Origin of the sequence: Stenotrophomonas sp. NLF4-10, assembly GCF_022359915.1 — a bacterium.
GTDB lineage: Bacteria > Pseudomonadota > Gammaproteobacteria > Xanthomonadales > Xanthomonadaceae > Stenotrophomonas > Stenotrophomonas daejeonensis.
This window is the reverse complement of the sequence record NZ_JAKSEE010000003.1, coordinates 113,205-170,875: the sequence shown is the minus strand read 5'-3', so window position 1 is coordinate 170,875 and position 57,671 is coordinate 113,205. Positions and strand designations below refer to the sequence as shown.

The 57,671-nt window shown below is 70.0% G+C and carries 43 protein-coding genes (2 of these 43 cut by a window edge); 31 read left to right on the top strand and 12 right to left on the bottom strand.

Annotated elements, in window-relative coordinates:
- The 3 genes in view from MIC98_RS00890 to MIC98_RS00880 are tightly spaced (at most 10 nt apart) and all read left to right on the top strand, a layout consistent with a single transcriptional unit that may run on beyond the window.
- Positions 1-3,968 carry the 3' portion of an SdrD B-like domain-containing protein gene (locus MIC98_RS00890; RefSeq protein ID WP_239734965.1) on the top strand. 4,219 nt of this gene lie to the left of the window's left edge, so the window shows 3,968 of its 8,187 coding nt (coding positions 4,220-8,187); its start codon lies off the left edge, out of view; its stop codon occupies positions 3,966-3,968.
- Positions 3,965-7,348 (top strand): Ig-like domain-containing protein, encoded by a 3,384-nt coding sequence (locus MIC98_RS00885; RefSeq protein ID WP_239734964.1) that lies wholly within the window; start codon positions 3,965-3,967, stop codon positions 7,346-7,348. Before MIC98_RS00890 ends, MIC98_RS00885 begins: the two co-directional genes overlap by 4 nt.
- 10 nt (positions 7,349-7,358) lie before the next feature.
- Complete coding sequence (locus MIC98_RS00880) at positions 7,359-8,369, top strand: OmpA family protein (protein ID WP_239734963.1); 1,011 nt, start codon at positions 7,359-7,361, stop codon at positions 8,367-8,369.
- Positions 8,370-8,411: 42 nt separating this feature from the next.
- On the opposite strand, the gene MIC98_RS00875 is transcribed toward MIC98_RS00880, so the two are convergent.
- Both MIC98_RS00875 and MIC98_RS00870 read right to left on the bottom strand, forming a co-directional pair.
- Positions 8,412-10,361 (bottom strand): GGDEF domain-containing protein, encoded by a 1,950-nt coding sequence (locus MIC98_RS00875; RefSeq protein WP_239734962.1) that lies wholly within the window; start codon positions 10,359-10,361, stop codon positions 8,412-8,414.
- Between the two features lie 79 nt (positions 10,362-10,440).
- Positions 10,441-11,769: a hypothetical protein gene (locus MIC98_RS00870; protein WP_239734961.1), complete on the bottom strand. Its 1,329-nt coding sequence runs from the start codon at positions 11,767-11,769 to the stop codon at positions 10,441-10,443.
- A 242-nt stretch (positions 11,770-12,011) separates the two neighbouring features.
- Between MIC98_RS00870 and MIC98_RS00865 the strand changes: the two genes are divergently transcribed.
- The 20 genes from MIC98_RS00865 to uvrD all read left to right on the top strand — a co-directional run bounded on the left by MIC98_RS00865 (position 12,012) and on the right by uvrD (position 36,120).
- Positions 12,012-13,286, top strand: a complete 1,275-nt coding sequence (locus MIC98_RS00865; protein ID WP_239734960.1) for an ATP-binding protein — start codon at positions 12,012-12,014, stop codon at positions 13,284-13,286.
- A gap of 50 nt (positions 13,287-13,336) precedes the next feature.
- Positions 13,337-16,777, top strand: coding sequence for a PAS domain-containing hybrid sensor histidine kinase/response regulator (locus MIC98_RS00860; protein WP_239734959.1), 3,441 nt, complete (start codon positions 13,337-13,339; stop codon positions 16,775-16,777).
- Positions 16,778-16,926: 149 nt separating this feature from the next.
- A complete protein-coding gene (gene rsmG / locus MIC98_RS00855) occupies positions 16,927-17,571 on the top strand; it encodes a 16S rRNA (guanine(527)-N(7))-methyltransferase RsmG (protein ID WP_239734958.1) in 645 nt (214 codons plus the stop codon).
- Positions 17,572-17,803: 232 nt separating this feature from the next.
- A complete protein-coding gene (locus MIC98_RS00850; protein WP_239734957.1) occupies positions 17,804-18,601 on the top strand; it encodes a ParA family protein in 798 nt (265 codons plus the stop codon).
- Positions 18,601-19,518: a ParB/RepB/Spo0J family partition protein gene (locus MIC98_RS00845; protein ID WP_239734956.1), complete on the top strand. Its 918-nt coding sequence runs from the start codon at positions 18,601-18,603 to the stop codon at positions 19,516-19,518. Before MIC98_RS00850 ends, MIC98_RS00845 begins: the two co-directional genes overlap by 1 nt.
- A 34-nt stretch (positions 19,519-19,552) precedes the next feature.
- Positions 19,553-19,855, top strand: coding sequence for a helix-hairpin-helix domain-containing protein (locus tag MIC98_RS00840; protein WP_057640044.1), 303 nt, complete (start codon positions 19,553-19,555; stop codon positions 19,853-19,855).
- Positions 19,856-20,093: 238 nt separating this feature from the next.
- Positions 20,094-21,059 (top strand): SDR family NAD(P)-dependent oxidoreductase, encoded by a 966-nt coding sequence (locus MIC98_RS00835; RefSeq protein WP_239734955.1) that lies wholly within the window; start codon positions 20,094-20,096, stop codon positions 21,057-21,059.
- A 69-nt stretch (positions 21,060-21,128) separates the two neighbouring features.
- Entirely contained in the window at positions 21,129-21,851 is a 723-nt protein-coding gene (locus tag MIC98_RS00830; protein WP_239734954.1) for a glycosyltransferase family 2 protein, read from the top strand.
- A complete protein-coding gene (locus tag MIC98_RS00825) occupies positions 21,848-22,189 on the top strand; it encodes a lipid-A-disaccharide synthase N-terminal domain-containing protein (protein ID WP_211258157.1) in 342 nt (113 codons plus the stop codon). The genes MIC98_RS00830 and MIC98_RS00825 overlap by 4 nt, the downstream gene beginning before the upstream one ends.
- A gap of 94 nt (positions 22,190-22,283) precedes the next feature.
- The gene (locus MIC98_RS00820; protein WP_239734953.1) at positions 22,284-24,065 is read left to right on the top strand and encodes a DUF885 family protein; all 1,782 of its coding nucleotides are present in this window, start codon (positions 22,284-22,286) and stop codon (positions 24,063-24,065) included.
- A 289-nt stretch (positions 24,066-24,354) separates the two neighbouring features.
- Entirely contained in the window at positions 24,355-24,726 is a 372-nt protein-coding gene (locus MIC98_RS00815; protein WP_239734952.1) for a DUF2946 family protein, read from the top strand.
- A gap of 54 nt (positions 24,727-24,780) precedes the next feature.
- Positions 24,781-26,052 carry a TolC family protein gene (locus MIC98_RS00810; protein WP_239734951.1) on the top strand — a complete coding sequence of 424 codons (1,272 nt, stop codon included), beginning with the start codon at positions 24,781-24,783 and terminating at the stop codon, positions 26,050-26,052.
- The gene (locus tag MIC98_RS00805) at positions 26,049-27,050 is read left to right on the top strand and encodes an efflux RND transporter periplasmic adaptor subunit (protein WP_239734950.1); all 1,002 of its coding nucleotides are present in this window, start codon (positions 26,049-26,051) and stop codon (positions 27,048-27,050) included. The genes MIC98_RS00810 and MIC98_RS00805 overlap by 4 nt, the downstream gene beginning before the upstream one ends.
- Complete coding sequence (locus MIC98_RS00800; RefSeq protein WP_239734949.1) at positions 27,040-30,246, top strand: CusA/CzcA family heavy metal efflux RND transporter; 3,207 nt, start codon at positions 27,040-27,042, stop codon at positions 30,244-30,246. The genes MIC98_RS00805 and MIC98_RS00800 overlap by 11 nt, the downstream gene beginning before the upstream one ends.
- A gap of 16 nt (positions 30,247-30,262) precedes the next feature.
- Complete coding sequence (locus MIC98_RS00795; RefSeq protein WP_239734948.1) at positions 30,263-30,907, top strand: cation transporter; 645 nt, start codon at positions 30,263-30,265, stop codon at positions 30,905-30,907.
- A gap of 55 nt (positions 30,908-30,962) precedes the next feature.
- Positions 30,963-31,643, top strand: coding sequence for a hypothetical protein (locus tag MIC98_RS00790; RefSeq protein WP_239734947.1), 681 nt, complete (start codon positions 30,963-30,965; stop codon positions 31,641-31,643).
- Positions 31,644-31,876: 233 nt separating this feature from the next.
- The gene (gene rpmB / locus MIC98_RS00785; protein WP_054668347.1) at positions 31,877-32,113 is read left to right on the top strand and encodes a 50S ribosomal protein L28; all 237 of its coding nucleotides are present in this window, start codon (positions 31,877-31,879) and stop codon (positions 32,111-32,113) included.
- 13 nt (positions 32,114-32,126) lie between these two features.
- On the top strand, positions 32,127-32,291 hold the full coding sequence (gene rpmG, locus MIC98_RS00780) for a 50S ribosomal protein L33 (protein ID WP_057640054.1): 165 nt from the start codon (positions 32,127-32,129) through the stop codon (positions 32,289-32,291).
- Positions 32,292-32,441: 150 nt separating this feature from the next.
- Positions 32,442-33,830 (top strand): FAD/NAD(P)-binding protein, encoded by a 1,389-nt coding sequence (locus MIC98_RS00775; protein WP_239734946.1) that lies wholly within the window; start codon positions 32,442-32,444, stop codon positions 33,828-33,830.
- Between the two features lie 100 nt (positions 33,831-33,930).
- Positions 33,931-36,120 carry a DNA helicase II gene (gene uvrD / locus MIC98_RS00770; protein ID WP_239734945.1) on the top strand — a complete coding sequence of 730 codons (2,190 nt, stop codon included), beginning with the start codon at positions 33,931-33,933 and terminating at the stop codon, positions 36,118-36,120.
- On the opposite strand, the gene MIC98_RS00765 is transcribed toward uvrD, so the two are convergent.
- Positions 36,096-36,950 carry a helix-turn-helix domain-containing protein gene (locus MIC98_RS00765; RefSeq protein ID WP_239734944.1) on the bottom strand — a complete coding sequence of 285 codons (855 nt, stop codon included), beginning with the start codon at positions 36,948-36,950 and terminating at the stop codon, positions 36,096-36,098. The genes uvrD and MIC98_RS00765 overlap by 25 nt on opposite strands.
- A gap of 124 nt (positions 36,951-37,074) precedes the next feature.
- Positions 37,075-39,231: a winged helix-turn-helix domain-containing protein gene (locus MIC98_RS00760; RefSeq protein ID WP_239734943.1), complete on the bottom strand. Its 2,157-nt coding sequence runs from the start codon at positions 39,229-39,231 to the stop codon at positions 37,075-37,077.
- Positions 39,232-39,597: 366 nt separating this feature from the next.
- Between MIC98_RS00760 and MIC98_RS00755 the strand changes: the two genes are divergently transcribed.
- The gene (locus tag MIC98_RS00755; protein ID WP_239734942.1) at positions 39,598-42,498 is read left to right on the top strand and encodes a TonB-dependent receptor; all 2,901 of its coding nucleotides are present in this window, start codon (positions 39,598-39,600) and stop codon (positions 42,496-42,498) included.
- 81 nt (positions 42,499-42,579) lie between these two features.
- Positions 42,580-42,711: a hypothetical protein gene (locus MIC98_RS16990; protein ID WP_275584455.1), complete on the top strand. Its 132-nt coding sequence runs from the start codon at positions 42,580-42,582 to the stop codon at positions 42,709-42,711.
- Between the two features lie 63 nt (positions 42,712-42,774).
- Here the strand turns inward: MIC98_RS16990 and MIC98_RS00750 are convergent, their stop codons facing one another.
- Positions 42,775-43,656: a DUF2785 domain-containing protein gene (locus tag MIC98_RS00750; RefSeq protein ID WP_239734941.1), complete on the bottom strand. Its 882-nt coding sequence runs from the start codon at positions 43,654-43,656 to the stop codon at positions 42,775-42,777.
- A 187-nt stretch (positions 43,657-43,843) separates the two neighbouring features.
- Here MIC98_RS00750 and MIC98_RS00745 point away from each other — a divergent pair, with 187 nt between their 5' ends.
- Positions 43,844-44,293 carry a universal stress protein gene (locus MIC98_RS00745; RefSeq protein WP_057640062.1) on the top strand — a complete coding sequence of 150 codons (450 nt, stop codon included), beginning with the start codon at positions 43,844-43,846 and terminating at the stop codon, positions 44,291-44,293.
- Positions 44,294-44,377: 84 nt separating this feature from the next.
- On the opposite strand, the gene MIC98_RS00740 is transcribed toward MIC98_RS00745, so the two are convergent.
- Positions 44,378-44,617 carry a hypothetical protein gene (locus MIC98_RS00740; RefSeq protein WP_057640063.1) on the bottom strand — a complete coding sequence of 80 codons (240 nt, stop codon included), beginning with the start codon at positions 44,615-44,617 and terminating at the stop codon, positions 44,378-44,380.
- Positions 44,618-44,713: 96 nt separating this feature from the next.
- A complete protein-coding gene (locus MIC98_RS00735; RefSeq protein ID WP_239734940.1) occupies positions 44,714-45,001 on the bottom strand; it encodes a DUF2782 domain-containing protein in 288 nt (95 codons plus the stop codon).
- A gap of 92 nt (positions 45,002-45,093) precedes the next feature.
- Here MIC98_RS00735 and polA point away from each other — a divergent pair, with 92 nt between their 5' ends.
- Positions 45,094-47,880, top strand: coding sequence for a DNA polymerase I (gene polA, locus MIC98_RS00730; protein WP_239734939.1), 2,787 nt, complete (start codon positions 45,094-45,096; stop codon positions 47,878-47,880).
- A 683-nt stretch (positions 47,881-48,563) separates the two neighbouring features.
- On the opposite strand, the gene hemF is transcribed toward polA, so the two are convergent.
- The 4 genes from hemF to MIC98_RS00710 form a co-directional block, all read right to left on the bottom strand.
- Positions 48,564-49,484 (bottom strand): oxygen-dependent coproporphyrinogen oxidase, encoded by a 921-nt coding sequence (gene hemF, locus MIC98_RS00725; protein WP_057640066.1) that lies wholly within the window; start codon positions 49,482-49,484, stop codon positions 48,564-48,566.
- Between the two features lie 22 nt (positions 49,485-49,506).
- Complete coding sequence (locus tag MIC98_RS00720) at positions 49,507-50,070, bottom strand: hypothetical protein (RefSeq protein WP_239734938.1); 564 nt, start codon at positions 50,068-50,070, stop codon at positions 49,507-49,509.
- A gap of 117 nt (positions 50,071-50,187) precedes the next feature.
- Positions 50,188-50,586, bottom strand: a complete 399-nt coding sequence (locus tag MIC98_RS00715) for an NUDIX domain-containing protein (protein ID WP_239734937.1) — start codon at positions 50,584-50,586, stop codon at positions 50,188-50,190.
- Positions 50,587-50,717: 131 nt separating this feature from the next.
- A complete protein-coding gene (locus MIC98_RS00710; RefSeq protein ID WP_239734936.1) occupies positions 50,718-53,081 on the bottom strand; it encodes a S9 family peptidase in 2,364 nt (787 codons plus the stop codon).
- A gap of 172 nt (positions 53,082-53,253) precedes the next feature.
- On the opposite strand from MIC98_RS00710, the gene MIC98_RS00705 reads away from it, so the two are divergent.
- Entirely contained in the window at positions 53,254-54,657 is a 1,404-nt protein-coding gene (locus tag MIC98_RS00705) for an AMP-binding protein (protein WP_345772140.1), read from the top strand.
- 636 nt (positions 54,658-55,293) lie between these two features.
- On the opposite strand, the gene MIC98_RS00700 is transcribed toward MIC98_RS00705, so the two are convergent.
- The gene (locus MIC98_RS00700; RefSeq protein ID WP_345772139.1) at positions 55,294-56,304 is read right to left on the bottom strand and encodes a pteridine-dependent deoxygenase; all 1,011 of its coding nucleotides are present in this window, start codon (positions 56,302-56,304) and stop codon (positions 55,294-55,296) included.
- Between the two features lie 199 nt (positions 56,305-56,503).
- Here MIC98_RS00700 and MIC98_RS00695 point away from each other — a divergent pair, with 199 nt between their 5' ends.
- The 3 genes in view from MIC98_RS00695 to MIC98_RS00685 are tightly spaced (at most 50 nt apart) and all read left to right on the top strand, a layout consistent with a single transcriptional unit that may run on beyond the window.
- Positions 56,504-56,773 carry a phosphopantetheine-binding protein gene (locus MIC98_RS00695; RefSeq protein WP_239734934.1) on the top strand — a complete coding sequence of 90 codons (270 nt, stop codon included), beginning with the start codon at positions 56,504-56,506 and terminating at the stop codon, positions 56,771-56,773.
- 5 nt (positions 56,774-56,778) lie between these two features.
- Positions 56,779-57,489: a ketosynthase gene (locus MIC98_RS00690; RefSeq protein WP_239734933.1), complete on the top strand. Its 711-nt coding sequence runs from the start codon at positions 56,779-56,781 to the stop codon at positions 57,487-57,489.
- Between the two features lie 50 nt (positions 57,490-57,539).
- On the top strand, positions 57,540-57,671 hold the 5' portion of the coding sequence (locus MIC98_RS00685; RefSeq protein WP_057640073.1) for a dehydratase. 162 nt of this gene lie beyond the right edge of the window; only the first 132 of its 294 coding nucleotides appear in the window; its start codon is at positions 57,540-57,542; its stop codon lies off the right edge, out of view.

Below are 57,671 nucleotides of genomic sequence, written 5' to 3'. Positions count from 1 at the left end.
TGTCAGGTGGCTACAACAACGGCATGCCGCAGCCGAACAGCGCGCGTACCGTGCGCAACGGCACCAGCACCGGCGTGACCGACAAGGGCAGCGCCAGCATCGCGGCCGGCGGCGGCGTCATCAGTGGCATCGTGCTCGGCAGCGGCGGTGCGGGCGTGCAGTTCGACTTCCCGGAAGTCACACTGTACACGCTGTCCGGCCATGTGTTCCTGGACAAGAACGTCAACGACGTGCGCGATCCGGCCACGGACGATCCCATCCCCGGCGCCACCCTGGAACTGCTGGAACTGGTCGGCGGCAACTACGTGCCCGTCAGCGGCCCGACCGGGACCGCGCAGACCGACGCTAGCGGCTTCTACAAGTTCGTGGGCCTGGACCCGGCCAAGACCTACGCCGTGCGCGAAGTGCTGCCAGCCGGCTACCTGAACCGTCCCAGCGCGGTGAAGCCTGGCACCTGCGGTGGCGGTGGCTGTGTCGCCGGTACCGCACAGACCGGCGTGTCCGGCGATGCGGCGACCACCGACCGCATCAGCGGCATCCGCCTGACCGGCAACGGCGAGAACTACGACTTCGGCGAGCAGGAAGGCGCCGAGATCCATGGCCGTGTGTTCATGGACTACGACAACGACGGCGTGCAGAACGGCAGCGACGCCGGCATCGGCGGCCAGACCATCGAACTGCGCGACGCCGGCGGTACGGTGGTCGCCACCACGACCACGGCCAACGACGGCACGTTCTCGTTCACCCAGCTGCTGCCGGGCAACTACACCCTGCACCAGCCGAACCAGCCGGCGGGCACCGCCAACGGCATCACCACCGCAGGAGCCATCGGCGGTATCGCCACGGGCACCGCCACCGGCGTGAACACCACCCCGTCGCAGATCAGCGGCATCACCCTGGCCCCGGGCCAGAAGTCGCTGGAGAACCTGTTCGCCGAGATCCCGACCCGCAGCACCATCGCCGGCCGGGTGTGGATGGACAACAACGACAACGGCGTGATCAACCCCGGCGAGCAGGGCATTGCCGGCGTCACGGTCGAGCTGACCGGCACCGATGTCAACGGCAACCCGATCACCCGTGCCACCACCACTGGCAGCGACGGCAGCTACCTGTTCGCCGACCTGCCGGCGGGCACCTACGCCGTCACCGAGCCGAACCAGCCGCCGATGACGCTCAACGGCCAGACGGTGCCAGGCACCATCGGCGGCGTGCCGATGGCGGGCGCCACCGCGACCAACAAGGCCACCACGCCGTCGGCGATCGGCAACATCGTGCTTGGCGAGAACCAGCACTCGGTGCAGAACAACTTCGGCGAGATCCCGATGAGCGGATCCATCGCCGGCCGGGTGTGGCTGGATCGCAACAACGATGGCGTCATCACCGTTGGTGAGGAAGGCATTGCGGGCGTGACCGTGCGCCTGACCGGCACCGACGCCATGGGCAATCCGGTGGTGGCCGAGGTGCGGACCGACGAGAACGGCTATTACCTGTTCGACGAGCTGGCACCGGGCACCTATACCGTGACCGAACCGGAACAGCCGGCGGGCACGTTCAATGGCAAGACCCGTGCCGGCAGCCATGGCGGCGACGCCACCGACGTGACGACCACGCCGTCGGCGATCAGCAACATCGTGCTGGGCGCCAACGAACATTCGGTGGCCAACAACTTCGGCGAGATCCCGCCGGCATCCATCTCGGGCCAGGTGTGGTACGACGACAACGACAACGGTCGCATCGATTCCGGCGAAACCGGCATTCCCGGCCAGGAAATCGTGCTGGAGGGCGTCGACGACCTGGGTAATCCCGTCCGCACGACGGTCGTCACCGACGGCGACGGGCGCTACAACTTCCCGAACCTGCGCCCGGGCCGCTACAAGGTGACCCAGCCCAACCAGCCGCCGCAGACGGAAAGCGGCCAGACGGTTCCGGGTACCACCGGTGGCGACGGCACGCCGAAGACCGATCCGGTTTCGGTCATCAGCTGGCTGACGCTGGAGCCGGGCGTGAACTCGCAGTCCAACAACTTCGGCGAGATCAGCACCAACGTGCCCGACCTGCGGGTCAGCAAGTCGGTGGATCCGGCGACCCTGGTCACCGGCAGCGCCGCGACCTACCGCGTCGTGGTGCGCAATACCGGCCAGGCCGCGACCAGCGGCGAGTACGAGGTCATCGACCGCCTGCCGCAGGGCGTGACCCTGGCGGACGTGCCGGCCGGCGACGGTTGGACCTGCACCGGCGCGGCTGGTGATACCCGCTTCACCTGCCGCAGCGCCACCGTGCTGGCGGCCGGGCAGACGGCGGCCGCCGCCATCACCGCGGTGGTACGCGTGGGCGCCGATGCCTCGGCCGGTACCGTCAACAACGCCGTGCTGGTCTCCGGCGGCGGCGAGCCCGAATCGCGCCGTCCGACGCCGGAAGAAAAGCAGGCGCTGGAAGGCGGCGACGTCGGCATCCTGCCGGTGTGCGAGGCCGACGTGGTGCACAACGCCTGCCGCCTGCCGAGCGAACTGGTGAAGGCATGGCCGGACGTGGTGGTCAGCAAGGCCGCCGACACCGCCGTGTTCACTGTCGGCCAGGGCGCCAGCTACGCGATCCGCGTGCGCAACATCGGCGAACGCGCCACCGACGCCGAGTACGTGGTGAGCGAGCACCTGCCGGCCGGCATCGTGCTGTCGGGCCTGCCTGCCGGCGACGGCTGGACCTGCACCGGTACCGCGGGCGAACGCCGCTTCCAGTGCGCCAGCTCCCGCGAACTGGCTGCCGGTGCGACCCACCCGGGTTCGATCAAGGTGCCGGTGGACGTGCTGCCCGAAGCCGTGCAGCAGGGCACCGTGAACAACGCGGTGGTCGTGTCCGGCGGCGGCGAGGATCCGGAGCGCAAGCCCACCGACGAGCAGTGGAAGCAGTTCGAGGAAACCCCGGGCCAGCTGGAGCTGTGTGATCCGCAGATCAGCCAGAACCTGTGCCGCGTGCCGAACGAGGTGCAGGAAGCGCCGGAAGACACGCTGCTGGTGATCAGCAAGCGCGGCGACCGCGCCATGGCCGAAGTCGGCGACACCGTGCAGTACACCATCGAGGTGCGCCATGTGTCCGGCAGCGCCGCGCGCACGGTGAACATCGTCGACGTGCTGCCGCGCGGCTTCACCTACCTGGACGGCAGCGCCCGCGTCGATGGCCGCGGGCTGGCCGAACCGCTGGGCCGGCCGGGTCCGCGCCTGGGCTTCGACCTCGGCCCGATCGCCGCCGGCGGCCAGCTGGTGCTGACCTACCGCGTGCGCATCGGCGTCGGCGCGCTGCAGGGCGACGGCATCAACCGCGCGCAGGCGCACGGTTGTTCGATCGCCGGCGGCTGCATCGATCCGGTCGGCCTTAACCCGCTGCCGGGCTCGACCCCGTCCAACCACGCCGAGTACCGCGTGCGCGTCACCGGCGGCGTGTTCACCGACGAGGCCTGCGTGCTGGGCAAGGTGTTCGTGGACTGCAACAACAACCACGTGCAGGACCAGGAAGAACTGGGCATCCCCGGGGTGCGCCTGTACTTCTCCGACGGCACCTGGCTGGTCTCCGACTCGGAGGGCAAGTACAGCTACTGCGGCCTGCCGCCGAACAGCCACACGCTGAAGGTCGATGCATCCACCCTGCCGGTCGGCTCGCGCCTGACCACCAGCAGCAACCGCAACCTGGGCGACGCCGACAGCCTGTTCCTGGACCTGAAGAACGGCGAGCTGCACCGCGCCGACTTCGTCGAGGGCAGCTGCGCCAACCCGGTGCTGGAGCAGGTCAAGGCCCGCCGTACCCAGGGCGAAGTGCGTGCGCCGGAGAGCGAACCCGGCCAGTCGCAGCTGCGTTTCGAAAGCAAGCCCGTCCGTGCGCCGCAGCAGGCCACGGACTCGGCCAACCAGAGACCGATCGTGGAACCCAGACCCAATCCGCCCTCGGCATCGGCCGCGCAGGAGGTGCAGCCATGAACCGCCGCTACTCCCTGCGTACGCCGCCGCGCCTGAGCCTGCTGGCCTGCGCGCTGGCGACCGCCGCCCTGCCGGCGATGGCCCAGAGCGTGGGCACCGGCACCCGCTTCACCCCGGTGCTGGGCGACGCCAGCACCCTGTACCCGCGTTCGCCGGCGAGCGCCGACGCCGCGCCGGAAGTGGTGGCGGCGCGACCGGGCCAGGTCGACTACGCGCTCAACCGCGGCGTGGACCTGGTGCGTGTCGAGGTCGACCGCGACGGCGTGCCGGCCGACGGCCAGACGCCGGTGCACGTGCGCGTGCAACTGCTCGACGCGCAGGGCAAGCCGCTGTCCGGCAGGTCCTATGCCACCATCGAGAACAGCGGCGGGCGCATCCGCCTGCCCGGCTCGCGCACCGACGAGTTCGGCCCTGGTGCCAGCGACGCCGACAAGGTCACACCCGGCGTGCAGCTGGTGGTGGAGGACGGCGTGGCCGAATTCGACCTGCTGGCGCCGCACGAGCCGCAGGACGTGGTGCTGCGCATCACCGCCGGCGGCCAGACCGCCGAAGGCGTGATCGGCTTCCTGCCGGAAATGCGCGAGCTGCTGGCCACCGGCCTGATCGAAGGCGTGGTCAACTTCCGCAACAAGTCCAACGCCGGGCTGATCTCGCCGGTGCAGCACCACGATGCGTTCGACCGCGACATCCGCCGCTGGGAGAAGCAGTTCAACAACGGCAAGGCCAATGCCGCCGCGCGCACCGCGTTCTTCGTCAAGGGCCGGATCAAGGGCGAGTACCTGCTCACCGCGGCCTACGACTCGGACAAGGACGTGCGCGGCCGCCTGCTGCGCGATATCCAGCCGGAGGAGTTCTATCCGGTGTACGGCGATTCGTCGCTGCGCGGCTTCGATGCGCGCTCGGCCGAGCGCCTGTACGTGCGCATCGACAACAAGCGCAGCTACCTGCTGTACGGCGATTTCCAGACCGGCGACACGCTGGCCACGGCCACCGGCATCGGTGGCAGCGGGCCGATCCCGCAGCGCAGCCTGAGCACCTACAACCGCACCGCCACCGGCCTGGGCTGGCATTTCGAGAGCGAGCGCGCACGCGGCAACGTCTTCGCCATCGAGGACTCGCTGCGCCAGGTCATCGAGGAGTTCCGCAGCCAGGGCAGCGGCCCGTATGCGCTGCGCAACAACGCGGTGCTGGAAGGCAGCGAGCGGGTGGAAGTGATCGTGCGCGACCGCAACCAGCCCACCCGCATCGTCTCGGTGCGTCCGCTGGCGCGGCTGGTGGACTACAGCTTCGAGCCGTTCTCCGGGCGCATCCTGCTCAACCAGTTCATGCCGTCCTTCGACAGCGACCTCAACCCGGTGTCGCTGCGCATCACCTACGAGCTGGACCAGCAGACCGAGAAGTTCTGGGTGTTCGGCGCCGACGGCCAGTTCAAGCTGACCGAGCGGCTGGAAGTGGGCGCCTCGGCGGTGGAAGACCGCAATCCCTATGCCGAGTTCCGCATGGGCAGCGTCAACGCCGGCTACCGCTTCGGCCAGAACACGATGCTGGTCGCCGAGTTCGCGCGTACCCGCAGCGAGGTCAACACCAGTTCGCTCAACCAGATCACCTCGCAGGGCCTGAAGGACGTGGTCGGCGAGGTCGAGGGCGACGCCTGGCGCGTGGAGTTCGCCCACGACGGCGACAAGTTCGATGCGCGCCTGTTCGCCGCGCGCACCGATCCGGCGTTCAACAACCCGGCCTCGCCGCTGTACGGCGGCCGCGGCGAGTACAACGCACGGCTGAGCTACGCGGTGGGCCCGCGCCTGGAGCTGTACGTCGAAGGCCTGCGCAGCGAGGACCGCAATCCCGACGGCGGCAAGCGCGAGGCCGGCGGCGCCGGCGTGCGCGTGGGCGCCACCGAGCGCCTGACCCTGGACTTCGGCCTGCGCAGCATCCGCGAGACCATCGGCGTGACCTCGCCGTGGTCGATGGGCTCGCCGTTCGGCCAGACCGGCGGCCTCACCGGCGGCTTCGCCACCGGCATGGGCGGCGGCGCGCTGGGCTACGGCCAGCAGGCGCTGGACCCGGCCACCGGCTTGATGGTCATCAACGGCTCGTCCTCGGGCAGCGTCATCACCAGCGACCTGCCGGTGGGCACCGAGCTGGAATCGGACAGTGCCCGCATCGGCCTGGGCTACCGCTTCAGCGACAAGTTCAGCGGCGGCGCCGAAGTCGAGCAGAGCGTCAGCGGCGAAGATCGCCACCGCATCGCCGCCGGCGTGGACTACCAGGCCTTCGAGCGCAGCCGCCTGTACGGCCGCTACGAGAAGCAGACCGGCCTGACCAGCGCCTACGGCATCACCACCACCGACCGCGAAGCGGATGCCTTGGTGTTCGGCATCGACAGTAGCTACATCCGCGACACCCAGGCGTTCAGCGAATACCGCCTGCGCGACGCGGTCAGCGGCCGCGACGTGCAGGCCGCCTCGGGCATCCGCAACAACTGGGACGTCCGCGAGGGCCTGCGCCTGAGCAGCTCGGCCGAGCGGGTCAACGTGATCGCCGGCGACACCGGCGACAGCACCGCGCTGGCGCTGGCGCTGGACTACAGCGCCAACCCGCTGTGGCGCGGCGCGGTGCGCGTGGAGCACCGCATCTCCGAGGACGTGCCGCATACCGAGGCCAACGAGGCGTTCGACACCACGCTGCTGCAGTTCATGGTGGCGCGCAAGCTCAGCCGCGACTGGACCCTGCTGGGCCGCAACTACCTGCTGGCGACCAACTACGAAGAGCGCGGCGACGTGCTGCAGGACCGCTTCCAGCTCGGCCTGGCCTACCGCGACACCGACCGCAACCGGGTCAACGCGCTGATGCGCTACGAGTACAAGCTCGAACGCGACGAAAGCGGCCTGACCCTGCTCGACGGCGAGGTGGTCAACGGCACCAGCCAGGACGTGCGCACCCGCGCCCACATCGTCTCCACCCATGCCGACTGGCACCCGTCGCGGCCGTGGTGGTTGACCGGGCGCATCGCCGGCAAGTGGCAGCGCGACCAGTTCGCCTATGGCGACGGCGTCCGCGTCAACAGCAGCTTCCGCGCCATGCTGTTCTCCGGCCGCATCGTCTACGACATCACCGAGAACTGGGACATCGGCGTGCTCGGCTCCACCTTCCGCGGGCAGATGGGCGCCAACCAGTACGCCTACGGCCTGGAAGTGGGCCGCCTGCTGCGGCAGAACCTGTGGTTGTCGGCCGGCTACAACTGGACCGGCTTCGCCGGCGACCGCGACCTCAATGGCTACGAGTACACCCAGCAGGGCGCGTTCCTGCGCCTGCGCTTCAAGTTCGATGAAGACCTTTTCCGCCGTGACCCGGCGCGCTACCGCGACCCGGCCCGCTGAGGACGACCCGATGAAACTCCCGCACAACCGTTCCACCCTGTCCCGCACGCTGCTGGCCGCGGCCGTCCTGGCCGCCGTCGGCACCGCCGGCGCCCAGCAGACCCGGCTCACCCCGCAGGAAAAGCGCATCACCGACGAGGCGATCCACGCCGACCTGCAGGGCTACGAAACCACCCAGGGCCGGATCCAGGCGCTCAACGACGGTGGCCGCTCGATCCGCGACTACGGCATGGCCAAGGCGCAGTGCTGGCTGGACGTGTCCTTCCACGAATACACCCGCAACGACCGCAGCGCGTTCCCGCAGGAAGCGCTGACCGAGTCGGAGAAGCTGATCGTGGACATGGAGAACGGCGTGGCGCCGATCCCCACCGACACGCCGCTGGTCAACGGCGCCAAATACCTGCGCGACGACCTGTGGCAGCGCCTGCGCGCGATCCACGGCACCCCCGGCTTCGAATGCGCGCAGCAGAAGGTGGCCTGCGGCGAGGTCGAGCTGGTGCACGCTGGAAACGAATTCAACCAGCAGCAATGGCGCCATTCCAAGCCCTACATCCAGATCGCCGAGGACCTGGTCAACGACGCCGAGGCGCTGGCGCGCCAGTGCGGCGCCGGCCCGGCCACGCCGGCGGTGCCGGCCGGCCCGCTGGTCGCCAACGTGCTGTTCGAGTTCGACCGCGACCAGTACCGCGACATCCGCACCTACTCGCTGGAAAGCGTGGACCGCGCGCTGGCGACCCTGAAGGACGAGGGCCTGACGCTGGAAGGCGTCGCGCTGGTCGGCCACGCCGACCGCATGCACGGCCGCGGCCACGATTACAACCAGGGCCTGTCGCAGCGCCGTGCGCAGACCGTGCGCGAACTGCTGGTCGACCGCGGCATCGACCCGGACAAGATCCGCTACGAGTACCGCGGCGACACCCAGCAGGTGCAGCAATGCGAAGGCGTCAAGCCGCGCGCGGCGTTGCTGGAATGCCTGTTGCCGAACCGCCGCGTCGAGGTGCGGTTCGAACTGGCCAGGTGATCCAGGGGCGGGTGGCGGCGTGGGGAGACGCCTCCACCCGGTTCAGGAGCGCTCGCCCACGGCATTGCCCGCCGGGCGGTGTGCCGGTGCCGGCGACCCCGTCGCAGTCCCGCGCGGCGGCGTCCACGACATGGGGCGGCCGCCGCCGATGGCGATCCAGCCCTGCGCCAGCGCCTGTTCGGGAGCGTGCAGCAGGTCGTGCAGGTCGATGCCGCGGCCTTCGGCCAGGCCCCACAGCCCGGCCCAGGTGCCGGGGCCGCTGCGCTGCGCCACCTGCAGGGCGCGGCCGGCCGCGCGCAGGGTGTCGGCCAGCCGCGGGGCGCGACCGGGGAACAGCGGGTGGGACGCCACGCCGGTGGAGACGGTGGGCGCCAGGTACTGGCCCGGCGCGATTTCGACCTGCAATCGCCCGATGCGGCGGCACAGGTGCGCGGCCAACGCGAACGCGGCCGCCTGCGAGGTATTGCCGCGGATCACCATGAACGCCGCGCCGCTCCAGCGCGCCACGTGGTCGTGCTGGTCGCTGCCCTGCGCGAGCGCCTCGGCCACCGCGCACAGCAACTGGTCGCCGGCGGCATGGCCGTGCTGGTCGTTGAGTGCCTTGAAGCCGTCGATTTCCAGCAGCAGCACCGCGCTGCGCGCCTTGTCGGCGCCTGCCGGCGCGGTTGCGGCGAGCAGGCGCTCGGCCTCGTGCCGGTTTGCCAGCCCGGTGAGCGCGTCGGTGGTGTCGATCTGGCGCAGCCGCCGTTGCTGGCGACGCATGCGCAGGTACAGGCCGCCCGCGCCCAGCAATAGCACCACCGCCGCGGCGAGCGCGGCATTGCGCAGCAGGCGGTCGCGGTTGGCTTCCTGGGTGGCATTGGTACGGATCGGGTCCAGCGCCTGTTCGGCCTTGGCCTGCAGCCTGGCGAGGCGGTCGAGGTTGTCGCCCTTCATCCGTGACTGGTCGATCTCCCGCGCCTGCCGCAGGTAGTCGCGGGCCTGCGCGGCATCGCCCAGGAGCATGCTGGTTTCGGCCAGCAGGTCCAGGCTGTCGCGGATGGCCTCGGGGAATCTGCCGCGCTCGGCCACCGCCAATGCCTGCCCGGCCAACTGCCGCGCTTCCTCCGCGGCATCCTGTTCCAAGGCGATCCGCGCCAGGCGTTGCAGGGTGACGACCTCGCCCAGCGGATCGTTCTCCCGCTGCCAGGGCAGGATCGCGAGCAGCCCGGACCTGGCCGCCTCCAGCTCGCCGCGGGCATGCAGCATCTCGGCGCGGTGGCCGCGGATGCGTTGCAGCATCACGTCCTGGTTGGAGAGCCGGTTGGCGATGGTTTCGGCGCGGTTGAATGCCTTGCCCGCTTCGTCGTAGCGCTTGAGCTGCAGCAGCGTGTAGCCGTGGTTGTAGTGGAGCAGCACGTCCTGCGGTAGCGGCGGCCGCTGCAGGTGATCGGACAGGGTGATGGCCTGCTGCTGGTAACGCAGGGCGCCTTCCGGGTCGTCCATCTGCTCGCCGCGGACCAGCGCGATGCCGCTCAGCGCGCTGATCTGCCCGGTGACGTCGTCTTCGGCGATGGCGCGCTCCAGCATCGATTCGAGCAGTTGCAGGCCCTCGCGGGTCTGGCCGTTGCGTTGCAGCAGCGTGGCGGCGATCTGCAGTGCGCGGTTGCGCTCCATCACCGGCAGCCCCGGTGTTTCCATCAGCACCTTCAAGCGCGCCGCCGCGTCCAGGCTGCCCGCGCCCTGCCCGAGCAATTGCAGGGAGAAGCCGCGGCAGCTGACCGCACCGATCTCCACCACCGGCGACAGGGCCGGCGCGGCCAGCAGCTGGTCGGCGATGGCCAGTGCGTCGCGGGGAGCGCCGTGCATCACCGAATGGCAGCGCTGCACCTGCTCCATCTGCCGCGCATCGGTGGTGGCCGCCGTCCCCTGGCCGTGGACCGCACCGATCGCCACCAGCAGCAGGCAAGGCAACAGACGGCGGAGGCGGGCATTGCGGAGGGGACGGCGCATGGCGGCAACGGCTTCCTGGCGAGGAGAAGGCTGTCCGGGGAGCGGCGGCGCGGGGCGCCAGCCCGGTAACGGATGCGGCTCAATATAGCCGCTGGTCCCGCCGGCGGGCGCCGGGGCCCATCTCAATGGCGGTCACCCACGCCATCGACGGCATCGAACCGGCGCAATCGTTGCCGCAGGCGGCGCACGCGCAGGTACAGGCCGCCGCTGCCCGGCAGCAGCACCGCCCGACGGCCAGCGCGATGTCGCGCAGCAGGCGGTCGCGGCTGGCTTCCTGGAGTGTGTTGATGCGGGCCGGGTCCAGCGCCTGCTCGGCTCTGGCCTGCAACCTGGCCAGGCGGGTGAGGCTGCCGCTTCCCATCCTGCGGTCGCGGTCAAGCTGCCGCAGCCGCTGCAGGTAGCCGCGGGCCAGCGCCATGTCGCCCTGGACCAGGCTGACTTCGGCCAGCAGGTCCAGGCTGTCGCGGGTGTATGCCGGGAACTTGCCGGTCTCGGCCACCGCCAGCATCTGTTCGGCCAGGCCGCGGGCCTCTTCCAGGGTGCCTTGTTCCAGGGCGATCCGTGCCAGGTAGTGCAGGGTGGCGGCCTGTCCCATCGGGCTGTTGTGCTGCTGCCAGCGCAGGACCGCAAGCAGCTCGGTCCTGGCCGCTTCCGGATGGCCGCGGGCGCGCAGTATCTCGGCGCGGTCGCTGCGGATGCGGTGCAGCAATACGTCCTGGCCGGACAACCGCCTGGCAATGCCCTCGGCGCGGTTGAATGCCTTGTCGGCTTCGTCATGGCGCTTGAGTCGCAACAGCACGTAGCCGTGGTTGTAATTGAGCGTCAGGTCCTGCAGCAGTGGTGGCCGTTGCAGGTGACTGGTCATGGCGAATGCCTGGCGCTGGTAATGCAGCGCACCTTCCAGGTCGTCCAGTTGTTCGGCATGGATCAATGCGATGCTGCCCAGCGCGAGGACCTGGCCACTGACATCCCCCTTGGCGATGCTGTGTTCCTGCAGGACTTCCAATATCTGCAGGCCTTCCTCGATCAGGCCGTCGCGCAGCAGCAGCCAAGCGGTTCGCCGTTGCACCTGGGCATACCCGTCAAGCGGCAGCCCTGGTGTTTGCAACAGCACGTGCAACCGCGCCGCCATCTGCTTGCTGTCCTGCTCCCGGCCAAGCAGGGTCATGGCGATGCTGCGGCAGTTGATCGCGCCGATTTCCACCGTCGGAGGCAGCACCGGCGCTGCCAGCAGGCGGTCGGCCAGCGCCAGCGCGTCGTGGGGCGAGCTGCGGACCAGCGTCTGGCAGCGTGCCACCTGCGCGTCGGTGCCGGTCGCCTGGCCGCGGGCAGTACCAGCCACGGCCAGCGCCAGCAGCAGGCATGGCAGCAACGGTGGCAGGCGGGAAGGGGTGCGGAGCGGGTGCATGGAGCCGGGCGCGTTGCGGCGAAAAGGCGATGCCGCCGGGGAAACGGCTCGGGCGCTTCGACGGCGGATGGTCCGTAATATAGCCGCAGACCCTTCACGTATCGTGCGGCCCGCGCCGCGATGGGAACCCCCGACCGATGCATTCCCGATCCTCCCGGCGTAGCGATCCGGCCGGGCCCCCGCAACAGGCTCCGGCCCGTCGCCGCCGCTGGCTGCCTGCAGTCGATGCCACCGAAAGGCGCATGGCGGCGATGATGCTGCGCTTGTTGCTGCTGGTGGCCGGCTACCAGCTGCTGGCCCTGCTGTGGAGTGGCCCGTCGCCGGGTCCGCTGGTGCGGGTGCTGGCCGTGGGCGGCATGCTGGCGTGCCTGGCCTCGCTGGAACTGCTGCGCCGGCAGCGGCTGCAGGCGGCTGCCCTGCTGTTCGTGCTGCTCAACCTGCTGCTGACCTCGGTGGCCTATGGCTACTGGGGCCTGCGTTCGCAGATGCAGGGGCAACTGCTGCAGTTGTTGCCGGTGCTGGTGGCCGGCGCGCTGCTGGGCCGGCGCGCGTTGTGGCTGGCGGCCGGCTGGCTGTGCGCGCTGATGGCGCTGGGGGCCTGGCTCGACGCGGCCGCCGGCTTCTATTTCCCGGCGCGGGTGGAACTGGCCGTGCGCGACCTGGCGCTGGCCGGTTTCGGCGTGCTGCTGGCCGCCTTCGTGCTGGACCAGTCGATGGCCTCGCTGCGCGAGAACCTGCGCATCGCCCGGCGCCGCGGCATCGACCTGGCGCGCAAGCGCGACGAGCTGCAGCTGGAAATGCAGGAGAAGGAACGTTCGCGCGAGCAACTGGTGCATGCGCTGAAGATCGAGAACGTGGGCCGCCTGGCCAGTGGCGTGGCGCACGACTTCAACCACCTGCTGGCGCTGATCATGGGCTATGCCGGCAAGGGCCGGCGCAGTGATGATCCGGCCGAGTTGAAGGCCGCGCTGTCGGGTGTGGAATCGGCCGCGCGGCGTGCCGGTGCGGTGACCCGGCGGCTGCTGGATTTCAGCCGCCAGGAAGTGGCGCGGCCGCAGCTGCTGGATGCGGCGGCCACCATTGCGGCGATGGAGCCGATGCTGCGGCAGCTGTTCGATGCGCGGGTGGCGTTCGCGCTGGACACCGCGCAGGTGCGCTGCCGGATCCACTTCGACCCGGCGCAGCTGGAACTGGTCCTGCTGAGCCTGGCCGCCAACGCGCAGCAGGCCATGCCCGAGGGCGGCAGCTTCCGCCTCGCGCTGTCCTGCCCGGCGCCAGGGGACGAACTGCACGTGGAAGTGCGCGACAGCGGCCACGGCATGAGCGAGGACGTGCGCCGGCGCTGCCTGGAGCCGTTCTTCACCACCAAGCCCAGCGGCCAGGGCACCGGGCTGGGGCTGGCGGTGGCGGCCAACCTGGTCGAGGCTGGCGGCGGCCGCATTACCGTGGAGAGCGCGCCGGGGCAGGGCACTTGCTTCCACCTGTGGCTGCCGGCGCGGCCGTTGCCGCTGGCCTGATCCCGCCGCCGCTCCACTACACTGCGGCGATTCGGTTCGGAGGCGGATGCTTGATTTCCAGCTGGACGTTGCTGCTCGTTTCGCTCGCCTACGCCGCGCTGCTGTTCGGCGTGGCGTGGTGGGGCGACCGCCGGCCGATGTACCCGGACCGGCCGTGGCTGCGGCCGCTGGTCTACAGCCTGGCGCTGGCCGTGTACTGCTCGTCGTGGACGTTCTACGGCGCGGTCGGCACCGCGGTGCGCTACGGCATCGGTTACCTGCCGATCTACCTGGGGCCGTTGCTGATGCTGCTGTTCGGCTGGCGCATCATCGAGCGGCTGGCGCTGGTGGCGCGCAACGAGAACGTCGTTTCCATCGCCGACTTCATCTCCTCGCGCTTCGGCCGCTCGCGGCGGCTGGCCGCGCTGGTGGCGCTGATCGCGCTGCTCGGGGTGGTGCCGTACCTGGCGCTGCAGTACAAGGCGGTGGCGATGAGCCTGCAGGTGCTCACCGGCAACGCCGCCGGCAGCAGCGCCTTCGCCGACCCGGCGCTGTACGTGGCGCTGCTGATGGCGTTGTTCGCGATCCTGTTCGGCGCGCGCCAGGTGGACGCCACCGAGCACCACCACGGCATGATGCTGGCCATCGCGCTGGAGTCGATGATCAAGCTGCTGGCGCTGGTGGCGGTGGGCGTGTTCGCCTGGGTATGGCTGAACGACCGCGGCGAATCGGTGGTGGCCTCGGCGCGCATCCTGTTCGAGGGCATGCCGCCGGAAGGCTTCGCCGCGCAGACGCTACTCAGCTTCCTCGCCCTGGTCTGCCTGCCGCGCCAGTTCCACGTGGCGGTGGTGGAATGCGGCCAGGTCGGCGACGTGCGCCGCGCGCGCTGGCTGTTCGGCGGCTACCTGGTGCTGATCTCGCTGATGATCGTGCCGGTCGCGGTGGCCGGCAGCGCGCTGCTCGGCGACGGTCAGGTCGCCAACGACGCGCTGCTGCTGGCGCTGCCGATGCGCGGGGACAACACCACGCTGGCGCTGGTGGCCTACGTCGGCGGTTTCTCCGCCGCCACCGGCATGGTCATCGTCTCCTCGATCGCGCTGGCGACGATGATCAGCAACGACCTGGTGATGCCGCTGTTGCTGCGCCGCAGCGGCGACCACCGCGCGGCGGCCAACGTCGCCTCGCGGGTGCTGTGGATACGGCGCCTGGCGATCCTGCTGCTGGCGATGGTCGCCTACGGTTATTACCGCGGCAGCAACAACGACACCATGCTGGCCGCCTACGGGCTGATGGCGTTCGCGGCGGTGGCGCAGTTCGCACCGGGGCTGATCGGCGGGCTGTACTGGCGCGGCGCCAGCCGCCGCGGCGTGGAAAGCGGCATGCTGGTCGGCTTCTGCGTATGGGGCTACACCCTGCTGCTGCCGGCGCTGGCGCAGGGCGGCTGGCTGGACGTGGCGCTGGTCGAGCACGGTCCGTTCGGCATCGGCTGGCTGCGCCCGCAGCAGCTGTTCGGCCTGAGCGGCTGGGATTCGCTGACCCACGGCACGTTCTGGTCGCTGCTGCTCAATGGCGCGACGATGCTGCTGGTGTCGATGCGGCGCCGGCCCGGCGTGGCCGAGCGCCTGCGCGCGGCGCCGTTCCTTGACCCCTACGCGCAGCGCCCGGCAGTGGCCAGCGACTGGCCGGCCCACGTCAAGGTGCGCGACCTGCTGACCCTGGCCAAGCGCGTGGTCGGCGACCACCGCGCGCGGCGTGCGTTCACCGAACAGGCGCGGGTGCTGCAGCGCGAGCTGCAACCGGCCGCCGCCGCCGACCGCGCCTGGGTGCAGTTCACCGAGCGCCTGCTGGCCGCCTCGATCGGCGCCGCCTCGGCGCGGCTGCTGCTGACCAGCCTGCTGCGCGGCTCGGGCATGGACCTGGGCGAAGTGGTGGCGGTGCTCGACGAAGCCGGGCAGGAGCTGCGCTTCAACCGCGAGATCCTGTCCACCACGCTGGAGAACATCAGCGCCGGGGTCAGCGTGGTCGACCCGGACATGCGCCTGACCGCATGGAATCGCCGCTACCAGCAGATGTTCGGCTACCCCGACGGCATGCTCTACGTCGGCCGCCCGGTCGCCGACCTGATCCGCTACAACGCCGAACGCGGCGAGCTGGGCGAGGGCGACACCGATGTGCAGATCGCCCGCCGCATCGGCCACATGCGCGCCGGCACGCCGCACGTGTTCGAGCGCACCGGCGCCGACGGCAAGGTCATCGAGCTGCGCGGGCAGGCGCTGCCCGGCGGCGGCTACGTCACCAGCTACAACGACATCACCGATTTCAAGCGCGCCGAGCAGGCGCTGCTGGAAGCCAACGAAACCCTGGAGCAGCGCGTGGCCGAGCGCTCGCAGGTGGCCGAGGCGGCGCAGCAGTCCAAGACCCGCTTCCTCGCCGCCATCAGCCACGACGTGCTGCAACCGCTGAACGCGGCGCGGCTGTTCGCCTCGGCGCTGCGCGACAGCCTGCGCGACGACGACGAGCAGCGCCACCTGGCCGAGCGCGTGGACGCCTCGCTGCGCGCGGCCGAGGAACTGCTCGACGGCCTGCTCGACGTGTCGCGGCTGGACGCCGGCCGCCTGCACCCGACCATCGCCGATTTCGACGCCGCGGTGCTGGTGCGCGAGCTGGCCGCGCAATACACGCCGATAGCGGCCGGGCGCGGCCTGCGCCTGCACGTGCACGCGCGTCCGGCGTGGGTGCGCAGCGACCGCCGGCTGCTGCGCCGGGTACTGCAGAACTTCATGGCCAACGCGCTGCGCTACACCCGCAGCGGCCGCATCGTGCTGGCGCTGCGGGTGCGCGGCGAGCGGGTGGAGCTGCAGGTATGGGACACCGGGCCCGGCATCCCCGAGCACCACATGCAGCAGATATTCGACGAGTTCCACCGCTACCAGCAGCCGTTCGACTGGGGCGAGCAGGGCCTGGGGCTGGGCCTGTCGATCTGCCAGCGCATCTCGCGCCTGCTCGGCCACGCGCTGGACGCGCGCAGCCAGGCCGGCCGCGGCAGCATGTTCTCCATCACCCTGCCGCGGGTGGCGGCGCCGGCCCTGGCCGCCGCCGCGCCGCGCACCTCGCCCGGCTTCGGCAGCGACGAGGCCCTGGCCGGACTGCGCGTGCTGTGCGTGGACAACGACCAGGAGATCCTCGACGGCATGCGCGCGCTGCTCGGCCGCTGGAAGGTGCAGGTGATCGCCGCCAGCACCGTGGACATGGCGCTGGAAAAGCTGGCCGAGCAACCGGACGTGGTGCTGGTGGACTACCACCTGCACGACCGCATGGACGGGCTGGCCACGCTGCTCGCGCTGAACAAGGCCGCCGGCCGGCCGCTGCCCGGCGCGCTGCTCACCGCCGACGGCCGCGACGAACTGAAGCGGCTGGCCCGCCAGCGCGGCTACCGGGTGCTGACCAAGCCGGTGAAGCCGGCCTCGCTGCGGGCGTTCCTGACCGCGTGCAGTACCGGCAGGAGCGTGTGAGGCAGGGCTTGGAAGGCGTAGGTGTGGGGCTTGCCCCACACGGGGCTTTCACCGGTAGGGCCCCATGCGGGGCAAGCCCCGCATCTACGAGGAGCCTGCATCGCCTTGTCCCCTCCACGGGTTTCCCGCCCTGCTGCGATAATCCGGCAATGAACGCGAACGACACCCCACTCCCGCCCGGCGTGGCCGACGACCTGCAACGCGGCCTGCACGCGATGGGCTTGGACACCGCGCTGGCGCCGCCGCTGCTGGCCTACCTGTCGCTGCTGGTGCGCTGGAACCGCACCTACAACCTCACCGCCATCCGCGACCCGCGCGAGATGGTCACCCGCCACCTGCTCGACTCGCTGGCGATGGCGGCGCACGTCGAATCCGGCACCCTGGCCGACCTCGGCACCGGCCCCGGCCTGCCCGGCATCCCGCTGGCCATCGCCCACCCGCAGTTGCAGGTGACGCTGGTGGAGAGCAACGGCAAGAAGGCACGCTTCCTGCGCGAGGCGGTGCGCCAGCTCGGCCTCGGCAACGCCCGCGTGGCCGAATCGCGCGCCGAGGCGCTGGACGAGCCCGGCGCCTTCGACGCCCTCACCGCGCGGGCGATGGACACGCTGGCCGGCATCATTGAAGTCGGCGGCCACCTGCTGCGCCCCGGCGGCCAACTGCTGGCGATGAAGGGCGTGTACCCGCACGAGGAAATCGCCGCGCTGCCGGCCGGCTGGCAGGTGGCCGAGGTGCGGCCGTTGCAGGTGCCCGGCCTGGCCGGCGAGCGCCATCTGGTGGTGTGCAGCCGGACGTAGGTCGGGGCTACGCCCCCGACGGGGCTTGCCCGAGGTGGGTCGCGTCGGGGGCATGGCCCCGGCCTACCTCGCAGGTGCCGTGCTTGCCCGGCACGGGGCTTCACCGGGAAGGCTTCATGCGGGGCAAGCCCCGCATCCACGAGGGACGACGCTGGCCGGCCCGGATTTCCCCCATCCGTCCCCAGCCCGCATAATGCCCAGTCCAACCTTCCAGCCCGTGAGGCCCACCCGCATGGCTCGCATCATCGCCATCGCCAACCAGAAAGGCGGCGTCGGCAAGACCACCACGGCCGTGAACCTGGCCGCCGCACTGGCTACCGCGCCCAAGCGCGTGCTGCTGGTCGACCTGGACGCGCAGGGCAACGCCACCATGGGCAGCGGCGTGGACAAGCGCGAGGTCGCCGCTTCCACCTGCGACCTGCTGCTGGGCGAAAGCAGCGCCACCGAGATCCGGGTCAAGGCGCCGGAAGGCTACGACCTGCTGCCCGGCAACATCGACCTGACCGCCGCCGAGATCCAGCTGATGGAGCAGGACGGCCGCGAGCAGCGCCTGAAGCAGGCGCTGGCGCCGATCCGCGACGCATACGACTTCATCCTGATCGACTGCCCGCCGGCGCTGTCGCTGCTCACTCTCAACGCGCTGGCCGCCGCCGATTCGGTGATCGTGCCGATGCAGTGCGAGTACTACGCGCTGGAAGGCCTGAGCGCGCTGGTGGAAACCATCGAGGCGCTGCAGGTCAACCTGAACCCGGCGCTGGAAATCGAAGGCGTGCTGCGCACCATGTTCGACATCCGCAACAACCTGGCCAATGCCGTATCGGCGCAGTTGACCGAATACTTCGGCGACCGCGTGTTCCGCACCATCGTGCCGCGCAACGTGCGCCTGGCCGAGGCGCCCAGCCACGGCCAGAGCATCGTCGGCTACGACCGCACCTCGCGCGGCGGCGTGGCCTACCTTGGCCTGGCCGGCGAATTGATCCGCCGTACCGAACAACGCAACAAGGCCGTCAGGGCCGTGGAGGCCGTCTGATGAGCGCACCGAAGAAGCGTGGCCTTGGCCGCGGGCTGGACGCATTGCTGGGCCCGAAGGGCGCGGTGACGCCGGTGTCGGTGGCCGCCGTGGCCGAGCCGCAGCCGGGCGAGGTGCTGCGCAAGCTGGGCATCGACCAGTTGCAGCCGGGCAAGTACCAGCCGCGCCGGGAGATGGACGAGGCAAAGCTGTCCGAGCTGTCCGAGTCGATCAAGGCGCAGGGCGTGATCCAGCCGATCCTGGTGCGCCAGGTCGCCGGCGGCCGGTACGAGATCGTCGCCGGCGAACGCCGCTGGCGTGCGTCGAAGCTGGCCGGGCTGGACGAAGTGCCGGTGGTGGTGCGCGAGCTGGAGGACCGCACCGTCATCGCGATGGCGCTGATCGAGAACATCCAGCGCGAGGACCTGAACCCGCTGGAAGAGGCCGAGGCGCTGCAACGGCTGATCTCCGAATTCTCGCTGACCCACGCCGAGGCCGCGCAGGCGGTGGGCCGCTCGCGCGCCTCGGTGTCCAACCTGCTGCGCCTGATCGACCTGCCGATAGGCGTGCGCGTGCTGCTGGAAAGCCGCCGGCTGGAGATGGGCCATGCCCGCGCGCTGCTGACGCTGGCGCCGGAACTGGCGACCAGATTGGCGCAGGACGCCGCCGACGAAGGCTGGTCGGTGCGCGAGGTCGAGCACCGCGCCCAGCAGTTCGCCGCCGGCAAGGTGCCGGGCGCGCGCAACGCCAAACCGAAGCCGGCCGCCCCGCAGGCCGACATCGCCTCGCTGGAAACCGAGCTGTCCGAATCGCTGGGCACCAAGGTGGCGATCAACCACGGCCGCGGCGGCAAGGGTCGGCTGGTGATCCATTACACCGACCTGGACACGCTCGACGGCGTGCTGGAAAAGCTGCGCGCCCGCCCCCCGCAGGGCTGATGTTCCTTCCATCGTTCGAGGTACCTGCAAGGCAATGAACCCCACCAAGGTCGACCGCAATCACCTGTTGCGTCTGACCGACCTGCCGAATGTCGGGCCGGCCTGTGAAAAGGATCTGCGCATGATCGGGATCCGTGTCCCCGCGCACCTGCGCGGGCGTGATCCCTACGACATGTACGCGCAGTTGTGCCTGAAGACCGGCGTGGTGCACGACCCTTGCGTGATCGACGTGTTCCTGTCCATCGTGCGCTTCATGGCCGGGGAGGCGCCGCAGCCGTGGTGGGCGTTCAGCGCCGAGCGCAAGCAGGCTCTCGCAAAGGATCCAATGACGCTGTAGTCGCTGTGTCCCTTCTCCCTCCGGGAGACAAAACGGCAGGAATGCCGTTTTGCACGGCGAAGCCGCCCGCAGGGTGAGGCGCAGGGATGTGCCGAATGCAGGTGGCGCAAAGCGCCGGATGAGGGTACGGCCGGAGCCACTTACAACCGGATGTTGCGATGCTTCGCACCGGCCCTCTCCCCAACCCCTCCCCCGGAGGGGGAGGGGCCTGAATCCCGCAAACTCTCGGAACAAGCAGATGACCCTCCTCGTCACCGGCGCCGCCGGCTTCATCGGTGCCTACACCTGCCAGGCTCTGGCCGCACGCGGCGAGCGCGTGGTCGGGCTGGACAACTACAACGACTACTACGACCCGCGGCTCAAGCGCGACCGCGTCGCCGAGCTGTGTCCGCAGGCCGACATCCGCACGCTCGACCTCACCGACCGCGACGGCCTGGCCGCGCTGTTCGACGAGGTCCGGCCGACGCGGGTGATCCACCTGGCCGCGCAGGCCGGCGTGCGCTACTCGCTGCAGAACCCGCATGCCTACGTCGACAGCAACCTGGTCGGCTTCGTCAACATGCTGGAGCTGTGCCGCCATCGCGGCGTGCGGCACCTGGTCTATGCGTCGAGCAGTTCGGTCTATGGCGACTCGGCCACGCCGCCGTTCTCCGAGGACCAGCGCGTGGACCAGCCGCGCTCGCTGTACGCGGCGACCAAGGTCGCCAACGAGCTGATGGCCCACACCTACGCGCAGCTGTACGGCCTGCGTGCCACCGGCCTGCGCTTCTTCACCGTGTACGGCCAGTGGGGCCGGCCGGACATGGCACCGCTGCTGTTCGCGCGCGCGGTGCTGGCCGGGCGGCCGATCGAGGTATTCAACGAAGGCCGCATGCAGCGCGACTTCACACATGTTTCCGACATCGTCGCCGGTATCCTCGGCGCGCTCGACCACCCCCCGGAGGAGCCGGTGCCGCACCGGGTGTTCAACCTCGGCAACCACACCCCGGTGGAGCTGGAGCGCTTCATCGAGGTGATCGCGCAGGCCGCCGGCCGCCCGGCACGCAAGGTCTACAAGCCGATGCAGCCGGGCGACATGGTGCGCACGATGGCCGACACCGCGCGGGCGAAGGCCGCCTTCGGCTACGAACCGGCCACGCCGATCGAGGCCGGGTTGCCGCCGGTGGTAGCGTGGTGCCACGATTATTTCGGCGCGGCGGCCTGACTCATCTCCCGTCAAGCCACGTGCTGGAAAATGCGCGGCTTCCCCTTTCTCGAACGCATGGATTCCGCGATGGACCTGCCCGCACTCTCGGTGGTAGTCCCCGTCTTCAACGAGCGCGACAACGTCGCCCCGCTGGTCGATGAAATCACCGCTGCGCTGCGCGGGCGGCTGCCGTTCGAGATCGTCTATGTCGATGACGACTCGAAGGACGACACCCTGCAGGTGCTGCAATCGCTGAAAGCCGCCAACCCGGAGCTGCGGGTGCTGCACCACGCCAGCCAGAGCGGGCAGAGCACCGCCGTGCGCAGCGGGGTGAAGGCCGCGCGCGCGCCGTGGATCGCCACCCTCGACGGCGACGGCCAGAACGACCCGGCCGACATCCCGAAACTGCTGGCCGCGCGCGATGCCGCCGCGCCGCAGGTCAAGCTGTTCGCCGGCTGGCGCGTCAACCGCCAGGACAGCGGTTCCAAGCGCTGGGCCAGCAGGTGGGCCAACGCCATCCGTGCGCGCATGCTGCGCGACGACACCCCCGACACCGGCTGCGGCATCAAGCTGTTCGAGCGCGACGCCTTCCTCGACCTGCCGTACTTCGACCACATGCACCGCTACCTGCCGGCGCTGATGCAGCGCGCCGGCTGGAAGACCGTGAGCGTGCCGGTCAACCACCGCCACCGCACCGCCGGCGTGTCCAAGTACACCAACTTCGGCCGCGCCCTGGTCGGCATCCGCGACCTGCGCGGCGTGGCCTGGCTGATCGCGCGCAGCAGGCGCACGGCGGCCGAGGAACTGTGAGCATGGACGTCATGAACCAGTCGCTGCCGTGGCTGGAGTGGACCGGCGTGCACATGTCGCCGTGGAAGCTGATCGGCCTGACCGGCGCGCTGATGTTCGGCGGCCGCTGGCTGGTGCAGTTCATCGCCTCCCGGCGCGCCGGCAAGCCGGTGATCCCGCGGCTGTTCTGGTACATGAGCGTGGCCGGCAGCCTGATGACGCTGAGCTACTTCGTGTTCTCGGCCAAGCAGGACGCGGTGGGCGTGATCCAGAACCTGTTCCCGGCCTTCACCGCGCTGTACAGCCTGCACCTGGACATCCGCCACCGCGGCTGGAAGCGCGACCGGGCGGGGCACTGATTCCGGCGATTTTTCCGCCTGAATCGGTCTAGGTCGGCCAATAGATTCAATGCGATGATCGGGGCAACCTGCCATTCATCCGGGGAACCCGACCGTGAAATCGCCGTTGACCGCCGCCCTCCTGCTCGCCCTCGGCCTGGCTGCCGCGCCCGCTCTTGCCGCCACGCCGTCCGCGCCCGCCACGCTGGCCGCGCATGCCGCTGACGCGCAGTTCAAGGCGATCTACGAGAAGGAATGGGCCTGGCGCCAGAGCGCCGGCGGCGAGGCCGACGAGGACAGCGACGCCCCGGCCAGCGCCACGCGCCTGCCCGACGTCGGCGCGCAGGCGCAGCAGGCGCGGCTGAAGGTGTGGGACGCGGTGCTGGAGCAGCTCGAGGCCATCGACCCGGCCACGCTGTCGGCCGACAACCAGGTCAACTACGCCATCTACAGGTACCAGGTCGAGAACCTCGCCGACGCGGTGCGCCTGCGCACCTACGAGATGCCGTTCAACGCCGACTCCTCGTTCTGGTCGAACCTGTCGTTCATGGCCCGGCGCGAGATGAAGACCGCGCAGGACTACCGCAACTACATCGCGCGCCTGAACGACGTGCCGCGCTACTTCGGGCAGCAGACCGAGAACATGCGCGCCGGCCTGGCCCGCGGTTTCAGCGTGCCGCGCGCGGTGCTCGACGGCCGCGACGTGTCGATCTCGATGGTCGCCGAGCTCAAGGACCCGACCGGGTCGCCGCTGTACGCGCCGTTCAAGAAGCTGCCGGCGGGCATCCCGGCCGCCGAGCAGCAGAAGCTGCGCGATGAAGCGCGGCAGGCCATCGCCGGCAGCGTGATTCCGGCCTTCGCCGAACTGCTCACCTTCTTCCGCGAGGAATACGTGCCGCAGGCGCGCACCACCCTGGCCGCGGAGAAGATGCCCGGCGGGCAGGCGTTCTACCGCCAGCAGATACGCGAATACACCACGCTGGACCTGTCGCCCGAGCAGATCCACGCGATCGGGCTGGAGGAGGTGGCGCGCATCCAGAAGGAAATGGACGCGATCATCGACAAGCTGGGTTTCAAGGGCAAAAGCGCACAGACCCGCTTCGCCGATTTCCTCGAATTCCTGCGTACCGACCCGCAGTTCTACGCCAAGACCCCGGACGAACTGCTGTGGCGCGCGGCGTGGATCGCCAAGCGCATCGATGGCGTGATCGGCCGCTACATGACCCTGCCGCGCGCGCGCTTCACCATCGTCCCGGTGCCGCCGGACATCGCCCCGTTCTGGACCGCCGGCCGCGGCGGCATGGGCACCTACTGGCTCAACACCTACAACCTGCCGGCGCGCCCGCTGTACAACCTGCCGGCGCTGACCCTGCACGAATCCGACCCCGGCCACGCGCTGCAGGGCGCGCTGGCCGCCGAGCAGGGCGAGCAGCCGGACTTCCGCCGTGGCGCCTACATCTCCGCCTATGGCGAAGGCTGGGGCCTGTACAGCGAGAAGCTGGGCGTGGAGATGGGCATCTACGAAACCCCCTACGAGGACTTCGGCCGGCTGACCTACGAGATGTGGCGCGCCTGCCGCCTGGTCATCGACACCGGCGTGCACCACTACGGCTGGAGCCGCGAACAGGCGCTGGCCTACCTGCGCGACCGCACCGCGCTGAGCGAGCACGAAGTCACCACCGAGGTGGACCGCTACATCTCCTGGCCGGCGCAGGCACTGAGCTACAAGCTGGGCGAGATCACCATCGTCAAGCTGCGCGCGCAGGCGGAGAAGGAGTTGGGCGACAAATTCGACGTCAAATCCTTCCACGACGCCGTGCTCAAGCAGGGCTCGGTGCCGCTGCCGGTGCTGGAGCAGCAGATCAAGGCCTGGATCGAAGCGCGCAAGAAGGCCTGATGCGCTGACGGGTAGTGCCGGCCGCTGGCCGGCAACCGCACAATGCCGGAATACCAAGGTTGCCCGCCAGTAGGTCGGGGCTATGTCCCCGACGTGCCGGATCGACATGGCGGATCAAACCGGATCGACGAGCGCAGGTGGCCCCGGGATTGCTTGCGTCGGCCACGCAGGGCCGACCTACGCCACTGCACGATGTTGGAATGCGGGGTTGCCGGCCAACGGCCGGCACTGCCTGGGCACGTTCCCCTGCGATTGTGTAACGCGCGGTGCCATCGCTACCCTGCCGCGCATGCCCGCCTTCCTGCGTCGCCGTTTGCCGTTGCTGCTCCGCCTGCTGGTGCTGGCGGTGGTCGCGCTCGGCAGTGCCGGCGGCGCGCTGGTGTCGGCCCTGGGCGAGCTGCATGCGGCCGGCCATGCCGACCACGCCGCTGCGCACGCGGTGGACGAAACCGATGCCAACCACGGTGATGACGAAGGTGCGAACCTGCTGCACCTGCTGGTCCACTGCGGCCATTGCCACGGCCACGGCGGCGTGTTGCCGTTCGCCGCGCCGGTGTGGGAGGTGGCGATGCCGCCGGCCGTGACCACGCCGACACCAAACGACGACAACTGGCGTCCGGCACCGCTGGAAAGCCTGCTGCGTCCCCCGATTCCGGCCTGATCCCGCGTCCGCGCTGCGGACGCCCCGATCCTTTCTCGAAACCGGAGATTCCCCATGTGGAAACGCCTGGCCGCGCTCGCGGCCTTGGCGATCGCGCCGTGCGCCTTCGCGCAGGCGCCGTCGCCGCCTGCACCCTTGACCCTGGACGAGGCGATCGGCCGCGTCGCCCGCCTCCACCCCGACCTGCGCCTGCCGGCGTTGCAGCGCGCCGCCGCCGAAGCCCGTCATGACGGCGCCGGCTTCAAGCCGCCGCTGGTGTTCGGCGTCGAAGTCGAAAATGTCCTCGGCACCGGCACCCGCCGCGGCTTCGACGGTAGTGAAGTCACGGTCTCGCTGGCCGGTGTTCTCGAACGAGGCGGCAAGCTCGACGCCCGCCGCGCGGTGGCGCAGGCCAACCTCGACGCCGTGGCCCCGCAGCGCGAGATCGCACGACTGGACCTGATGGCCGAAGTCGCACGCCGCTACCTGGCGGTCACCGCCGCGGACAACCGGCACCGGATCGCGCTGGACGACATCGAGCAGCGCCGCCGCGCGGTGCAGGCCGCGCGCCTGCGCCTGCAGGCCGGCGCCTCCCCCGCGTCCACGCTGCTGACCGCACAGGCTGCACTGGCGCAGGCCGAACTGGACCGCGACCGCGCCATCGAGGCCGGCCGCGCCGCGCGGCTGTCGCTGGCCGCGCTGTGGAATGCGCGCGAGGCGGATTTCGACGCGGTCAGTGGCGATCCGCTGCAATTGCCGGCAGTGCAGGATTTCCGGCAATTGGCGCAGCTGCTGGCCGATACCCCGGAGCTGGCGCTGATCGCCGGGCAGGCGCGCGTGCGCGAGGCGCAGGTGCAGCTGGCGCGCAGCCAGCAGCGCGGCGACCTGTCGTGGCAACTGGGCGTGCGCAACGATCGCGCCAGCGGCGACACCGCGCTGGTCGGCGGTTTCAACCTGCCGCTGGGCGGTACCCGCCGTGCCGCACCGGACATCCGCGCCGCGCAGGCGGAGTTGGCAATGACGGCGCTGGAGCGCGAATCCCGCGCGCTGCAGCTGCACGCGACGCTGGCCGAAGCCCACGGCCGCTACCGCACCGCGCGACTGGAGGTACGGCGCCTCGGCAGCGACGTGCTGCCGCAACTGCAGCGCGCTGAAAAGAGCGCCGAAACCGCATGGCGCGCCGGCGCCATCAGCTACCTCGAATGGGCGCAGCTGCAGGCCATGCGCGTAGAGGCGCGGCAACGCCAGCTCGACGCCGCGCTCGCCGCGCAGACCGCCCTGATCGAGATCCAGCGCCTCACTGGGCAATCGCTGCTCGCCACCGCTGCCGAAGGAACCACGCCATGAAGGCTTCCCTGCCGATTTCCCCGATGTTCCGTGCCACCGTGCTGGCGCTGTTGCTGGTGGGCCTGGTCGCCTGCGGTGGCCGCTCCGGTGCGAACGATGCAACCGCTGCGCAGGACGGAAACGCGCATGCCGACGACGGCGATGACGAGCCTGGCCACGACGACCACGACGACCACGACGCCGGGCAGACCACCATCCCCGCCGCGCAGGCGCACGCGGCCGGCATCGTCAGCGCCGCCGCCGGCCCCGGCACCATCGCCGACGAACACGAGGTGCAGGGCCTGCTGGCGCCGATCGACGGGCGCACCGCGCAGGTCACCGCGCGCTTCCCCGGCCCGATCCGCGCGTTGCGCGCCGACGTCGGCGATGCAGTGCGCGCCGGCCAGCCGCTGGCCGCCATCGACAGCAACCTCAGCCTGACCACCTACACCATCGCTGCGCCTATCTCCGGCGTGGTGCTGTCGCGACAGGCGCAGGTGGGCGGCGTCGCCGGCGAAGGACAGCTGCTGTTCGAGATCGGCGACCTCTCCAGGTTGTGGGTGGACCTGCACATCTTCGGCAGCGACACCCAGCACATCACCGCCGGCGTGCCGGTCACCATCACCCGCATGACCGACGGCGCCAGCCAGGCCACCACGCTCGAACGCGTGCTGCCGGGCACCGCCACCGCCAGCCAGAGCACGGTGGCACGGGCCACCATCGGCAACGATGACGGCCTGTGGCGACCCGGTGCGGCGGTGCGCGCGCGCATCGTCGTGGCCAGTACCCCGGCCGAAGTCGTGGTGCCGCTGGCCGCATTGCAGGACATGGAGGGCCGCGAGGTGGTGTTCGTGCGCGAGGGCGACACCTATCGCGCGCGGCCGGTCACGCTCGGCGCGCGTGATGCGACGCAGGTGGCGGTGACGCAGGGCCTGCGGGCCGGCGAGCAGGTGGTGGTAGAGCAGAGCTATACGGTGAAGGCCGACATCGGCAAGGCGGGGGCAGGCCATGAACATTGAGCTTCCCGCGCGCGCCGGCCTGCTCGAACGCACCGTCGCCGCCGCCATCGCCCACCGCTGGCTGATGCTGGCGCTGACCGGGGTGCTGGTGCTGGCCGGCATCTGGAGCTTCACCCGGCTGCCGATCGACGCCACCCCCGACATCACCAACGTGCAGGTGCAGATCAACACGGCCGCACCCGGTTACTCGCCGCTGGAAGCCGAGCAGCGCATCACCTTCGCGGTGGAGACGGCGATGGCCGGGCTGCCGCGGATGGAGAACGTGCGCTCGCTGTCGCGCTACGGCCTGTCGCAGGTGACGGTGGTGTTCGCCGACGGCACCGACCTGTATTTCGCCCGCCAGCAGGTGGCCGAACGCCTGCAACAGGTGAAGTCGCAACTGCCCGAAGGCCTGGACCCGCAGCTGGGGCCGATCGCCACCGGCCTCGGCGAAATCTTCATGTACACCATCGACGCCGACCCGGCCGCGCGCAAGGCCGACGGCACGCCCTACACCGCCACCGACCTGCGCACCCTGCAGGACTGGGTGATCCGCCCGCAGCTGCGCACCGTGCCCGGCGTCACCGAGGTCAACAGCATCGGCGGCTACCAGCGGCAGGTGCACATCACCCCGGACCCGGCCAAGCTGCGCGCGCTGGGCTTCACCCTGGAGGACGTGGTCGCCGCGGTGCAGGCCAACAACCGCAACGTCGGCGCCGGCTACATCGAGCGCAACGGCCAGCAGTTCCTGGTGCGCATCCCCGGGCAGGTGGCCGACCTGCAACAGATCGGCGACATCGTGCTCGACCGCCGCGAAGGCGTGCCGATCCACGTGCACGACGTGGCGGACGTCGCCGATGGCCCGGAGCTGCGCAGCGGCGCGGCCACGCAGGACGGCCATGAAGTGGTGATGGGTACGGTGATGATGCTGGTCGGTGCCAACAGCCGCGAGGTGGCGCAGGCGGTGGCCACGCGTTTGCAGCAGGCACAGCGCAGCTTGCCCGAGGGCGTCACCGTCACCGCCAGCTACGACCGCACCGCGTTGGTCGATCGCACCATCGCCACCGTGGCGAAGAACCTGCTGGAAGGCGCGCTGCTGGTGATCGTGGTGCTGTTCCTGCTGCTGGGCAATTTCCGCGCGGCGCTGGTCACCGCGGCGGTGATCCCGCTGGCGATGCTGTTCACCCTCACCGGCATGGCGCGCGGCGGCGTATCGGCCAACCTGATGAGCCTGGGTGCGCTGGACTTCGGCCTGATCGTCGATGGCGCGGTGATCATCATCGAGAACTGCCTGCGCCGCTTCGGCGAACGCACGCAGGCACTGGGCCGGGGGATGACGCGCGATGAGCGCTTCGCCGAGACCGCTGGCGCCGCCGCCGAGGTGATCCGCCCCAGCCTGTTCGGCCTCGGCATCATCACCGCGGTGTACCTGCCGGTGTTCGCGCTCACCGGGGTGGAAGGCAGGATGTTCCACCCGATGGCGATCACCGTGGTGCTGGCGTTGAGCGGCGCGATGCTGCTGTGCCTGAGCTTCGTGCCGGCGGCGATCGCGCTGTTCCTCGGCGGCCGCGTGCAGGAGCAGGAAAACCGATTGATGGCATGGCTGCGCCGGCGTTACCGGCCGCTGCTCGACCTCGCCCTGCGCCACGGGCGCTGGGTGGCCGGCGGCGCGCTGGCGCTGGTGCTCGGGTGCGGCCTGCTGGCGACGCGGCTGGGCAGCGAATTCGTACCCACCCTCGACGAGGGCGACGTGGCGATGCACGCCATGCGCATCCCCGGCACCAGCCTGAGCCAGTCGGTGCGCATGCAGGTGCAGATCGAGCAACGCCTGTTGCAACAACCGGAAGTGGCCAAGGTGTTCTCCAAGATCGGCACGCCGGAGGTCGCCTCCGACCCGATGCCGCCGTCGGTGGCCGACACCTTCATCATGATGAAGCCGCGCGGCGACTGGCCCGATCCGCGCAAGCCGCGCGCCGTGCTGCTGGCCGAACTGGAGGCGGCGGTGGAGGTGCTGCCGGGCAACAACTACGAGTTCACCCAGCCGATCCAGATGCGCATGAACGAGCTGATCTCCGGCGTGCGTGCCGACGTGGCGGTGCTGCTCTACGGCGACGACCTGGACACGCTGATGGACGTCGGCCGGCGCATCGAGAAGGTGGCCGCCGGCGTGCCGGGCGCGGCCGACGTGCGGCTGGAGCAGACCAGCGGCCTGCCGTTGCTGACCATCACCCCGGACCGGCGGAAGCTGGCCGGCTACGGCCTCAACCCGGGGCAGGTGCAGGCCACCGTCGCCACCGCGGTGGGCGGTGAGGTGGCGGGGCAGTTGTTCGAAGGCGACCGCCGTTTCGACATCGTGGTGCGCCTGCCCGAGGCCCTGCGGCAGGACCCGGCGGCGCTGGCCGACCTGCCGGTGTCGCTGGCGCCGGCGCTGGCCGGCGGCCAGCATGACGAGGCCAGCCGTGGCGCCAGTTGGCGCTCCGGCGCGCCGGCCACCGTGCCGCTGCGCGAACTGGCCGGCATCGGCACCAGCGAAGGTCCGAGCCAGATCAACCGCGACAACGGCAAGCGCCGCATCGTCGTCACCGCCAACGTGCGCGACCGCGACCTCGGTGGCTTCGTCGCTGAACTGCAGCGTGCGGTCGACGCGCAGGTGGCGCTGCCGGCCGGCTACTGGATCGACTACGGCGGCAGCTTCGAGCAGCTGATCGCGGCCGGGCAGCGGCTGGCGGTGGTGGTGCCGCTGACCCTGCTGCTGATCTTCGCGCTGCTGTTCTGGGCGTTCGGCTCGGGCAGGGACGCGGTCATCGTATTCAGCGGCGTGCCGCTGGCGCTGACCGGCGGTGTGCTGGCCTTGGCGCTGCGCGGCATCCCGCTGTCGATCTCGGCCGGCGTCGGTTTCATCGCGCTGTCCGGGGTGGCGGTGCTCAACGGGCTGGTGATGGTCAGCTTCGTGCGCCACCTGCGCCAGGCCGGCCATGCGTTGGACGCCGCCGTGCGCGAGGGCGCGCTGGGCCGCCTGCGGCCGGTGCTGATGACCGCGCTGGTGGCCTCGCTGGGCTTCGTGCCGATGGCCTTCAACGTCGGTGCCGGCGCCGAGGTGCAGCGGCCGCTGGCGACGGTGGTGATCGGCGGCATCGTTTCTTCCACCCTGCTGACCCTGCTGGTGCTGCCGGTGCTGTACCGCTGGCTGCACCGGCGCGACAATGCCGGGTCATGAACGGGCCGGAGGCGACATGAGCGACTGCTGCGGCTGCGGCAAGACGCTGGAAGTCGAGCGCATGCAGGCGCGGCAGCGGCGCGTGCTGTGGTTGGTGCTGGCGATCAACCTGCTCACCTTCGCGATGATGATGCTGGCGGCCTGGCACAGCGGCTCGGCCTCGCTGTTGTCGGGCAGCCTCGACAACCTCGGCGACGCGCTGACCTACGCGTTGAGCCTGGCGGTGGTCGGCGCCAGCGTCGCCGCCAAGGCGCGGGTGGCGATGCTCAAGGCGGTGTTCATCCTCTGTGCCGCGCTGGCGGTGGCCGCGGGCATCGGCTGGAAGCTGGCGCACCCGCACCTGCCGCTGTTCGAGAGCATGGGCATCGCCGCGCTGCTGAACCTGGCCGCCAACCTGCTGTGCCTGCGCCTGTTGTGGCCGTACCGGCAGGGCGACATCAACCTCGCCTCGGCGTGGGCCTGCTCGCTCAACGATGTCTACGAAGGCGGCGCGGTGATCCTCGCCGCGCTGGCGGTATGGGCCTTCGGCACCGGCTGGCCGGACCTGCTGATCGCCGTGGCCTTGCTGCTGCTGTTCCTGCGCTCGGCCTGGCGGGTGGCGCGCGCGGCGTGGCACGAGCTGCGCGGGCAGGACGAGGGCTGCACCGGATCGGCTTCCTGAACGGGAGGACGTGCGGCATCCTGTCGTCCATCGCACGAGGAGAATGGGAAGCGCCATGAGAATGCGCTGGATCATCGTCCTGCTGTCGTCGGCCGTGGCTGGCAGCGCTGCTGCCGAGGGCATCTACATCGAATTCCTGTGGTCGAAGACGCCGCAGGGGGCCATCGCCCGGCAGGAGACGCGCCAGTTCCTCACCGAGGGCGGCCATGAACATCAGGTCTGCGTGGCCGCCAATGCGAAGGAAACCGACGTGGGCGGCCTGTGGGTCGAATTCCTCGACGCCGATGGCCGGCGGGTTTCGCTGGAGGAACATGCCGACTACCCAGGCACCAAGCGTTGCTACCCGGCCAACCTCGGCAAGGATGGCGCGCCGGGCGTCTGGACGGCCAGGGTTCGGCTGGGCGATGGCCGCGCGCAGGAAAAGACGGTCCGCGTCGATCCGCGCATCGAGGATTCGCCCTACCACCTCGAACGCGGCGTTCCCTACGTGGCCGGCCGGCCCAACTACGATGGCTCGATCCCGCCGGCCGAATGGAGCGGGCGATTGGTCTGGGCGATGGATGTGGACCCGCAGGGCCGGGTGACCCATGTGGAGGTGGAAGTCGCCGAGGGCGTGGGCGAGCGCATCCGCGACCGTGCCGTCGCCGCCGGCTACCTGAGCCTGTTCCCGCCGGACCCGGCGCGGGTGGCCACTCCGCTGCGTGCGCGGCGCTCGCTGTCCTTCGCACCGGAATAGGAAGCGAGGGCACCTCACGGCCTGCCCTGTGGACAACTTGCAAGGCGCCTTGCGCTGCCGCATAATGCGCGGCTCGCTGTGTCCGGTTCAGTCCGGGCGGCGGTGCCGGGAGCACGTCCCCGCACCGCCCAACGCCGGCGTGACCCTTGATTCCCATGACGTGTGGCGGGCGACCGCCGGGGCCGCCGTCTTTCTGGCCAAGGAAGACACAACCGACATTACCGAGGTGCGCAATGTCCCGAGTTTGCCAAGTTTCCGGCAAGAAGGTGCAGACGGGTAACAACGTCTCGCACGCCAACAACAAGACCCGCCGTCGCTTCCAGCCGAACCTGCACGAGCGCCGTTTCTGGGTCGCCAGCGAGAACCGCTGGGTCAAGCTTCGTGTTTCCGCGCACGCGTTGCGCACCATCGACAAGAACGGCATCGATTCCGTTCTGGCTGAGCTGCGCGCTCGTGGCGAAAAGGTCTGAGGAGTAAACAATCATGGCAGGCAAGCGCGACAAGATCCGTCTGATTTCCTCGGCCGGCACCGGCCACTTCTACACGACGGACAAGAACAAGAAGAACACCCCCGGGAAGATGGAATTCCTGAAGTACGACCCGGTCGTTCGCAAGCACGTGCTGTACAAGGAAGGCAAGATCAAGTAATCCGTGAGGATTGCCATCTGCCGTTTCGCATGAAGCCCGCCGCAAGGCGGGTTTCGTGTTTCAGGAAGGTGAAAACCGGTGGCCGTCGTTGCCATCAGCACATGCGCCGCTGGCATCAGGCTTTCCGCCGGCATCGCCTACAATCGGCCGATGACGATTTCCGACCAGCCGCAGGCCTGCGACGTCGCGATCATCGGCGGCGGCGCCGCCGGCACGCTCGCCGCGATCGGCGTGCTGCGTGCCGCCACTGCCGCACTGCGGGTGGTGATCGTCGAGCCGCAGTTGCCGCTCGGCCGCGGCGTGGCCTATGCCACGCGCCATCCCGAGCACCTGCTCAACGTGCCGGCCGGCAAGATGAGCGGTTTTCCCGACCGTCCCGACGATTTCCTCGACTACCTGGTCGAGCAGCGCGCATTCCCGCAGCTGCAGCGCGACGCGCTGGCGCGGACCTTCGTGCCGCGGCTGCACTACGCCGGCTACCTGCGCCGGCGCCTGCAGCAGGCGGTGGACGCCAGCCCGGCGCAGCTGGATGTCCGCGCCGGCCGCGTGGTGGCGCTGGAACGGCATGCCGATGGCATCGTGCTGCAGCTGGATTCGGGCCAGCCGCTGCTGGCCGGCCGCGTGGCGCTGTGCAGCGGCAATGCGCTGCGGCCGCTGCCGGCGCGCGGTGCCGGCGCGGTGCCGGCGGGCAAGCGCGTCGAGGCCTGGGATTTCGACGCGGTGCGCGGCATCCCCACGAACGCGGACGTGGCCATCGTCGGCTCCGGCCTGAGCATGGCCGACAGCGTGGTGTCGCTGGCCGCGGCGGGGCACAAAGGCCATGTCCACATACTGTCGCGCCACGCGCTGCTGCCCCTGCCGCACGCCGCCGGCCCGGCCGCCGACTACGACCCGCAACCGCTGCTGGCGATGCCCCTGCGCCAACGCCTGCGCATGCTGCGCCGCCATGCCGCCGAGGCGGCGCTGCGCGGCATCCCGTGGCAGAGCGTGATGGAGCGCATCCGGCCGCTGGGGCAGGCGTTGTGGCAGTCGTTGACGCCCGACGACCAGCGCCGTTTCCTGCGCCACGTGGTGCGTTACTGGGACGTGCACCGCCACCGCATCGCCGCACCGGTGCACGCGCAGTTGATGGAGCTGCGCCGGCAGGGCCGCCTGCACCTGCATCGCGGGCGGCTGGAGACGGTGGTCGCCGAAGGCGCCTGCGTGCACTTGGTGGCGCTCGACCCGCGGCGCTGCCCGTTCCAGCTGGACGTGCAATGCGTCATCAACGCCACCGGCGTGGAAATGCGCGCGCAGGCCATGCGCAACCCGCTGCTGCAGCAACTGCTGGGCAGCGGCATCGCCCGCCCCGGCCCGCACGGCATCGGCGTGGACAGCAGTGCCGACGGCAGCCTGCTCGACGCCGAGGGCGTGGCCGACGCCCGCATTCGGGTCGTCGGCAGCCTGCGCATCGGCACGCTGTGGGAAAGCCTGGCGATTCCCGAATTGCGCACGCAGGCCGCACAGGTGGCACAAGCCCTGCTGGGCGAACTTCGGTAGGAGCGACGCGAGCCGCGACCGGGTTTCATCGGGAAAGCATGGCCGCGGCTCGCATCGCTCCTGCCGCCAGGCACCCGCGGCATCCGGCTAAAATGCACCGATGGATGTTTCCCACCTGCTCGACGGGCTGAACCCGGCCCAGCGCGAGGCCGTTTCCGCGCCTCCCGGTCATTACCTGATCCTCGCCGGCGCCGGCTCCGGCAAGACCCGCGTGCTCACCCACCGCATCGCCTGGCTGCACGAGGTGCATGGCGTGCCGACCCACGGCATCTTCGCGGTGACCTTCACCAACAAAGCCGCCGGCGAGATGCGCCAGCGCATCGACCTGCAGCTGCGCAACGGCGCGCGCGGCATGTGGATCGGCACCTTCCACGGCCTGGCACACCGCCTGCTGCGTTTGCACTGGGCAGATGCGAAGCTGCCCGAAGCCTTCCAGGTGATGGATTCGGACGACCAGCTGCGGCTGGTCAAGCGCGTGGTGCAGGCGCTGGAACTGGACGACGGCAAGTTCCCGCACAAGCAGATCGCGTGGTGGATCAACCAGCAGAAGGACGAGGGCCGCCGCCCGCAGCACATCCAGCCCGAGCCGCACGACGCGTGGCTGGAGACGATGCGCCAGTGCTATATCGAGTACCAGCAGCGCTGCGACCGCGCCGGGCTGCTGGACTTCGCCGAACTGCTGCTGCGCGCGCACGAACTGCTGCGCGACAACCCGGCGTTGCTGGCGCATTACCGCACGCGCTTCGGCGAGATTCTCGTCGACGAGTTCCAGGACACCAACGCCATCCAGTACGCCTTCGTGCGGGTGCTGGCCGGCGACTCGGGCAACGTGTTCGTGGTCGGCGACGACGACCAGGCGATCTATGGCTGGCGCGGCGCCAAGGTCGAGAACGTGCAGCAGTTCCTGAAGGATTTCCCCGGCGCGCAGACCATCCGCCTCGAACAGAACTACCGTTCCAGCGCCAACATCCTGGGTGCCGCCAACGCGGTGATCGCGCACAACCCCGGCCGCATCGGCAAGCAGCTGTGGACCGACAGCGGCGACGGCGAACCGATCGACCTGTTCGCGGCCTACAACGAGATGGACGAGGCGCGCTACTTGGTCGAGCGCGCGCGGCAGTGGGTGCGCGACGGCGGCAGCTATGGCGACATCGCCGTGCTGTACCGCTCCAACGCGCAGTCGCGCGCCTTTGAAGAAGCTTTGCTCAGCGAACAGGTGCCGTACCGCGTGTATGGCGGCATGCGCTTCTTCGAGCGCGCCGAGGTCAAGGACGCGCTGGCCTACCTGCGGCTGCTGACCAACCGCAACGACGATGCCGCGTTCGAGCGCGCGGTCAACACGCCCACCCGCGGCATCGGCGAGCGCACGCTGGACGAGGTGCGGCGCATCGCCCGCGCGCAGGCCGTGTCGTTGTGGGAAGCGGCGATGCTGGCCACGCAGGGCAACGACCTCACGTCGCGCGCGAAGAACGCGCTGGCCGGCTTCCTCAACCTGATCCAGCAGATCGGTGGCGAAACCGTGCAGATGACGCTGGCCGAGCGCATCGACCATGTGCTGGTGCGCTCGGCGCTGCGCGAGCACTGGAGCAAGGAAAGCCGCAATACGCTGGATTCGGAATCGCGCAGCGACAACCTCGACGAACTGGTGTCGGTGGCCTCGCGCTTCATCCAGCGCGACGCCGACGAGGAAGGCACCGCCGACATGAGCGAACTGGTCGCGTTCCTGTCCTATGCCTCGCTGGAGGCCGGCGAAGGCCAGGCGCAGGCTGGCGAGGACGGCGTGCAGCTGATGACCCTGCATTCGGCCAAGGGACTGGAGTTCCCGCTGGTGTTCCTCGCGGGCATGGAGGAGGGCCTGTTCCCCGGCGCGCGTTCGCTGGAGGAAAGCGGGCGGCTGGAGGAGGAACGGCGGCTGGCCTACGTCGGCATCACCCGTGCCCGGCAGAAGCTGGTGCTGGGCTATGCCGAATCGCGCCGCATCCACGGCCAGGACAACTACAGCCTGCCTTCGCGCTTCCTGCGCGAGATCCCGCGCGAGCTGCTCAACGAAGTGCGGCCCAAGGTGCAGGTCTCGCGCCCGGCCTCGCTCGGCGCCAGCCGCGTGGCCGGCCACGCCGCGCTGGAAGCGCCGCCGCTGAAGCTCGGCGCGCTGGTCACCCACCCGAAGTTCGGCGAAGGCATGGTCACCGACTACGAGGGCAGCGGCGCCCACGCTCGGGTGCAGGTGGAGTTCGCCGAGGCCGGCAGCAAGTGGCTGGTGATGGCCTACGCCAACCTGACCGCGCTGTGAGCAGCCACGGTGCTGCGGTAGCGTGAGGGCGGTTGCCGGTAGCGGTTGCTGAAGGCGCGCGAGAAGCTGCAGCAACTGTCGAAGCCGCAGGCCTGGCCGATGTCCGAAACCGACAGCGGCGTGGAAGCCAGCAGGTGGCAGGCGCGTTCCAGCCGCAGGCGGTGGTTGGCGGCCAATGGGCTTTCCCGGTACAGCGACTGGAAGGTCTTGGCGAAATGGCAGACCGACAGGCTGCTCAGTTCCGCCAGCTCCGCCAGCCGCACCGTGCGGTGGGCGTTGCCTTCGAGGAACAGCCAGGTGCGCTGCAGCCGCGCCAGCACCTGCAGCTTGCGCTGCCGGCTGCGGCCCGGGCAGCGTGCGAGCAGGCCGGCGATGTCGGCCTGCCGGGGTGCCAGGAACGCCAGCAGTACCCGCAGGCAGCGCTGGCGGCGCTCGCCGGTGGCCTGCGTGCCCTGCCGCCACAGGCGCAGCAGGCTGCGCAGTTCGGCGGCCGGCAGCCGGCAGCGACCCGGCAAGGGGGCGGCCCCGGCGTCCCGTGCGGCCTGCTCCCAGTCCGCGGCCGGCACCGTGATGCCGAGCAGCAGGCCGCCGCGGCCGGCCTGCACCTGCGGCGCCGAGTCGCGCTCGAACACCACCCAGTCGCCGCGCTGCAGTTGGAACACGCCTTCGCGGGCATCGATGCGCGAGCCGCCGCGCATCTGCAGGCACAGCACCACCGACTGGCCGGGCAACTGCAGGTTGCCCAGCCGCGACACCGCGAACCAGCGCGGCCCGGTGGGAACGGGATGGTCGTGGGTGGCGCCGCGATCGGCGGTCAGGATGTCGAGCATGGTCGGAAGCCTCGTCCGGGACAGGCTTCCTGTTTGCCCGCGACGGCGCGGGAAGTTCGCAGGATCGGGTGATTTCGCGCTGAAATCGAACTGACGCGGGGATGAAAAAAATATTGCGGCCGGTTCAACGGCCGCCGGGCAGGGGCATCCAGCCGATGTCCTCGTTGTGGCCGCTGCCGAAGCTGTAGTACAGCTCGCGCCGTTGCGGGTCCAGGCTGGCGCCGTGCAGGCTACCCGGCCGCGGGTCGAGGCAGGGGGCATCGGCATCCGTCCGGCGCGGCAACGGGATCCAGCGCAGGCCGCATTCGCCATCGTTGCCGAGCAGGGCGCTGCCGCCCGGCCACGCCACGACCCGCCGACCCTGGTTGTAGGGGCTGCTGGCCAGCAGCGGGCGGCTCCCGTCGCCGGCGCCCAGGCCGTCGAGTAGCCGCGGCGCAGCCAGTGCCATGCCCGTCTCCCAGACGCCCCAACTGCTGCGGCGGGTGAACAGCAACCGTTGCCGGGCCGGGTCATGGAACACGAAGCCGACGTCCTCCAGCCGCGCCAGCGTGCGCCAGGGCGTGGTGGCGGTGTCGTACAGGGTGGCCGCGCTCAGGCCCTTGCCATGGTCGAGGGTGGCCAGCAGGCGCCGGTCCGGCAACGCGATGGCATGGGTGGGCGCCGGCCCGGGCGCCGGCAGCACGCCGACGCGACCGCTGGGCAGGGTGACCTCGTGCAGGCGCTCGCCCTGCGGCGTGGTGCCGACCACCAGCAGGCGGCTGCCATCGGCCGACCATGCCGGCACCTGCCGCAGCAACGGCGCCAGCCCATCGACCGGTTGCGGCGATTCGGGGCGGTCGCGCACCGCCCACCACAGGCGGGTGCTGCCGCTGCGGTCGGACAGGAAGGCCAGGAGGCGGCCATCGGGGCTGAGCGAGGGCAGGGTGTCGTTGCCGGTGGATGTGAAGACGCGCTCCGGCGGCGGAGCGGCATCGCCGGCCTCGGGCACGCGCACCCGGTACAGCGCGCTGGAGGTGGCGATGCCGGCGATGAAGGTCAGCACCGGCGCGTTGCGGGCGATGTGCGGATAGGCGACGTCGTCGACGCCGAGGTCGGCCAGCGTGCCGCTGGCCAGTTCCAGCCGCGACAGGTGCAGGCGATGGTCGAGGAAGCGCGACAGCACCAGCGCCTTGCCGTCCGGTGTCCAGGCGAAGCCGTAGAGGTTGGTTTCCAGCCGGGTCAGCCGCTCCGGGTCGCCGCCGCTGGCCGGCACGCGCCACAGGTCGCCGCGCGAGATGCCGCGCTGGAAGGCGATCCACTTCCCGTCGGGCGAATAGGCCGGGTGCGAATCGGCATCGTCAGGCGCGCGCGCGTAGGCCAGCTCCCGCACCGTGCCGCTGGACAACTCCAGCGTGCGCAGCAACGGCCCGCCGAATACCAGATGCCTGCCGTCCGGGTGCCAGCCGAACTTCTGCGGCGATGCCGGGCAGGGGCCGATCTCGCGGGGCTCGCCGCCGCTGGCGGCGATGCGCATCAACCGGCACTGGCCATCGAGGGTGCGGAAGTAGGCGATCTCGCGCCCATCCGGTGACCACGCCGGCAATGTGTGGCGTTCCCCGGTCACGGCCGTGGTCAGGGCGCGTGGTTGCATCGAGCCGGTGGTTTGCAGCATCAGCGCGGCGGTCCGCTCGTCGCCGGAGAAACTGCTGTAGGCCACCAGCGTGCCGTCGGGCGACAGCGCCGGCCACAGTTCGCTGCCGGGCCGCGAAGTCAGGCGCTCGTAGGCAACGGCCGCAGGTGTTGGCGTGGCGGCCTGCCGCCTGCCGTCGTGCCACCACCAGGCCAGCAGCAGGGCGATGCACATGCAGGCGATGACCAGCATCGGCGGCAAGCGGCGGCGTGGTGGTGCAACGGGTGCGTCCGTCGTGGCGTCGCCGGCAGCGGATTCGGGCAACCATTCCACCGCGGGCAGCAGCCGATAGCCGCGTTTGGCGATGGTCTCGATGCAGGTGGCCGGCTTGCCGTCGCCCAGTGCGCGGCGCAGTTGCGCGATGGCCTGGGTGAGCACCTCGTCGCCGGGCAGCGTGTCCGGCCATACCGCCTCCAGCAGTTCCTGCCGGGCGAACACCTTGCCCGGCTGCAGGGCAAGCGTGGTCAGCACGTCCATCGCCTTCAACGGCACGCGGGTACGCCGGCCGTCGCCGCGGGTGATCTCGCGGGTACCGGCATCCACGTGTGCGTCGCCGATGCGCAGGCGTTCGGCGGGCAGCGCGCTGAGGATGTCGTGGTGGTCGCGTGGCATGCGGAAGCGGGCGGCGGTGCGGAATCGCCGGATCGATTATGCCGTTTCCGTGCGGTTGCGACGAACGCATGCCGCCGCAACGCAAAACACAAGATCCGCCAAACGATGGCACCGGCGAGGGAAATTCACCGCCGGCAGCGGGCACTACTGTGTCGGTGCGCCCGGATGAAACGAAAACATCGCCGGCAACGGTGACCGGGCGCAGCAATGCTGCCTGCCGCATCGGCCCGCTGCTTTCGCCACGTGGACACGTTTCCGCCCGCACCCGCCTGCTCCGGCAGCCGGGAAGGGCGCGTGCGTCCCGGTGCGGTCGACGCGGCCGGCAGCGCATCCGGGGACAAACAAGAACAATCGAGGAGAGCAACCATGCCGGTACCCGCTATCGGAAGAAAGATCAGGAACAGCGCGTTGTGCCTTGCCATCGGCGCATGCTTCGCGTCGGCGGCCTACGCGCAGTCCAACACCAGCGGCAGCATCAATGGCCAGGCGCATTCGGGTGACGTCATCGTGGTGGAGAATCCGGCCACCGGCTTCAGCCGCGAGGTGGCGGTGGCCGGCAACGGCGCGTTCCGCGTCGGTGCGCTGCCACCCGGCGCCTACCGGGTCACGCGCCGCGCCGCCGACGGCACCGCCACGGTGCGCGAGAACATTTCCGTTTCCACCGGCACCGGCGCCAACGTGAACTTCGTCGCCACCGACGCGGCCACGCTCGACCGGGTGGAGGTGGTGGCCGCCGGCATCAACCCGATCGACGTGTCGTCGGTGGAGTCGGCCACCATCCTCACCGAGGCCATCCTCGACGCCATCCCGGTGGCGCGCACCGTGACCGACGTGGTGCTGCTGGCGCCGGGCACCACGGTCGGCGACGCCGCGTTCGGCAACCTGGCCTCCTTCGGTGGCGCCACGGTCGGCGAGAACGCCTATTACATCAACGGCTTCAACGTCACCAACTTCCGCAACGGCCTGGGCGGCAGCACGGTGCCGTTCGAGTTCTACCGCGAGTTCCAGGTCAAGACCGGCGGCTACGGCGCCGAGTTCGGCCGCTCCACCGGCGGCGTCATCAACGCCATCACCAAGCGCGGCACCAACGAGTGGGAGTTCGGCGCCAACGTGTACTTCGCGCCGAAGAGCCTGCAGGAGGATGGCTACTGCGTGAGCCGGCCCGATGGCACGGTGCTGACCTTGACATGCCGCGACACCGCCAACGAAATCGAGGCCAACTTCAGCGCGGCCGGCCCGATCATCAAGGACCGGCTGTTCTTCGCCGGCATCTACAACGTCCGCAACTGGGACGAGACGCTGCATGCGGTGGGTACCTACCGCGACCGCAAGAACGACGACCCGTTCTGGGGCGTGAAGCTGGACTGGCAGATCAGCGACGACCACCTGCTCGAATACACCGGCTTCCGCGACCAGCGCCACATCGTCGACACCACCTACCTGTATGACCACGAGGCCGACGCCATCGGCGAGCACGTGGGGGCGACCCAGCTGCGCCGCGGCGGCCGCAACGACATCTTCCGCTACACCGGTTACCTCGGCGACCGCTTCACCCTGTCGGCGCTGTACGGCAAGGGCGAGTTCGACCGCTCGGACATCGGCGAGGGCGACACCTGCCCGGTCATCCTCGACAACCGCACCGGCACCCAGATCCGCCGCGGCTGCTGGTCCAACCAGATCCCCGGCACCGCGTTCGACACCCGCGAGGCCTACCGGCTGGATGCCGAGTGGGACATCGGGCAATGGCTGCACGGCAACCACCGCCTGCGCTTCGGCCTTGACCAGGAAACCAACACCTCCGAGGACGACAGCTTCTATTCCGGCGGCGTGCTGTGGCAGTACCGCGAGGCGACCCGCTCGCCCACCGGCTTCGAGGTGCGCCAGCGTTTCCTGAGCAACGGCGGCCGCTTCGAGACCGAATCGCGGGCGTTCTACCTCGAGGACCACTGGGACGTGACCGACGACCTGCTGCTGGTGCTGGGCATCCGCAACGAGCAGTTCGACAACCGCAACGCATTGGGCGAAACCTTCACCAAACAGACCAACCAGTGGGCGCCGCGGGTGGGCCTGAGCTGGAATATCGGTGGCGACAGCAAGCGCAAGTTCTTCGCCAACGCCGGTCGCTACCACCTGCCGGTGGCCGGCAACACCAACATCCGCCTGGCCGGCGCCGAGTTCTTCACCGAGCAGTTCTTCGTGCTCGATGGCGTCAACGCCGACTACACGCCGGTGCTGGGCGCGGCGCTGACCGACCTGTCGGTGTTCAGCGACGGCACGGTCAAGGACCCGCGCACCATCGTCGACCAGAACCTGAAGCCGATGTTCCAGGACGAGTTCATCCTCGGCTACCAGCAGGAGATCGCGCGCGGCTGGACCGCGGGCGTGCGCGCCATCCGCCGCGACCTGAAGAGCACCATCGAGGACATCGCCATCGACGCGGCGCTGAACGATTACGCCGCCGCCAACGGTTACGACGACTTCCATGCCGGCGGGTTCGACTATTACGTGCTGACCAACCCCGGCAAGGCCATGAATATCTTCGTCGACATGGACGGCGACGGCGTGCTGGAAGAGTTGAACCTGAGCGCGGCGCAGCTGGGCTACCCGAAGTCGGTGCGCAAGTACCACGCGCTGGAGTTCACCCTAGACCGCGCGTGGGACGGCGTGTGGTTCCTGCAGGGCTCCTACACTTGGTCCAAGAGCTACGGCAACAACGAGGGCTACGTGCGCTCGGACAACGGCCAGGGCGATGCCGGCCTGACCACCCTGTTCGACCAGCCCGGCCTGCTGGAAGGCGCCTACGGCAACCTGCCCAACGACCGCCGACACCAGTTCAAGCTGTTCGGCGCCTGGCAGTTCGCCGCCGACTGGAAGGCCAGCGGCCTGGTCAACGTCGCCTCCGGACGCCCGAAGAACTGCTTTGGCAACCACCCCACCGACGAATTCGCCGCTGCCTACGGCGCCGAGTCGTTCTACTGCGACCTCAGCGACGATGGCACCTACAACCCGGTGCTGTACCCGCGCGGCTCGCTGGGTACCACGCCGTGGACCTTCCGTCTCGACCTGGGGCTGGAATATCGGCCGCAATGGGCGGGCAAGCGGCTGGGGGTGAAGATGGACGTCAACAACATCTTCAACAGCGGCCGGGTGCTGGAGGTCAACGAGGTGGGCGAGCTGGGGCCGGGCGACCGCAATCCCAATTACGGCCTGCCCACGTTCTTCCAGGCACCGCGTGGCGTGCGCTTCTCGGTGTCGTATGACTGGTAAGCTCGGCCAGCGGTGAGCTGACAACACCGAGGACAAGAGCGCGCATGTCACATTTCCATGGGGGGTTGCATGATTGACAGAATGAAGAGCTGGTGGACTTCCGTACCGAAGAATCAGAAGGCAGGATTGATTGTGCTGGCCGTATTCTTCGTGGCGGTTATCGTCATGAGCTTCGGGGTAATCATTGGCTCCTCCCTGGGCAAGCTGACCTGACGGGGCGCGCGCGTCGTCGAGCAGTTGAACCACTTCCGGCCGCCTTCGGGCGGCCGGAAGCATTCAGGGCATTGCCTGCAGCGTTGCCAGCACCGCGCGCTGCAACGGTGCCAGTCCCGGATCGGTGTTCAGGTCGATCCGGGCATTCAGTATCGACAGGAACACCAGCAGGTCGTGGCGCCGGGCCAGCCAGTCGCGGTCGCGCCAGGCGGGGCCGGCCTCGTCCAGCCGCGCGGCGATGCCCGACAGCCATTGCCGCCAGTCGTCCTCCGCATGCACCTCGTGCCGGGCGATGAACAGCACCGGCCATGCCAGCCGTTCGTATTCGCCTTCGACATAGGCATGCGATGACGCCGGCACCACCTGGCTGGCGATGGCGGCCAGCAGCCGGTCCAGCTGCGGACGTGTCAGCGCCGGGTTCAGCGCCAGCTGCATCAGCCAGTCGGCGCCGTGGGCGACGCCGTGGCGCCAGCCCTCGCCGGGGTCGTAGCCGCGGTAGTCGCGCACCTGTTCCAGATGACGCGCTGCATGCTCGACCATCGTGGCGCGCTCGGCATCGTCCATCCACGCCATGCGCCGGTCGGTCCGGGCGACCTCGGCCAGCATCAATGCGGTGAACGTGCCGGCGAAGCCTTCGGCATCGTCGCGTTCCAGCCGTGCGTAACCCCGTGCGCGGAGCTCGCGCAGCGTGGCCACGTCGAGCTGGTCGCCGCGCATCCATTCGGTCAGTGCGGCCAGCGCGGTGTCATCGCGCACGGCGGGGTCGGGCGATGACAGGCAGGGAACCAGGGCCAGCGCCAGCGGGCGGAGGCGGGCAGCGTCGCCGATGGCGAAGTCATGCCGGCGGAGCCTGTCGAAGGTGGCGGGGTCATTCGTGGCCAGGGGGCAGGCAGCCACCGTTGCCGGAGCAAGGCAGAGGCCCAATGACAGCAGGACGGATCGCATGGTCGGAGCTTCCTCGGATGAATGCGCCATTCTGCTGCCGGCAGCCGGGGCCATTGTGCCGGGATCGGGGATATCGCATGGCATGAACCGGGCACTTGGCGCGATCGCCCCCGGTTTGATCCGGATCAACGCGGCCGTTCGGCGCCGGGTGTGTCATGGTAGGCACCTGCCACCCGGAGTTGACGCCATGTACAAGCGCATCCTGATCGCCACCGATGGTTCGGAACTGGCCGCCAAGGGCCTGGACAAGGGGTTGGAGCTGGCCGTGCAGCTTGGCGCGCAGGTCGACATCGTCACCGTCTCCGAGCCGTGGGCGGTGGGCATGTACGACGCGATGGGCTGGAGCGCCGGCTACGAGGCCAGCGACGAATACCGGCAGGACCGCGAGGATGCCGCGCAGAAGATCCTGAAACCGGCGCTGGAAGCGGCCGTCGCCGCCGGCGTGGCCGACCCGAAGACCCACCACGTGCTCGACCGCTATGCCGCCGACGGCATCATCGACACCGCCGGTGGCTGCGACAGCGACCTGATCGTGATGACCTCGCACGGCCGCCGCGGCGTGACCCGCGTGCTGCTCGGCAGCCAGACCGCCGAGGTGCTGGCGCGCAGCGCGGTGCCGGTGCTGGTGATCCGCTAGCCGGTGCCGGCCGGCCGCGGCCGGCATGTCGAAAGGTGCAAGGCGGCGGCCGGTGTCATCGCTCGGCCGTCGCGCGCTGTGCATTCAGTCGCGCAGCTTCAACGTCTGCGATTCGTCCAGGGTGCCGTCGGGCAGGACCACGACGTAGCGCGTGCCAGCGCGCTCGAACAGCACCGGGATCGGGTCGCGGAACAGCGGCCGGCGGACGAACTTCAGGTGCCAGCCGAAGAACTCCAGTGTTTCCACGGCCTGCTGCTGTTGCGGGGTGAGGCTTTCGCGCGGGTTTGCGGGGATGTGGGGCGTGCGGCGTTCCGGGTTGTTCATCAGGGAGGGGGAAGGCGAAGGCCATCTCCATAGGCAAGGAGCGTTCCATCCTCGCCGCTGTCCCCGCAAACCGGAGTGACGGCACCGCCCTCGCGCTCACCAGCTGTAAAGCTTCCAGTACACCGGCGAAACGCGGTCCTTGTCGTTGTCCATGCGGCCGTCGCCGTTGCGGTCGTAGAGATAGAACGGCGCGCCGCGCGCCGGCGTCACCTTGACCATGCGCAGCTGGCCGCCGACGCGGTATTCCTCGATGGTGTCGCCGTTATCCATCACCTTGCGGTCGACGTCGGCGCCGCTGACGTCGACCGGCGGGGCGTCGGCGTTGCCGCCGGTGGTGGCGCAGCCGGCCAGGGCCAGCAGCGGGATCAGCAACAGGTGTTTCATCGCGGCGACTCCTCGCATCGGTATGCGCCGATTATGCCTGTGCGCGCCGGCCGTGCGCGTCGCCGCCCGGCCCCGCCGCGTAGAATCGCGGCATGAGCAGATTAGTCCTGATCGACGGGTCCAGTTACCTGTACCGCGCCTTCCACGCGCTGCCGCCGCTGTCCAACGCTGCCGGCGAACCCACCGGCGCGCTGTTCGGCGTGGTCAACATGCTGCGCGCCACGCTGAAGGAAAAGCCCGACTACGTCGCCTTCGTGGTCGATGCGCCGGGCAAGACCTTCCGCGACGACATGTACGCCGAGTACAAGGCCAACCGCCCGCCGATGCCCGACGAGCTGCGCGCGCAGGTGCAGCCGATGTGCGACATCGTGCATGCGCTGGGCATCGACATTCTGCGCGTGCCGGGCGTGGAGGCCGACGACGTGATCGGCACGCTGGCGCTGGCCGCCGCCGCCGATGGGCTGGAGGTGACCATCTCCACCGGCGACAAGGACTTCGCCCAGCTGGTGCGCCCCGGCGTGATCCTGGTCAACACCATGACCGGCAGCCGCACCGATTCGGACGCGGCGGTGCTGGACAAGTTCGGCGTGCGCGCCGCGCAGATCGTCGATTACCTCGCGCTGATGGGCGACGCCGTGGACAACGTGCCCGGCGTGGAGAAGTGCGGCCCCAAGACCGCGGCCAAGTGGCTGGCCGAATACGGCACGCTGGACGGGGTGATCGCCGCCGCGCCGGCGATGAAGGGCAAGATCGGCGAGAACCTGCGCGCCGCCTTGCCGCGGCTGCCGCTGAACCGCGAGCTGGTCACCATCCGCACCGACGTGGCGCTGGAGCAGGGCCCGCGCGACCTGCAGCTGCGCGAACAGGACGTGGAGGTCCTGCGCGGCTTGTACGGCCGCTACGGCTTCACCCAGGCGCTGCGCGAGCTGGGCGGCAGCGCGCCGTTGCCGGAAGTGGCCGAGGGCGGCACCAGCAGCCTGCGCGGCACCGCCGCCGGTTATGCCAAGGCCGGCGATGCCGCGCCGGTCGGCGAGGTGGATGCGGCGCTGGCGGCCAAGGGCGAGTACGAAACCGTGCTGAGCACCGGGCAGTTGCAGGCTTGGGTGCAGCGCCTGCAGGCGGCCGACGGCTTCGCCTTCGACACCGAAACCGATGCGCTGGACGCGATGCGCGCGCGGCTGGTCGGCATCAGCCTGGCGGTCGAACCGGGCAAGGCCGCCTACATCCCGGTCGGCCACGACTATCCCGGCGCGCCGCCGCAGCTGCCGATGGAACAGGTGCTCGATGCGCTGCGCCCGCTGCTGGAGGACGCGGCGAAGGACAAGCTCGGCCAGCACGGCAAGTACGACCTGCACGTGCTGCGCCGCCACGGCGTGGAGCTGCGCGGCTATGCCGACGACACCATGCTGGAAAGCTTCGTGTTCAATTCCACCGCCACCCGCCACGACATGGACTCGCTGGCGCAGCGCTACCTCGGCTACACCACCACCCGCTTCGAGGACGTGGCCGGCAAGGGTGCCAAGCAGATCTCGTTCTCGCAGGTGGGCCTGGACGAGGCCAGCGCCTACGCTGCCGAGGATGCCGACATCACCCTGCGCCTGCATCGTGTGCTGGCGCCGCAGCTGGCGGCCGTACCGGCGCTGGAGAAGGTCTACCGCGACATCGAGATGCCGCTGGTGCCGGTGCTGGCGCGCGTGGAGGCCAACGGCGTGTGCATCGACGGTGCCGAACTGCGGCGGCAGAGCGTCGAGCTGTCGTCGCGCATGCTGGCCGCGCAGCAGAAGGCCACCGAGCTGGCCGGGCGCAGCTTCAACCTCGATTCGCCCAAGCAGTTGCAGGCGGTGCTGTTCGACGAACTCGGCCTGCCGGCGCTGGTGAAGACGCCCAAGGGCCAGCCTTCGACCAACGAGGAGGCACTGGAGGCGATCGCCGAGCAGCACGAGCTGCCGCGGGTGATCCTCGAATACCGCGGCCTGGCCAAGCTGCGCAGCACCTACACCGACAAGCTGCCGGAGATGGTCAACCCCGACACCGGCCGCGTGCACACCAGCTACCACCAGTCCGGCGCGGCCACCGGGCGGCTGTCCTCGTCCGACCCCAACCTGCAGAACATCCCGATCCGCACCGACGACGGCCGCCGCATCCGCAAGGCCTTCGTCGCCCCGCCGGGGCGCAAGCTGCTGGCCTGCGACTACTCGCAGATCGAGCTGCGGATCATGGCCCACCTGTCCGAGGACCCCGGGCTGATCCGCGCCTTCGAGCAGGGCCTGGACGTGCACCGCGCCACCGCCGCCGAGGTGTTCGGGCGCGCGCTGGAGGAAGTGACGGCCAACGAGCGCCGCGCCGCCAAGGCGATCAACTTCGGCCTGATGTACGGCATGAGCGCATTCGGGCTGGCCAAGAACCTGGGCATCGACCGCGGCCAGGCGCAGGACTACGTGTCGCTGTATTTCAGCCGCTACCCGGCGGTGCGCGACTTCATGGAGCGCATGCGCGAACAGGCGCGCGAGCAGGGCTACGTGGAGACGCTGTTCGGTCGTCGCCTGTATCTGAACGACATCCACGCCCGCAACCAGAACCTGCGCGCCGGCGCCGAACGCGCGGCGATCAACGCGCCGATGCAGGGCACCGCGGCGGACATCATCAAGCGCGCGATGGTCAGCGTGGACGGTTGGCTGGCCGACCAGCGCAACGCGTCCGGTGAAAACCGCGCGCTGATGATCCTGCAGGTGCACGACGAACTGGTGTTCGAGGCCGATGCGGATTTCATCGGCACCCTGCGCGGCGAGGTGGAAGCGCGCATGACCGCGGCCGCATCGCTGCGGGTGCCGCTGGTGGTGGACAGCGGGGTGGGGGATAACTGGGACGAGGCGCACTGACAACGTTTGCCATGGCCATTCATTTCATTGGTGCGTGGCGACGCGGCGAGATGGTCCTGGTGGGGCGGTCATGCGTGGCGCGGGACGAGGCGCACTGACAACGTCCGCCACGGCCATTCATTTCACCGGTGTATGGCGATGCGATGGACGTGGCCGTCGGTGATGAATGTACCGGCGCGCCTCCCATCGGAAAACCGCCTGCTTCCGCGCGGATTTCCGTGGTGCCGGACTCTGTGATCGGCACCACTTTTTTCCGGTTATTTAACGTCGCGGGTGCACATGGATGGAACGTTGCGTCATGCGGTGCGCATTCAACATTTGCAACATTGTCGTGCGCATGAATCGCCCCTTAATCCTTCCGAAAAACACGCGCGTTCTTCACGATCCATCAATGTCGGAAATGGTCATATAGCCCTCGACAGGCGCAACGCCTGTCCTGGATCTCTCCCATCCCCTGGAGCAGATCTCCGAGCGGGGATTCCTCCCCAAGTTCCCGCTCCCGGCCCCGTCGATCCCCCCCTGGTCGACGGGGCTTCTTTTTTGCCCCGATCACGTGACATCCGGGCCGGGCGACGCCTTCGACATGCCGCCGAAGATGGAGACCGCGCCATCCGCCCGCGGCCGATGCGGCATCCGTGAATGGAATCGTTGGGCGCCGGCACGCGGGTGCCAGCGCGCCGGCGTCACACCCACTCGCGCGGGACGAGGTATCCGGCCAGCCGCGCTTCGTCGCTGCCGCTTTCCGGCTGGTAGCCGTATTCCCAGCGCACGCGCGGCGGCAGGCTCATCAGGATGCTTTCGCTGCGGCCGCCGCTCTGCAGCCCGAACAGGGTGCCGCGGTCGTAGACCAGGTTGAACTCGACGTAGCGGCCGCGCCGGTACAGCTGGAACTCGCGCTCGCGCTCGCCGTGCGGGGTGTCCTTGCGGCGCTCGACGATCGGCAGGTAGGCATCGAGGAAGCCGTCGCCAACCGCGCGCAGGTAGGCGAAGTCGCGCTCGAAGTCGCCCTGCAGGTCGTCGAAGAACAGGCCGCCGACGCCACGCGTCTCGTTGCGGTGCTTGAGGAAGAAGTACTCGTCGCACCAGCGCTTGTGTTCGCCGTAGCGGTCGGCGCCGAACGGTGCGCACAGGTCGCGCGCCACCGTGTGCCAGTGGCGCACGTCTTCGTCGAACGGGTAGAACGGGGTCAGGTCGAAACCGCCGCCGAACCACGCCGCCACCGCCTGGCCGTCGCGCTCGGCCTGGAAGTAGCGCACGTTGGCGTGGGTGGTCGGCAGGTAGGGGTTGCGCGGGTGGAACACCAGCGACACGCCGCAGGCACGCCACGAGGCGCCGGCCAGTTCCGGGCGGTGCGCCGAGGCGGAAGGCGGCAGGCGCGTGCCGGCGACGTCGGAGAAGCCGATGCCGGCCTGCTCGAACACCGCGCCTTCGCGCAGCACGCGGGTGCGGCCGCCGCCGCCCAGTGGCGAGCCGTTGTCGCCGCCGTCGGCACGGCGCCAGTTGTCCTCGGCAAAGCGGGCCTGCCCGTCGGCCTGTTCGATGGCGCTGCAGATGCGGTCCTGCAGGCCGGTGAGATAGTCGCGTACGCGGTCGAAATCGTTCATCGGCGTACTTTAGCGCAGGTGTTCAGCGGAACAGGGCGCGCACGTCCGGCCGGCACAGCCTGAGCACCAGCCAGCCGTGCAGGGCGGCGAAGGCCAGCGCGGTGATGCCGGCACTGGCCAGCGCGACCCAGCGCCCACTACGCATCTGCAACATGGCCTCGCGGCCCTGCGCCGTGGCGAGGAAGTCGGCTGGCAGCATCGCCTGCATCGCGTCGAACATGCCGTCGAGCAGCGGCAGCATGGCGAAGTTGGCCACGGCCACGGCGACGAGGAACACGATGAAGCCCCGGCGCCCCCACCCGCGATGGCGCAGCAGTGCCCACGACACCGCGGCGAAGGCCAGCGCCAGCAGCAGCATCGCCAGGCTCAGCGACAGCGCGTGGCGCAATGCCCACTCCAGCGCCGACGGCACCGGCAGGTATTGCCGCTGCAGCCAGCCGGCGATGTCGAACCGGTCCAGCAGCGTGGCCAGCAGCAGCTGCAGCAGGCACCAGAGCACGGACAGGCCGGCCATCAGCAGCGACAGCTTCGCGGTGACATCGACGAACGCCACGGCGGCGCCGCGGGGTGGCGGGAATGGATTCATGCGGGAAGCACGCAGGAAAGGAGGGCCGCACTATCGCCGGGTTCGCGGTGTTTTTACAGGCCGGGGCGACGTCCCGGCAGCCGGGCGGAATACGCCGGGGGCATGCATGACTCCGACCTACCTGCCGGCCCATGCAGCCGGCAGGATGTGGCGTTCGCTCAGCGGCGCCAGCTTCACGCCGTGCGGCGCCTGCAGCGGAATCCACGCCAGCTCGGCGATCTCCGCCTGCACCTGCGGCGTGCCGTCCACTTCGACGAGATAGGCGGCGCCCTGCACGCGCCGGCCAGGTTCGTTGACGGCGTTTTCCTCGAACGTGCCCAGCGCCCGCGCGCTGCCTTCGCGCAGGGCCACGCCCAGCTCCTCGCGCAGTTCGCGGGCCAGCGTCTGCAGTGGCTCCTCGCCGGTCTCGCGCTTGCCGCCGGGTTGGATGAAGGTGTCCGAGCCGTGCTTGCGCACCACCAGCACGCGGCCGGTGGCGTCGAGGATCACCGCGGTGACGATGCGGATGGGGAGCATGGCGGATATTTGCGCTCGGTGTTTATTTGCAGGAGCGACGCGAGTCGCGACGAGGCTTCACCGGGAAAGCCCCGTCGCGACTCGCGTCGCTCCTACGGGTGGAAGGGCGGCCAGTGGCCGCCTTCGTCCGCTTACTTCAGGTTTTCCTCGAACAGCCTGAGGATGCGCTTGTACTCGTCCAGCCAGGAGTCGGCGCGGGTGAAGCCGTGGCGTTCCAGCGGGTACGGCGCGATCGACCAGTTGTCCTTGTGCAGTTCGATCAGGCGCTGGGTCATGTTGACCGAGTCCTGGAAGAACACGTTGTCGTCGATCATGCCGTGGGCGATCAGCAGGTGGTCCTGCAGGCCGTCGGCGTACTCGATCGGCGAGGACACGCGGTACGCCTCCGGGTCGATGTCCGGGGTGTTGAGGATGTTGCTGGTGTAGCCGTGGTTGTACTGGTGCCAGTCGCCGACCGGGCGCAGCGCAGCGCCGGCCTTGAACGTGCCCGGCGCGCGGTACAGCGCCATGAAGGTCATGAAGCCGCCGTAGGAGCCGCCGTAGATGCCGGCGTGGTCGCGGTCGCCCTGCTGCTCGCGCACCAGCCAGTCCAGCCCGTCCTGGTAGTCCTCCAGCTCCGGGTGGCCCATGTTGCGGTAGATGGCGGTGCGCCAGTCGCGGCCGTAGCCCTCGCTGCCGCGGTAGTCCATGTCCAGCACGATGTAGCCTTCCTGCACCAGCAGGTTGTGGAACATCTGCTCGCGGAAGTAGGTGGGGTAGCGCTGGTGCACGTTCTGCAGGTAGCCGGCGCCGTGCACGAACATCACGATCGGGTATTTCTTCCCCGGTTCCTTGTGCTCGGGGCCGTAGTACTTGGCCCAGACGTGGCCCGCGCCATGCTGCGACGGCACCGCCACCAGCTGCGGCTGGACCCATTGGCGCGCCTTGAATCCGGCGCTGCGGGTGTCGGTGAGCACGCGCGCGCTGCCGCCGGTGGCCGGCACCACCGCCAGCTGCGGCGGCAGGTAGGCACCCGAATAGCGCACCAACAGCTGGCTGCCGTCGGGCGAGAGCGAGAAATCCTCGACGCCGTTCAAGTCGGTCAACGCGCGCACCTGGCCGCTGGCGGCATCGACGCTGCACACCTCGTAGTCGTGTGGGGCCTGCTGGTTGCACAGGAAGAAGAAGCCCTTGCCGTCGGCCGACAATTCCGGCGCGGAGGTTTCCCACTGGCCGCCGGTCAATGCGCGCGGCTTGCCGCTGCCCGATTGCGTGTACAGGTGCGACCAGCCGCTTTCCTCGGACAGCAGCCACAGGGTGCGGCCGTCGTCCATCCAGCCGAAGTCGTTGAAGCTCCAGTTGATCCAGCCCGGATCGGTGAGGCGGTGGCGGTTCTGCAGCCGGCCGCCGGCATCGACGCCGACGATCCAGCGGTCCTTGTTGTCGTTGGCGCGCAGCATCACCGCGGCCTGGCTGCCGTCGGCGTTCCACTGGATGCCGCCGCCCATGAAGTCGCCCATCACCTGCACGCCGCGGTTGCCCTTCAGCGGTTCCTTGCCGGCGGCCTTGCGCAGCGCGGCCAGCGGGTCGGTGGCGATGCCGGGCAGGGCGTCCAGCGCCAGCGGTTTGACCTCGCCCGTCGCAGCGTCGACCAGCCACAGCGCATGCGGCGCGAAGCCGTTGCGGCCGACCCGCTCGCGGGTGTCCTCGCTTTCCTCGTAGCCGGATTCGGTGACGTACAGCGGCATCTTGCCGCCGCGGCCCTCGTCGAAGCCCTTGGGCTTGGTCACCACGATCAGGTGGGTGGCGTCGGGCGAGAGCGCGCTGTCCACGATCTCCACGTCGGCGCCGAGGTAGACCGGGCCCGGCGCGCGGGTCGGGTCGCTCTGGCGCCAGCGCTCGCCCTGCTCGCGCAGGGCCTCGCGCTGGGCACGGTCGCGGCGCAGGGTTTCCAGCGCGTGCAGCTGCTGGTCGCGCAGCACGTCGGCCTTGGGCGCGTCGGCGGGGTTCTTCTCGGCCTTGAGCTGGGCTACCAGCGCGGTCGCGCCGCTGCCGGCGTCCCCGTGGTACCAGTTGTTGCCGACGTTCCACAGCACGCCGCCGTCGTTGGCGAACGCCACGTTTGATGCATGCTCGTTGCCGCGGGTGAGCTGGGTCAGCGCGCCGCTGCGCAGGTCGCGCACGAACACGTCGCCATTGCGCACGAAGGCCATGCGCTGGCGCTGGCGGTCGTAGGCGCGGTTGGCCGCGTCGAGGGTGCCGCGCTGGTCGTCGGCGACCTGCTGCGCCGCGCCGCCGGCCACCGGCTGGCGGAAGGTATCGCGCACCGGGCTGCCCTGGCGCTTGAGCGTGTACTCGACCTGCTGGCCATTCCACGACCACCACGCCGATTCCACCGGCGGCCCGATCCAGTCCGGGTCGGCCATCGCCTGTTCGATGGTGATCGGCGTGGGCGCGGCCTGGGCGCCACCGACGGCGGCCAACAGCAGCAGGGACAGGGGCAGGAATCTGGGCATCGTGGGCACCGGTGGAAGAAAACCGGCAAAGCCTAGCAGCCGGGCAGGCGCGGGGGCTGGGCCAGTGGTCATGGATGGGCGCGCACCACTTCAAGCGGGTGGCGTCTCGAGTCCCCTTGCGTCGCCGCCCGCAGAGAGCATGGATGGTGCGAATGCACGCGCGCCCCGCATTATGCTGGGCGCCGGCCGCGCCTTCGTTCCGCGGCCCTCGTCTTCCCAAGGTTTGTCCCGCGTGCCCGTCGCCGATCCGTCTTCCCCGCCCCGCCATCCCCTCGCCGTTGGTGAACCCGCACGACTGCTGGCGATTGCCGGCGGCGAGCGGATCGACCTGTCCACGTTCTTCGAGCACGTGCGCGGGGTGGCGGCATTACTGCCGCCGGGCCGGCACGCGGTCAATCTGTGCGAGGACCGCTACCGCTTCCTGGTCGGCTTCTGCGCGATCGCCCTGCGCGGGCAGGTGAACCTGTTGCCGTCCTCGCGCGCGCCGGCGGTGGTGGCCGAGGTGCAGCGCCGCCACGAGCGGACCTGGTGCCTGGGCGACCGCGCGCCCGACCCGCTGCCGGCCGACTGGTTCGTGCTGCCGGCGGAGCTGCCGCGGTTGCCGGGTGAAACCCCGATGCTCGACGCGGCGCAGCTGGTCGCCATCGGTTTCACCTCCGGCAGCACCGGCGCGCCCACCGCCAATCCGAAGCACTGGGGTGCGTTCGCGACCAGTACCGCGCAGAACCTGCGGGCGTTGGCCGACCTGTGGGACGGCATGCCGACGGTGATCGCCACGGTGCCGCCGCAGCACATGTACGGCATGGAAATGTCGGTGCTGCTGCCGCTGCTGGCCCCGGCCGCGCTGCATGCCGGCCGGCCGTTCTTCCCGCAGGACGTGGCGCAGGCGCTGGCCGAGGTGGCCGCGCCGCGGCTGCTGGTCACCACGCCGATGCACCTGAAGGCGCTGGTGGAATCGGGCGCGGCATTGCCGCCGCTGGCCGGCATCGTCACCGCCACCGCCCCCCTGCCGCAGGCGCTGGCCGAAGCGGCCGAACGGCGTTTCGCCACGCAGGTGCGCGAGGTGTTCGGGTCCACCGAAACCTGCATCTTCGCCCGTCGCCGCACCGCCCGCGAGCAGGCCTGGACGTTGTTGCCGGGCGTGCGCCTGGAGCCGCAGGAGGAAGGCACGCTGGTGCATGCACCGCACCTGCCGGAGGCGGTGGCGCTGGCCGATCTGGTCGAGCTGCTGCCGGAAGACCGCTTCCTGTTGCGCGGCCGCCGTGCCGACCTGCTGGAGATCGCCGGCAAGCGCGCCTCAATGGGTGACCTGACCCGGCGCCTGCAGGCGGTGCACGGCGTGCGCGATGCGGTGGTGGTGCAGTTGGACCCGGAGCCGGGCCAGGCCGTGGGCCGCATCGCGGCGTTGGTGGTTGCGCCGGGGTGCGGGGAGGCAGAGATCCTGCGCGAGTTGCGCGCGGGCATGGACCCGGTGTTCCTGCCGCGGCCGCTGCGCAAGGTGGAGGCTTTGCCGCGCAATGAGACGGGGAAGTTGCCGAGGGATGCGGTACTGGCGTTGTTGCGGGGGGGGGAATAATTCTGCCGTTGCCGTTGCTTTTGGCTTTTGACTTCCGGGTCCCCTTCCGTAGCGACGGAGCCGACGGACAAGACCCCGCAGGGGCGACGTGCATGGATGCACGTCGTTTTTCGACGAGACAGGGATGTCTCGTCGAAAAATCCCGTAGGCGGAGTGGACCCAGCACGCGTAGCGGGCTGGGCGCGTAGGCAGGGGCGTGTTTCTTTGGGCCACGTTTCTTTGCACGAGCAAAGAAAGGTGGCTCGCTCCTGCGAAGCAGGAGTGAAAGCTCTGCTTTCAAGCTTCCGCTTTGGTCGTTGCTTCTTTCCAGTGCTAAAGAGCAAAGCAACGGCTGAAGCAGGATCAAGAGCTTTCGCTCCCCTTCGGGGCGCGAGTTACTTCTCTTTGCTCGTGCAAAGAGAAGTAACCAAGAGAAACACGGGCCGGGCCGCGATCCGTCGGGCTGTGCCCGCCGGTCCCCTGTGCTCCTCGCGTGCCGGGGGGGCGGCGTACAACTCGCTGCGCTCAGACACGTGCGCCTCTTCGCCCCCCGTCCCGCTGCGGTGCTCGGCTCGCTCTACGGCCGGGGAAGTCAAAAGCCAGAGGCAACGGCAGAATCACGGGCAACCGCAACCGCAACCGCAACCGCAACCGCGGTCAGGCGCCATGCACCCCGTCGATCTCCACCCGCAGATCGCGCCGGCACACCGCCGCATGCAGCACGATGTATGCCACCTCCGGCGGCAGATGCCGCGACAACGCCTGCCGCACCAGCGGAATCTCGGCCGCATCGCGCACATAGACCTTCAACCGGCTGCCGGCGCCGAAACGCGCCGGCAACGCCGGCAGGCGCGCACGCGCCGTACCCACCAGCGCATCGAGGTTGGCGAAGGTTTCCTCCAGCTGGCGCAGCGTGTCCTCGCCATGCAGGGTGGCGTGCCCGACCACGCTGGCGGTGCCCGACAGCAGCAGCGGCAGCGTGCTGCCCGGTGCGGCGAGCATGGCGCGGGCGAAGCTCGGCGACTGCGGCCCGTACTGGCGGGGATAGCGCCAGGCGCTGACCTGGCGGGGGTTCTCCAGCGGCGTGCCCGGCGTGCGGGCGGCCAGCCAATAGACCTGCAGCACGTGCACGCCGTCCAGGCGGCCGATGGCGGTGGCGGCCGGCAGGGTGCCCGGATCGACATCCCCCAGCCCGCGCGCGCGGCCGATGCAGAACTGGCGGTAACGCTCGTCGTCGCCTTCGCCTTCGATGATCGCGTCCAAGTAGTTCCAGATCCGCAGCAGGTGCGGATAGCCGTGCCGGGGCAGCGCCGACAGCAACTGTGCGTAAGCGTGCTCGGCGGCCCCGGCGATGCCGCCGTGGCGGGCTTCGTCGATCTGCAGGGCGCCGAACATCAGCGCGCCGTCGCTGGCCCAGGCCAGGCCGTCGGCGTCGCGGCCGCACTGCACGGCGCCGGTGCTGCGCCAGACTTCCAGTTGCGGTTCCCCATCGGGCTGCAGGCCCACCTGCAGGTAGCGCGGGTCGTCGCTGGGCGGTGCCGCATCGCCGGCGCGGAAGCCGAACACCGCCAGCACATGCGGATCGGCCAGCACCGCCGGCAGCCGGGCCGGGTCGGCGTAGTCCACCTCCAGCCCGGTACCGGGCCGGACGCCGGGAACGGCGCTCATCGCAGGCCCTCGTGGCAGCAGTGGCCGGCAGGGTCGAAAGGCGGGGGCAGGGGCGAAGATGCGGGAAACCGGGACGTCATTGTGCGGGCGGATCAGGTGCTGCAGATGCGCCATGATACTGCGCAGCCCACGCGTGCCGCGGTTGCGCTGGCGGCGGCGATACCGGATCGTTGCGCATCATCTCTTCGTGGAAGTGGCAATGTCGCAACAAACCGAGGCCGAGCGCGAGCTGGCCGAACTGCTGGTCGAGAGCCTGAACCTGGAAGACGTGGACCCGGCGGCAATCGACCCGGAAGCCGCGCTGTTCAACGACGGCCTGGGCCTGGATTCGATCGATGCGCTGGAACTGGCCCTGGCCATCGGCAAGCGCTACGGCTTCCAGCTGCGCTCGGACAACGACGACAACCGCCGCATCTTCGCCTCGCTGCGCGTGCTGTCGGCGCACGTGCAGGCCAACCGCACGAACTGACGGCGATGGACGGCACCGGCCACGGGCCGGCGGCGGGTGTGCTGCGGGTGGTCCTGCTGCTGGCCTACCCGGTGCTCTCGCATCTGGCCAGCCTGCGCGGCGAAGGCCTGTGGGCCGCGCTGGCACTGTTCGGACTGGTGTTGCTGTGCCTGCTTGGCGCACTGGCGCGGCGCCGCGCATGGGCCTGGGGCGCGCTGCCGGTGGCGGCGCTGCTGCTGGCCTGGCTGGGGCGCTCGCCGTGGGCATGGGGGCTGCTGCAGGCGCCGCCGGTGGTGTTCCCGTTGCTGGTGGCGTGGGGTTTCGCGCGTTCGCTGTTGCCGGGCCGCGTCCCGCTGGTCGCGCGCATCGTGCATGCGCTGCACGCGCGCGCCGGCGTGCCGGTCGAGGCGGCGCTGGAACGCTATGCCCGGCGTTTGACCGCCGCCTGGGCACTGCTGCTGGCGTTGCTGGCGGCGATCAACCTGGCGCTGGCGCTGAGCGTCGTGCCCGACGGCCTGCTGGCCGCGTTCGGGTGGACGCCGTGGTGGCCGCTGGATCACGCACGGTGGTCCTGGTGCACGAACGTGGCGGACTGGGGCCTGATCGGCGGTTTCTTCGTGGCCGAGTACGCGCTGCGCTGCCGCCTGTTCCCGCAGCGGCCGTACCGCCGGGCCGGGCAGTTCGTGCGCGAGATGGGCAGGCTCGGCCCGGCGTTCTGGCGCGACCTGCTGCGTTGAAGTCGCAGGCCGCGGGTATCCTCTGGCCTGCGCCCGCCCTCCGCCACGCCATGCACTTCACCATTGCCCACGACCACCCCTGCCTGCCCGGCCATTTCCCGGGGCGGCCGCTGGTGCCGGGCGTGGTACTGCTGGAACAGGTGCTGCTCGCCGTCGAGGCGCAGGCCGGTGTGCCGCTGGCG

Coding starts and splice junctions, on each gene's coding strand:
- MIC98_RS00885 (WP_239734964.1), top strand. CDS start 3,965: ATGAACCGCCGCTACTCCCTGCGTACGCCGCCGCGCCTGAGCCTGCTG.
- MIC98_RS00880 (WP_239734963.1), top strand. CDS start 7,359: ATGAAACTCCCGCACAACCGTTCCACCCTGTCCCGCACGCTGCTGGCC.
- MIC98_RS00875 (WP_239734962.1), bottom strand. CDS start 10,361: ATGCGCCGTCCCCTCCGCAATGCCCGCCTCCGCCGTCTGTTGCCTTGC.
- MIC98_RS00870 (WP_239734961.1), bottom strand. CDS start 11,769: ATGCACCCGCTCCGCACCCCTTCCCGCCTGCCACCGTTGCTGCCATGC.
- MIC98_RS00865 (WP_239734960.1), top strand. CDS start 12,012: ATGGCGGCGATGATGCTGCGCTTGTTGCTGCTGGTGGCCGGCTACCAG.
- rsmG (WP_239734958.1), top strand. CDS start 16,927: ATGAACGCGAACGACACCCCACTCCCGCCCGGCGTGGCCGACGACCTG.
- MIC98_RS00850 (WP_239734957.1), top strand. CDS start 17,804: ATGGCTCGCATCATCGCCATCGCCAACCAGAAAGGCGGCGTCGGCAAG.
- MIC98_RS00845 (WP_239734956.1), top strand. CDS start 18,601: ATGAGCGCACCGAAGAAGCGTGGCCTTGGCCGCGGGCTGGACGCATTG.
- MIC98_RS00840 (WP_057640044.1), top strand. CDS start 19,553: ATGAACCCCACCAAGGTCGACCGCAATCACCTGTTGCGTCTGACCGAC.
- MIC98_RS00835 (WP_239734955.1), top strand. CDS start 20,094: ATGACCCTCCTCGTCACCGGCGCCGCCGGCTTCATCGGTGCCTACACC.
- MIC98_RS00830 (WP_239734954.1), top strand. CDS start 21,129: ATGGACCTGCCCGCACTCTCGGTGGTAGTCCCCGTCTTCAACGAGCGC.
- MIC98_RS00815 (WP_239734952.1), top strand. CDS start 24,355: ATGCCCGCCTTCCTGCGTCGCCGTTTGCCGTTGCTGCTCCGCCTGCTG.
- MIC98_RS00810 (WP_239734951.1), top strand. CDS start 24,781: ATGTGGAAACGCCTGGCCGCGCTCGCGGCCTTGGCGATCGCGCCGTGC.
- MIC98_RS00805 (WP_239734950.1), top strand. CDS start 26,049: ATGAAGGCTTCCCTGCCGATTTCCCCGATGTTCCGTGCCACCGTGCTG.
- MIC98_RS00800 (WP_239734949.1), top strand. CDS start 27,040: ATGAACATTGAGCTTCCCGCGCGCGCCGGCCTGCTCGAACGCACCGTC.
- MIC98_RS00795 (WP_239734948.1), top strand. CDS start 30,263: ATGAGCGACTGCTGCGGCTGCGGCAAGACGCTGGAAGTCGAGCGCATG.
- MIC98_RS00790 (WP_239734947.1), top strand. CDS start 30,963: ATGAGAATGCGCTGGATCATCGTCCTGCTGTCGTCGGCCGTGGCTGGC.
- rpmB (WP_054668347.1), top strand. CDS start 31,877: ATGTCCCGAGTTTGCCAAGTTTCCGGCAAGAAGGTGCAGACGGGTAAC.
- rpmG (WP_057640054.1), top strand. CDS start 32,127: ATGGCAGGCAAGCGCGACAAGATCCGTCTGATTTCCTCGGCCGGCACC.
- MIC98_RS00775 (WP_239734946.1), top strand. CDS start 32,442: ATGACGATTTCCGACCAGCCGCAGGCCTGCGACGTCGCGATCATCGGC.
- uvrD (WP_239734945.1), top strand. CDS start 33,931: ATGGATGTTTCCCACCTGCTCGACGGGCTGAACCCGGCCCAGCGCGAG.
- MIC98_RS00765 (WP_239734944.1), bottom strand. CDS start 36,950: ATGCTCGACATCCTGACCGCCGATCGCGGCGCCACCCACGACCATCCC.
- MIC98_RS00760 (WP_239734943.1), bottom strand. CDS start 39,231: ATGCCACGCGACCACCACGACATCCTCAGCGCGCTGCCCGCCGAACGC.
- MIC98_RS00755 (WP_239734942.1), top strand. CDS start 39,598: ATGCCGGTACCCGCTATCGGAAGAAAGATCAGGAACAGCGCGTTGTGC.
- MIC98_RS16990 (WP_275584455.1), top strand. CDS start 42,580: ATGAAGAGCTGGTGGACTTCCGTACCGAAGAATCAGAAGGCAGGATTG.
- MIC98_RS00750 (WP_239734941.1), bottom strand. CDS start 43,656: ATGCGATCCGTCCTGCTGTCATTGGGCCTCTGCCTTGCTCCGGCAACG.
- MIC98_RS00745 (WP_057640062.1), top strand. CDS start 43,844: ATGTACAAGCGCATCCTGATCGCCACCGATGGTTCGGAACTGGCCGCC.
- MIC98_RS00740 (WP_057640063.1), bottom strand. CDS start 44,617: ATGAACAACCCGGAACGCCGCACGCCCCACATCCCCGCAAACCCGCGC.
- MIC98_RS00735 (WP_239734940.1), bottom strand. CDS start 45,001: ATGAAACACCTGTTGCTGATCCCGCTGCTGGCCCTGGCCGGCTGCGCC.
- polA (WP_239734939.1), top strand. CDS start 45,094: ATGAGCAGATTAGTCCTGATCGACGGGTCCAGTTACCTGTACCGCGCC.
- hemF (WP_057640066.1), bottom strand. CDS start 49,484: ATGAACGATTTCGACCGCGTACGCGACTATCTCACCGGCCTGCAGGAC.
- MIC98_RS00720 (WP_239734938.1), bottom strand. CDS start 50,070: ATGAATCCATTCCCGCCACCCCGCGGCGCCGCCGTGGCGTTCGTCGAT.
- MIC98_RS00715 (WP_239734937.1), bottom strand. CDS start 50,586: ATGCTCCCCATCCGCATCGTCACCGCGGTGATCCTCGACGCCACCGGC.
- MIC98_RS00710 (WP_239734936.1), bottom strand. CDS start 53,081: ATGCCCAGATTCCTGCCCCTGTCCCTGCTGCTGTTGGCCGCCGTCGGT.
- MIC98_RS00705 (WP_345772140.1), top strand. CDS start 53,254: ATGCTGGGCGCCGGCCGCGCCTTCGTTCCGCGGCCCTCGTCTTCCCAA.
- MIC98_RS00700 (WP_345772139.1), bottom strand. CDS start 56,304: ATGAGCGCCGTTCCCGGCGTCCGGCCCGGTACCGGGCTGGAGGTGGAC.
- MIC98_RS00695 (WP_239734934.1), top strand. CDS start 56,504: ATGTCGCAACAAACCGAGGCCGAGCGCGAGCTGGCCGAACTGCTGGTC.
- MIC98_RS00690 (WP_239734933.1), top strand. CDS start 56,779: ATGGACGGCACCGGCCACGGGCCGGCGGCGGGTGTGCTGCGGGTGGTC.